Genomic DNA, 56,463 nt, shown 5'->3' on the forward strand with positions numbered 1-56,463 from the left:
GTCAGCGCCGGACTGCTCATCGTCGCCATCATCCTCCTCGTCCTCGCCCTCCTCCCAACCATCCGAAAAGGACGGGATACCGTGTTTGTCGAGGATTGAGACGAGAACGCGAAGCATTGATGCCGGCATCGGCAAACCTAGCGCGATCGTCGACAACAATGGGCATCACGACAGCCCAGTAAGGATGGACCGCAACTGGCTGGCAAGTCTGCCGGCCAAAGACATGCGGTCGTCCAGAAACTTAAATGGGCTGGAGATCGAGAGCTGACCAAATCCGATCGACCATCTCAATAAACCTGATGTCCTTGCGCAGAACCTTCGGATCGCGCGGTCGCTCGAAGTCGACGTTGACATCAAGCTTGACCCGGCCGGGACGAGCGGACAAAACGACGACCCGGTCAGACAGTGTCACTGCCTCCTCAATGTCGTGCGTGACGAACAACACCGATCGGCGGTGCTCCGTCCAGATCCGGAGCAGCTCTCTACCCATGGCGCTCTTCGTTTGAGAATCGAGAGCCCCGAACGGCTCGTCCATCAAGAAAATCTCCGGCTCGTATGCTAAGAGTCGGCCAAGAGCGACGCGCTGGCGCATGCCGCCAGACAATTGATGCGGCAGGTTCTTCTCAAAACCCGCCAGTCGCAGGAATCCGATCAGGCTCTTCACCCGTTCGGCGATATACTGAGGCGGGATTCGGGCAAGCTCGGCGCCGACAAGAATATTTTCCTCGGCGCTCGCCCAAGGCAGGAGCGTGTCTCGTTGAAACATGAAGCCGACGCGGTCTTTGGCATGTGTGACGGGATTTCCATCGACGAGAGCGGTGCCGCTTGCAGGTTCAAGCAAGCCCGACAGGACGCGCAGTAGAGTCGACTTTCCGCATCCGCTCGGGCCAACGATCGATACGAACTGCCCCGGAGAGACATCTAGGCTCACATCCTGAACAACTTTGACAGGCGTGCCATCGCCCGATGGATAGGTCACACTGAGGTTACGAAGGGAAATTTTTGGAACATCGTGACCTGAACTGGCGTGGCCATCGAGTTTTTGCGGATTGACCGGTTTCGTCATCAGGGCCTCCATCCGGAGAACCGCGCCTCGAGGCGAGCGACAAGAATATTTCCGATTGTGGCCAGTACCGTGAGCATGACCAAGCCGACAAAGACGCCCGTCGTGTCAAGCCGACCGGCCGACTTCTCAATGTACCATCCCAGCCCGGCGCTCGCTCCCAGGAGCTCGCCGACCACGGCGCCCACAAGCGACAATCCTACGCCGATCCGCAAGGACGCAATGATCCACGGCACGATCCACGGAAGCAGAACTTTTCGTGTCATATAGGCCCTTGAGGCCCGCATGGTCCGGAACAGGTCGATAAGGTCGCGGTCCATTGTCTTGAGGCCCTCATGAACGTTGAGCATGAAGATGAAGAGGACCGTCGAAAACGCCATCATCACCTTGGAGAAGAGATCGATGCCGAACCAGATGATGAAGAGCGGCGCAAGAGCCACGCGCGGCAGACTGTAAAGGCTCATGATGAATGGCTCGGCTACGGCATTGGCATATTTGTAGCGCGCCATGGCAATGCCGATGGGAACACCCACCGTGAAGGCAAGCGCCAGACCGAGGGATGCTTCGACGAGAGTCCGTTGCGTGTTCCGCCAGAGTTCACCCTCCAGCGTCAGGCTCCAGAGGCGCTCTGCGATGAGAGAGGGACGGCTGATCCAGATGGGGTCGACGGCGAACTGGCCGAGCATTTCCCATACTGTGAGAATGACCGCAAGCGTAATGAGCCTATCCCTGACGAGCCGCCAGGAGAGTTCGGGTCGCCGCGCTCCCTTTGCTGCGTCGGAACCTGTTCGTTCAGTGCCGGCCGGGGTAGAGGGGCTTTGCGTCAGTGCTACCACTTGGATCTCCACTTCAAGCACATGGGGTCGCTCAGCCAGGGCTCGCCCCGGTCGCGACGGGACGCGACGGATCGGCGCTCCAGGCAGACCAAGAGCCTGGGAACAGAGCTGCCTCGATCCCTAAGCTCGCCAGCGCCAGCACCTGATGGGCCGCCGCGACGCCTCCCCCACAGTAAACCCCGACCGTCCGCTGCCCGTCGATGCCGAGCGCGGCGAAGCGCTTCCGAAGCAGGCTGGGATCTGTCAGCAGGCCCGCTGCGTCGAGATTCTCCGTGGTTGGTGCGCTGATGGCACCGGGGATATGCCCCTCCGGTTCCTTCCCGGCTTCGCGTGGACGACCGAGGTAAGCTTCCGCACCCCGCGCGTCCAGAAGAATGGACGAGCGTGCAAGGGAGGCAGCCGCATCCGCATCGAGGACAGGCAGGTGGCCTCCGGCGAGGACGACGTCTCCAGGCGTCGGCTGCGGCACATCGCGGGTGACGATTCCCCCGGCCTCCTTCCAGGCGGCAAGGCCACCATCGAGAAGGCGTACGTCGGTCAGACCGGCCCAGCGCAGAACCCACCAAGCTCGGGCCGCCTGGAGGCCGCGATTGTCATCGTAGACGACGACCGTGGAATCCGGGTTGACCCCCCATTGGCGGGCATCGCGTTGCAGGTCGGAGATGTCCGGCAAGGGCCGGCGGCCGCTAAGCCCTCTCGACGCTCCCGCCAGTTCGGTCGGCAGATCGACATAGACCGCACCTGGGATATGCCCTGCGAGATAAGCCGGACGTCCATCGGGACTGTCGGGTCGGAAACGAATATCCAACAGCACGAGATGCTTGCTCTTGGAAACAGCTTCGAGCTCGGTCGTGGAGATGAGAACGGACGTTCGAGTAGCATGCGAAGTGAGCGTGTTCATGGTACGCCCTCACGCTGCTTCGGACGAGTTCTGGCGGCTTCGGGCCTGAGCATACAGGTTGGCCGGGCGCGTCAGGCCAAAGTGATCGCGGAAGGTCTTGCCCTCGTACTCGGTTCGGAACAGCCCGCGCCGCTGAAGCTCCGGAATGACCAACTCGACGAAGAGCTCCGCCGTCCCGGGAAGGTACGGAGGGAACAGGATGAATCCGTCGGCGGCTCGCTCCTGGAACCATTCCTCGAACCGGTCTGCGATAGCCTTGGCATCACCGACAATTTCCGCACCGCCTCCGCTACGGCGGAAGTACAGGAAGACGTCGCGAAGGGTGACGCGGTCCGTTCCGAAGCTGCCTTTAGCCTGATCGATGATCCGACGGGCAGTCGTGCTGGGGCTGGCCAGTTCCTCTATGTCTGAGACCGGTGTATCGAGGCGATAGGCTGTCAGATCAATCCCGAGAGCACCGGACAAAGGCCCAAGATCGTAGTTCGTAACCGTCAGGTCCTGAATTTCGCGATACTTGTCGTGCGCTTCTCGGGCCGTGTGTCCGACATAGACGGCGATCCCCGTTACGAGGGACTGATCGTCCGGATTTCTCCCATATGCAGCCAGGCGGCCCTTGATGTCGGCATAATAAGCTTTCGCGGGCTCCAAATGTAAAGCAGTCCCGAAGCGGACGTCGGCAAATCGCGCTCCAAAATCCTTGGACCGTTCGGAAGCTCCTGCGGTGAGAAGCGGAATCTGTCCCTGCGGTGGCCTGGCGATGTTAAGCGGACCCGCGACGGAATAGTGGTCGCCTTTGTAGTTGATGCGATGGACCGCTTCAGGGTTGATGAAAAGACCAGATGCTTTATCGCCTACAAGAGCATCGTCCTCCCAGCTATCCCAGAGACGTTTGACGATCTCGATGTATTCAACAGCGTTATCAAAACGGTGGTCCGTGCCCCAATGCTCCGAGCGGCCAAAATTCGCCGCGGCCTCTGGATCCCGGCCCGTCACGATGTTGAAGGCAAGGCGTCCGCCGCTGAGGTGATCCGCCGTCGCGGTCGCGCGGGCAACATTGAAGGGATCCGAATAGGTGGTGTTGACGGTCGTGACGATACCAATCTTTTTCGTTACGGCGGCCACGTAACTTGCGAGGGTGAGCGCTTCAGGGCGCAGGACGAGATTGGGGTGCTCCGCCTGCGTTTCAGGGAGACCGACGACTCGGTCTCCGATGAAAAAGAAGTCCAGTTTCCCACGCTCTGAGAGCTGCGCCATCCTCGTCAGAAAGCGTGGGTCGAAGGTGCCGTCGACACGGGCCTCCGGCAAGCGCCAGCCTGCCGGATGGTATCCGGTGGCCCAAATGGAGAAGCCGAGGCGGATGTGTTTGCGGTTTTCGCTCATGATCTCAACACTGGTAATGATGAAAGGGCAGCTGGCCGATGGGAGTTACGATCCAGCCTTCTTAAGAAATGTGTCGGGATTGCCGACCTTGAAGTCGACACGTCTGAGCTGCGGCTCCAACTCAACGAGATCCTTCTGCAACTGCTCCCAGGCGTCAGAGGTATAGAGACCGTCCCGGCTCAGGCGATTGGGCAAGCTGTCGGCGACCTCGTCGATGACTTTAGCGTCGAGTTCCGGATAAAGCTTGCGAAGTCCCGCAACGGCGATGTCACGGTTGTCGAGAAGAAGGCGCTGGGCCTTCAGCGTTGCCTGCGCCACAGCCCGCGCGGCGTCCTTGTTATCGTTCAACCATTTTTCACGGGCGAGCAGCCCCAAGGACGGGATGGTCTGGGTTCGCCAGTCGAAAACAACCCGATAATCCTCATGACCGAGTTGCAATGCGTTGATGGTCCCAAACATGCCGGCTGCGATCCGTCCGGTATCAAGAGCGGCTTTCTGGGCTGCGCCGACACCAGCACCAACAAGTTCCAGGTCCTTCTTGGCATCGAGACCCGAACGTTTCGCTTGGAGGCCGATCAAATTTTCGGTGAGGCTGCCGGATGAAGTGATGCCAACGCGCTGCCCCTTCAACTCCTCGAAGGATTTGATGGGTGAATCCTTGCGCGTCAAAAGAGCGTAGGTGTGCTTCGTGTCGAACGCGAAAGCCACAACGCCATCGATCCCGCGATCACGCAGACGCACCACGTGCTCCGGAGCGCAAATGCAGTACTGGATGCCGTTGCCGACCAAGGCCTGTACCGCTGGCGCCCCGCCTTTGAAATCCACAACCTCTGCCTCGATACCGCTTTCCTTGTAGTACCCGCGCTCGATCGCGACATGAATTGCCAGCGACGCATCGCCGAGATTGCCCGCGGTGCCGAACAGAACCCTTGTCTGGGCCTGCACGCTGGAGGACAGCAGCACGGTAGCCATCAGCACGGCCCCGAAAGCCCCGGTCCGGTGCAGTGGGCGTGCATCCGCGACGCCAGACCAAGAAGTGAAGACGGTAGAGAAGGATTTCGTCATCGGACGGCTCCGCGCATGGATGAATGATCTGCAGATCAGGCGGCCTGATGGCCGACAGTTGACGCTCGTGCCTGCAAGGCAGAGACTGCCTCGTTGACAAGGGTCGTGAGACGACCCTGGATGGCTTGGTCTTGAATGCGGCCATCAATGAATGCTTTATCAGGAACGAAGACACCCGTTGGCAGGGTATGGGCGTTGAAAAATCCGAACAGCGGGCGAAGCTGATGCTCGATAACCAACGCGTGACGGTCGGATCCGCCGGTCGCGAGAAGTCCTACCGGAATGCCGCTCAGGGCCTTGTAGTCGATGAGATCGATAAAGTGCTTGAAGAGGCCGGTATACGATCCTTTGTACACGGGAGTGCCGACAAGAAGGAGATCCGCCCGCTCGACGGACAGCAATGCTTGCGTGACATCCAGAGAGACATCATCGCGCGAGCGAGCGATCAGGCCGGACAGCAGTTCCGCAATGTCAACGATGCTCGCCTCTCCTGAGACGCGATGGGCGACGCGTTCCTGAACATGAACGACAAGGCTCCTAGTGCGTGACTGAAATGAAGGACTTCCGACGACCGCGACAATCTTCGACATGAGCACCCTGCACACTGAAATGCAGTCATTATGGTTCGTTAAAACGGCGAACGATGCAATAGTAAGTTCTTTATAAAGAACGGAGCGATGATAGATGAAATCCCCGAACCAAATGAGGTCCGGGAGAAAATATTGCCTTTCGAAAGATCGTTACAAGCGTTGTCGCGATTCTCTCCATCCTTTGATCTGCAGACTTTCGGATGCCGCAGCGATACCGATCGCCAGTCGAGCATGCTGTTCAAATCCGGATCGCTCTCTTTTCTGGATGGGTGCAACAGCCGCGGGTCGGGCCTGTTTCGTCAGTCACAGTCGTGCTTTCCCCTGCATTTGAGGGGCCATGGTTGGTCTAGGTCGGACCTCGGTAGCGTGGGAAATTCGAGGACGGCTCAATAGAACCAGCGGGCGGGAATCATCACCAGATCAGGAAACACGACCATCACGAACATGACGGCGAACTCAGCAGCCATGAACGGGATGACCCCTTTCGTCACGGCATCCATGCTGATTTTTCCAACACCCGCCACCGTGTTGAGCACCACGCCCACCGGAGGCGTGATGAGCCCGATCGCATTGTTGATCATGAACAGAACCCCGAAATAGACCGGATCGATGCCTGCCGCTTTCACGAGCGGCATGAGGACGGGGGTAAGAATCAAGATCGAGGGTGTTAGATCCAGAGCCGTGCCGACAATCATCACCAGAACCATGATTGCCATCATCATCAAGGTTGGTGAGTCGATCAGCGGTTCGAGCAGGACGACGACCTCGCCCGGGATGTTCGCGACCGTGATCAGCCATGCGCTGACGGCCGCCGCCGCTACCAGAAACATGACGATCGCACTTGTCTGGACTGCTCTCGCAAAGACCCCATAAAGATCGGCGATCTTCAACTCACGATAGACCAGGGTCGAAATGAGCAGAGCATAGACGGCTGCGACCACGCCCGCTTCGGTTGGAGTAAAGACGCCCATCTTCAGCCCGACGATGATGATGACGGGCAGGACGAGGGCCCATGTGGCCTCTCGGATGGCTGTAAGCAGATCCCGCAGGGATCGACGCGGAGGGCGAGCGAATGTCTCGTTCCGAGAGATCCACCACCAAGTCGCGCAAAGCGTCGCCGCCAGCATGATGCCCGGTACGATGCCGGCCATGAACAGCCGTGAGATCGACACGTTGGCTGCGACACCGAAGACGACATAACCGATGCTCGGCGGAACGACAGGGGCGATGATGCTGGCCGAGGCGATCAGTCCCGCCGAGCGCGCCTTGTCGTAGCCTGCGGCCGCCATCATCGGCAAGAGGAGCGCCGACAAGGCTGCGGCGTCGGCAACCGCCGAACCCGACAGAGCCGCCAAAAGAAGAGCGGCGAAGATGGTGACGTAGCCGAGCCCGCCACGCACGTGGCCGAACGCTATCAGGGCCAGATTGACGATGCGGCGCGACAGGCCGCCGGCGTTCATGACTTCTCCGGCCAGCAGGAAGAACGGCACCGCCAGAAGCGGGTAGCTGTCGGCTCCGTGGATTACGTTTTCGGCTAGGATCTGAGCGTCGAACATGTCGAGATGCCACATCAGCGCCGCACCACACACGAGCAACGCGAAGGCGATCGGGATGCCAAGAGCCATGGCGCCGATGAGCGAGCCCAGGAAAATCGCGATCGTCATGCGCGATCCTCGGATTCCTGGATGATGATCAAGTCACCCTCGTCGGCGCGTCCGGTCAAAAGCCGAACCAGTTCAGTACCCAGGATGGCAGCCGCGGAGACCGAGAAGGCCACGCCCGCCGAGTAGAACCAACCGAGAGAAAGGCCGCTTGAGGGCGCCGTCACGTCCCAATTGAGCCGGGTTTGCTCCAGGGCGCCGTCGAATAGAAGCCAGCACACAAGCAGCATCAGGCCGTAGCCGATGGCAAGGCAGGCCTTCCGCCCTCGAACACCCAGCCGCCCCACGAGGAATTCGGTTCCGAGATGGCCACGGCGATAGAGCGCAACGACGCTTCCAAGAAACGTCACCCACACGAACATCCAGCGGGATAGCTCCTCCGTTTCGGTGATACCGGAATTGAAAAGGTATCGCAGGACGACGTTGCCGAAGACGAGGACCACCATCAAGCCGAGCAAGGCGATGGTGATCATCTCGATTCCCTTGCAATAGGCGGAAAGCATTCGGGTCATCGCGTCGCTTGACCTTTCTCCGGATCGGTCGTTAGGCAGCCAAGTCGTGTGCGGCCAAGCTGTATGAGAGGCGATAGATCGACGAGACCCTGTTTCCCTGCGCACCGCTCGCGGTCAATGCCTCCGGCCCAAGACCGATGGCCTCGATGCGTTCGAGAGCATCTGCGTCATAGCCCGACACAAGGATCATCCAATCTGCAGCCGCGTCCCCTCCCCTGATACGCTGCTCCGTCGTTTCGGCAACTTTCGGAGCCTCGTTTCGTAGGAGATGGCATCCGGTGACCCCCGGATGCCGGGGCAGTTCTCGCAGCGCTTCCCTGAGTGCTTCACGAAGAGCCTCGTCTCTCGAAGGAACCGGTGAGAGACGTATAGTGAGCATGCAGCGTCCGATGCCGCCACCGAAGCTTTCGAGCACACGGCACTGGCTGCGCACCATGTTGCGATGATGCGGCATCATTCGGGTCGACCATGGAGTTGGGTCGTTCAGGCGGGACACATAGACCGGCGACGCAAGAGTGGCGTGGTCGTCCAGCTCATAGAGCACGAAGAAACCCTCCCCTCCTTTCCTGTCAGCCCAGCGCGAGCCGCGACGGAAGCCCGGGATGCTCATGCGTTCGGGAAAGTGCTCGTGGGAGTGCCAATCCTCGAACTCTGTCCTGATGGACGGAGCGATATCCCACCACATGGCGAGGGCAGCGGATCCGAGCAGCGGCATTGCAAGACCTCAGTTCGCGCGAAGGCGTGCCAGTTCATCGCTCACCTGTTTTGAGAGCGCTTCACCAACCTCGGAAGAAAACTTTTCGACCACGGGGCGAACTTTTTCTTTCATTCGCTCCAACTCGTCAGGAGCGACTTCATTGACCTGCATCACTTTGCGAAGGCGGTCGATGGCTCCGGCTTCCTGGCTTTGGAGAGCCTGACGTTCTTCGACTTTCGCCTCATCGGCTGCGGCCTGAATGACGGATCGTTCCTCCGCGGAGAGAGCATCCCAGGTTTTCTTGCTCATCATCAGCGGCATCCCCGTATACAGGTGCCGGGTCAAGGAAAGGTACTTCTGGACCTCCGCGAACTTTGCCGACTCGATAACAGCAACAGGGTTGTCCTGACCATCGATGGCGCGGGATTCGAGCGCACCATAGACTTCACCGAACGTCATCGGGACCGGGTTGGCGCCAAGCGCCTTGAAGGTCTCGATGTAGATCGGCGACGCAATGACTCTCAGCTTCAATCCGACGAGATCCTCGGGTTTGGCGATCGGGCGTTTGCTGTTGGTGATGTTCCTGAAGCCGAGATCCCAGATCCCGAGGCCGACGACGCCCTGGCTGTCCAATTTCGCAAGGAGAGACTTCGCGATTGGTCCGTCGCTCAAGGCGTACGCTTCCTTGAAATCTCGGAACAGGAACGGGAAATCGAAGACCATGAATTCCTTGTTCAGGCCTGCGAGTAGGCCTGTGGCCATGATGGTGAAGTCCAACGTCCCGCCACGAACGGCCGAGAGGTTCTGCGGGTCGCTTCCCAGAACCGCGTTTGGGAACAGGTTGACCTTGAGCTTTCCTCCGCTCTTGGCGGCAACGAGATCCGCGAATTTCTGGGCCCCGATGCCGATGGGGTGGTCTTTCGCCAAGCTGAAGGCAAACTTGAGCGTTCGATCCTGGGCCTGCGCCCCGACGGCTGCAGTGAGCAAGGCGACACCGGTCAATAGACCGAGCGCTCGCCGGCTAAGCGAAGTGACTTTCATGGTTCCTCCCGGAGTGCAGGACGCGCTTGGCGCCTCATGTCATTTTCGATACGTCTTCATAACAACGTTTTTCTAAATGGTCCACATATCCTGAAGGTCGTAAATAAGTTGAACATCATTCAAATAATTGACGAGTTTGTATGATAGGTATATGTCTGGATCTAAATCGGATTGAGGAATGAGCGGTTCTCTCGAGAAATCACTAGCGATTCTGGAATACTTGTCCTCGCGCCCGGACGGTGCGGCCCTGGCCGCCATTGCGGACGATCTGGGTCAACTTCGTAGCGGCTGTCATCGCACGCTCCAGGAATTGACCCGCTACGGCTACGTGCGAGCGCTTCCGTTAAAGGGCGATTACGCTCTCACCACCAAACTCGCCTCGTTGGGATTGAGTTACCTCAGCAAATCCGGGGTCGTGGACATCGCGCAGCCCATCATCGATCGCTTGGCGCGTACCACCGAGGAGTTGGTTCGGTTGGCCATTGTCGATGGGGAGCGGCTGACTCTCGTGGCGAAGGCGCAAGGCGCGCGATCAGGTCTTCTCTATGACCCCGACATGGGTATCGACCTTCGCCTGTCTTGCAGCGCGGCCGGGCATGCGTGGCTGATGACCCTATCGGAGGAGCAGGCCCTGGAGGCCGTTGCACGACAGGGTTTCGGACAGCCTTCGCACTTTGGGCCGAGGGCGCCCATCACGATCAAGGCCCTGCTTGCCATGCTCCAGGAGGCTCGCGAGCGCGGATACAGCATGCTCCAGGACGTCTATGCGCCCGGGATGAGTTCGATGGCCGCGCCGATCCGACAATCTGGTGAGGATGCGCAAGGTGTGATCGTCATCGCAGGTCCCTCCATGCGCCTGACCGAGACCCGCATGCTTCAGTTTGGAGCGCCTTTGCTAGAGGCGGCGTCGGAACTGGCACAAGCCGGAAGCGCGTCACCCTTGCTGAAGGCCGCCAACCAGGGAACATGGGGAAACAGGCTCGATTGAACGCGGATAGCGTGAGGGGCGACATGGGTCATGCTCTCCCTTTCAATCCCTACCCGGCCGATCGTGTCGAGCGATTTCGGGCCTGCCGAAAAGTCGGTACCCTACCGGCAAGAAAACCTTTTGTCTCCGAAACGCGCCCTCATCCGACATTCCAGTTCTAGCGTCGGTCGGATCCACAGCCTTCCGGGCAGGCCCTGAACAATCTACTCACGGCCTACACGATATTGCGGGAAGCCTGCCGCGAGGCAATCTATGAGCGCGCGTACGGCTGGTGGTAAGCCGCGCCGGGTGGTGAACACAAGATGGATGATACCTTGACGACCATCCCACTCGGGCAGAACATGCACGAGGCGGCCAGCCGCGAGGTCGTCCGCGCATGTATGATCTGGCAGAAGCGCGACGCCCAACCCGCTGACCGCGGCATCGCGCACGAAGGCAAAATCACCGCACGCGATACGAGGTTCATGGCGCACCGTGTGCAGCGTGCCATCGTGTCGTTCGAGCGTCCAATCGACCATTGTCACACTATCGCTGGTACTCAAGGTCGGAGCATCGTCTAGGGAGGCGACATCGTCCCCTAATCGGCTCGCCAGTTGCGGACTGGCAACCAGAATGCGCTTGGAAGTGCCCAAGGAGCGCATGGTCAGGGCCGCATCGCTCGTCAGGTCAGTCCGTACACGCAATGCGATGTCGATTCGCTCCTCGATCAGATCTACGGCTCGGTCAACGGCGAGCAGCTGGAGCTGGACCCTCGGATACCGCGCCAGGAATGCCCGAAGCGTACCGGAGATCACCTCGACGAGGCCGGTCGGACAGCTCATGCGAATCCGGCCATAGGGTTCGGTCTTCGCCTCGGCTACGAGGGCCTCCGCCTGCTCGGCTTCCAAAAGCAGGATGCGGCAGCGCTCATAGAAAGCCTGACCGACATCTGTCACCCGGAACCGGCGGCTCGATCGCTCGATCAGCCTCACACCCAGCCGGCGCTCCAACTCCGCGATTCGACGGCTGAGCTTGGACTTGGGCTGCCGAAGCGCTCGGCTCGCCGCGGAGAAGCCCCCATGGGTAACCACCTCAGCGAAATAAACATAGTCGTTGAGATCGGGATGCACCATCGTTCCTCTCATAGAACGCAATGTGTCACAAATGCCGTCTACACGCATCAGCGTTCCATTGTCATGTCTCAACTCGACAGCGAAAAGCTGCCGACAAGGAGACAGACAATGAGCGATAGGTTCATCAACAAGGTTGTCGTGATCACGGGCGGCACGAGCGGGATCGGCCTCGCCACAGCCAAGGCCTTCTCGGCCGAGGGCGCCTCTGTGTTCATCACGGGCCGGCGCCAGGAGGCGCTCGATGCCGCCGTCGGACAGATTGGCGGCCGGGTGACGGGCGTCCAAGCCGACATGAGCCAACTAGCCGATATCGACCGTCTCTACGATGCGGTGCAACAGCGGCACGCCCAGATCGATGTCGTCTTCGCGAATGCAGGGGGCGGCGACTTCGCACCGCTCGGGTTGATCACCGCGGAACATTACGAGCGCACCTTCGACACCAACGTGAAGGGAGTGCTCTTCACAGTTCAGAAGGCTTTGCCCATCCTCAAGGACGGTGGAGCGGTGGTACTGACCTCCTCGACCACAAGCCTCTCCGGCACGCCCGCTTTCAGCGTTTACTCGGCGACCAAGGCGGCCGTGCGCAGCTTTGCCCGCAACTGGATCCTGGACCTCAAGGATCGCCGCATCCGAGTGAACGCCGTTAGCCCCGGCCTCACCGAGACGGCTGGGTTGAACGAACTCTTTGGCGGCGGAGATCAGGCACAAAGCACGAAGGACGTTCTCACAAGCCAAATTCCACTGGGCCGGATCGGGCAGCCTGAAGAGATTGCCAAGGCGGTTCTGTTCCTGGCATCGGAAGACGCCGGTTTCGTGAACGGTGTCGAGCTTTTCGTCGATGGGGGGCAGGCCCAGATCTGACCGGCCGGGCAAGCTATGGATCCCGCGGGGCCCTCGCCTCAACGCCTCCAAAAACGAAAATGTACAAACACTGTATCGAAACATCCGCCGGTCTGGAGCGATGCGATTGGCCGTCCCGCTCGAGGGCAGGATGCCATGGGGTACGTGCCGTCAGGGATTGGGCAACTCGGGTGGTCGTCAGCCGAGAATGCTTTTGTTCCGAAGTGAGCTATGAATTCCATCAGGAGTGGCCTTCGCTGCAGTGCATGTAGTCCTGGAGGTTAGGATCTGCTCGGATACGAACGCGCCGCTCGACGAATCGGCGCCGGTCCATGACCCGGGAGACTCACTTGAAACACGGTCTACTGCCCAGCTTCGCTCTCGCCGCCCTTCTCTCAACCGCCGCCCCCGCATTCGCGCAGGCACCAGCAACGGATGCAGCCACCATCGAGCGGATCGCGGACCTGAAGAAGCGCGCCATCGAGGGTGTCGAGTCCCGCGCCAAGCTCGCGCAGGAGATGAACGACTCCATCTTCAGCTTCGGGGAACTTGCCTTCCAGGAATTCGAGACATCCAAGTACATCACCGATATCCTGGAAAAGAACGGCTTTACCGTGCAGCGGGGTGTTTCCGGCCTGCCAACCGGCTGGGTCGCCAAATGGGGATCAGGTGGCCCCGTCATCGCGCTCGGCAGCGACATCGACTGTATTCCAAAGGCCTCCCAGAAACCCGGCGTCGCCTATCACGAGCCCATGATCGAGGGTGCGCCTGGCCATGGCGAGGGGCATAATTCAGGACAGGCCCTGAACGTCGTAGCGGCCCTCGCTCTCAAGGAGCTGATGGAGAAGGAGAACATTCCCGGTACCATCATGCTCTGGCCAGGTGTCGCGGAGGAGCTTCTCGGCGGCAAGGCCTACATGGTACGAGATGGTGTGTTCAACGGTGTGGATGCCGTTCTGTTCACCCATGTCGGCAACAACCTCCAAACCTCATGGGGGCAGTCCAACGGTACGGGCCTCGTCTCCGTGGAGTACACGTTCTCAGGCGAGTCCGCTCACTCCGCCTCGGCGCCCTGGCGTGGGCGCAGCGCGCTTGACGGCGTGGAACTCATGAACATCGGCTGGAACATGCGCCGGGAGCACCTGAGGCCCGAGCAGCGATCGCACTATGTCATTTCGGACGGCGGCGACCAGCCCAACGTCGTGCCGTCGACGGCAACGGTCTGGTACTTCATCCGCGAACAGGATTTCGAGAACATCCGCAAGAACTTCGATATCGCCAACACGATCTCGGAGGCGGCAGCGAAAATGACCGATACGACCGTCAGCCGCCGGATCATCGGCACGGCTGCGCCTCGGCACTTCAACAAGCCGATGGCCGAAGCGGCCTATGTGAACATCCAGCAGGTCGGGCTGCCGCAATGGACGGGCGACGAACAAGCCTTTGCGAAGGCCGTTCAGAAAACGTCGAAGGGCAAGGAGGACGGTCTGGCAACAGAACTGAGAAAACTTGAGCCGCCGCTCGACAAGCCGGAGAGCGGGGGGTCCGATGACATCGGCGACATCTCGTGGACGGTGCCGACGATTACCCTGAACTATCCGGCCAACATCCCCAATCTGCCGGGCCATCACTGGGCCAACGCCATGTCGATGGCAACGCCGATCGCCCATAAAGGTGTCGTAGCTGGCTCAAAAGTGATTGCGATGACGTCAATCGACCTCCTGCTGAAGCCGGAATTATTGGCGCAGGCGAAGGCGTATTTCACCAACGAGCAGCAGAAAAAGCAGAAATATGTCCCGATGATCACGGCCGCGGACAAGCCTCAGGTCCAGATCAACGCCGACATCATGGCCACGTATCGGCCGGAAATGAAAAAATATTATTATGACCCGACGAAATACGCGACTTACCTCGATCAGCTCGGCATCAAGTTTCCGGTGCTGGAGAAACCGAAGAACTGAGCCTCTCTCGATATTGAAGGCGCTGGGGCGGAAGTGTGTCTGCCCCAGTGCAAGCTCCGGCCACGTCGAAGCGGATCGTTGGAGGGCAGGTTCTCGCTTCGAGGCCGAGATCCCGTTTGGACAAACAGCGTCTTCGCCTGAATTCATGGTGGGGTCATACCGGCTGGGATCATGCGCGCATGGTTTCGATCACCGCGCGCAGACCGGCAGAGATATACTTGCGCGTCGGGTAATACAGGTAGAGCCAATCCTCGGGCGGACTCCACTCGTCGAGGCAGCGGATCAGACGTCCATCCCGAATATGGGCCTCAGCCCTGTCCTCCCAAACGTAGGCTAGACCCATGCCCGACAAGGCAGCCTGAACCAGAAGATCGTGATCGTCCGAAGAGAAGAGGCCCGTCGGCTGAAATTCCATCGAACGGCCTTCCTTCTCGAAATACCATGGGTATCGCACACCCGACGGGTAGAGGTTCTGGAAACACCTGTGAGCCCTGAGATCGGCCGGCGTCTTCGGTTCTGGTGCAACGTCAAAGTAGTTTGGAGAGCCGACCACCGCGAGGCGTAGACGCGGACGGATGCGCACCGCCGTCATGCCCTCTCGCAGACTTTCGCCCAAGCGAATGCCCGCGTCGAATCCGTCCTCGACGATATCCACCAGCCGGTCGGTCGTGACGACCTCCAACTCGAGATTGGGGTTCGCACGCATCAAGTCCCCCAGGATAGGGCCGAGCACGAAGGGTGCGATGGACGTGGGAGCGTTGATCCGTACCTTTCCGAAGGGCGTGTTGCGGAACTGATTGAGCCCGTCCATGGCCGAGCCGATGTCGCCGAAGGCTGGCGAAAGGCGCGACAGCAGCATGGCTCCGGCATCCGTCAGCGACACGCTGCGGGTGGTGCGGTTCAGAAGGCGAATGCCGACCCGTGCCTCCAAATTGCTGACAGCATGACTGATGGCAGAGGCCGTGACCCCCCGCTCTTCTCCAGCCCGCCGAAAGCTCTTGTGCCGCGCGACGGCGTCAAAGGCGGCAAGTTCTGAAAGGTCGGTCGCTCTCATTGATGAAATAAACTCATCATTCATTGGACGATTTTCAATCTAAACGAAGATCTCCAAAAGGCGCAACTTTTCTCCCAAGCCGGCTGGGCTTAAGGCCGAGCCGGTCAAGAGAGGAGATATCTGATGCCGGATTTCATTGCGCCGCCCCGCAACACCGCCTCGACGTTCGCGGATATGCGCGGTCACCATGTCGCGGTCCGCACCCCTAGCCTCGCAAACGCTAAGGCATTCTACGTAAACAAGCTCGACTTCCGCGTAGTGGCCGAGTGGACTTATGCCGATGAGCAACTCGCCTACCTTGCGCCGCCAAACGACGACCACTTTTACGTCGAAGTTCTGGGTGGCGGTGAACCTAGCCCCACTGAGGTTCGACCCTACACGGATCTCGGCGACAGCCTGAAGTATGCGGGCTATCACCATTTTTGCCTCAACGTGAACAATGTCGACGACACCATCCTGAAACTGCGCGAGCGTGGCGTGACCATCGTCAGCGAGCCGTTCGTGCTGGAAGCCATCAGCCGCAAGCTGGCATTCTTCCACGATCCGTTCGGCAACCTCATCGAATTGGCCGAGATCCTGCCATGAGCGGGAGCCTCCTCATCGTCGGTGCCGGTCCTGGCATCGGGGAGGCGACCGCATTGCGGTTCGGTCGCTCAGGTTGGACCGTGACTGTCGCCAGTCGCAGCCCTCGAACCATCGACCCTCTGGTCGCCCGTCTCGTCGGCAATGGCGTGGCCGCACATGGATTAGTGATTGACGCCACGAACCCTCTAGCGCTCCGAGCCGGGGTGCGGACAGCCGATCGCATGTCCGGGGGTTTGACGACAGTGCTCTACAACGCCGCCAACGTCCGCCGCCAAGATCTTTTCAGCATGAGCGATGCAGAGATCGAGGCTGACCTTGCCGTCAATGTCGCCGGGGCTTTGCACACGATCCGCGCCGCGGTCGGACTTTTCGAGGACCAGGGCGGGACCATCTTGGTGACCGGTGGCGGTCTCGCACTGGAGCCGCAGCCCGATTATGCCAGCCTCGGCCTCGGCAAAGCGGCCTTGCGCAATGTGGTCGAGGGCCTCGCATCTCCGTTGAAGACCCGCGGCATTCGCCTCCGCATGGCCACGGTCGCCACTCTCGTGCACCCAGGCTCGGCTGAAGCCGCCGAGGTCGCGGAGGTGATGTGGGCTCTTGCCACTGATCCAGAGACTGGCTGGGAGCGGGCCTACCCGACGGTCCCATTGTCCAAAGTGCTCCCCGGAAGCGCTCGGGCCGCCTCAAGGGAGGTTTAGGAGGATAGGTATGATAACGTCAAAGGCTGCCCAGGCCGTCATCACGGCCGGCTTGAAAAAGGCCACCGAGCTCGGGGTGCGAGCCAATATCGCCATCCTCGATGAAGGGGCTCACCTCAAGGCTTTCGTTCGTATGGACGGTGCCGTCCTCGGCTCCATCGACCTTGCTCAAGGAAAAGCTCGAACCTCGGCCCTGTTCGGGGTCACCAGCGAAGCCGTATGGGACTACTGCAAACCCGGAGCCCCGGCCCCGGGTCTGGAGCGCAGCAACAGCGGCTTGATGCCCTTTCCGGGCGGTATCCCACTCACCTCCTCCGACGGCACGCTCATTGGCGCGGTCGGCGTATCGGGCGGCACTCCCGCACAGGATGCCGATATCGCCAGGGCCGCTGCAGAGGCCGTTTAACCACCTTGCCTCTTCAATCCAACTAGAAGGATCAGCCAAATGACCAAGACCATCCTCATCACGGGTGCAGGCTCGGGCTTCGGAAAAGCCGCCGCCATTGGCATGGCGCAGAACGGTCTCACCATCATTGCCACCACGCAGGTGTCGTCACAGGTGACACCCTTGCGGGAAGAGGCCGCCAAGCTTGGGCTCAGGAACGTCCGGGTCGAGCGTCTCGACCTGACCGACCCCTACGATATTGGCCAGGCCCAGCGATGGGACTTCGATGTACTCTGGAACAACGCGGGCATGGGCGAGGCTGGCCCCGTCTGGGAAATTCCCGTCGATCTCGTGCGCAGGAACTTCGAAGTCAACGTCTTCCTGCCTCTGGAACTGACGCAAGGCGTCGTGCGCCGTTGGGTTTCGGAGGGCAAGAAGGGCAAGGTCGTATTCACTTCGTCCATGGGCGGTCTCTTCACACCAGCCAATTGGGGGACCTACGTGTCCACCAAGCACGCTCTCGAGTCCATCGCCGAGGCTTTACAGCAGGAGTTGTTGGCCCACGGCATCAAGGTGCAGACGATCAATCCGGGAGCCTACTACACGGGATACAACGAAACCATGGCGGACAATCCATTTCGCTGGCTTGACGATACGAAGCACGTCACCAAGCGTGCAGACCTGCGCAAAAGCTTCGACGACTTTTTCGCCACCCCGGAAGGCCGCATGGACCCGCAGGACATGATCAACCGGATGATCGAGATCGTTCCGTCCGATGACGGCAAGTTCCGCAACGTGGTACCGAAGACAATCGAGGACATGCTCAGGCAGCACCAACTCCAGGCTTGGGACAGACGCATCTAGACCTCCAACGACTGCGCAATCTCTTCCCTAAGCGGAACGGAGATCGCACCACTTATTCCATCTCCTGGGAGATCATCATGCGCGCCGCACTGATTGCAGCCAGTCTCGCCCTCACGCTCATCACCGGAATATCCACCATGGCACAAGCCGATACCACAGAGACACGCAACAAAGCCGTCATCGCCCAGGCCTTCGAAGCTTGGCGAAACGGGACCGGCGGGCCCTATGATCTCTTGGCCGAAGATGCACGGTGGACCATCACGGGCAATTCCCTGGCAGCAAAGACCTATCCGAGTCGAGAGGCCTTCCTAAGTGAGGTGATCCGCCCCTTCAACGCGCGGATGTCCCAGCCATTGTCGCCGAGAGTTCATCACCTTTATGCAGACGGAGACACAGTCGTCGCTCTCTTCGACGCCAGCGGCACCGCACGCGACGGACAGCCCTATGTCAATACATATGCGTGGTTCCTGCGTTTACGGGACGAACGGATTGTGGAAGCTCACGCATTCTTCGATGCCCTAGCCTTCGACGATTTCTGGCGCCGGGTCACTCCCGCGACCAAATGATCTCAACTGCGGCTAAGTCTTTCGATGAGCGGGGAGACGGAGTAGAGTCTCCTGTTCATCCTGAAGGTATTGCCGAGGTTGCCGTCAACCCCCAGCAATTTCTAGACCCTCGGGTGTAGATGCATCGTTCCTGAGGGACTTAATCGAACAGCCCATTGAGGACTCGGCCACTCGGGTCCCCAGTCATCCTTCACCTTAAGGCTGAAGAAGCAAGCCCGCCAGAATGGCGTATGGCGCGGCGCAGGACCCGGGCCAACTCATCGGCCGCATAGGGCTTATGCAGGAGTTCGAAGCCGTGCCGGCCTTCTTCTGCCAGTACATGGCTATAACCGGACGTGAGGATCACGGGCAGGCCAGGATACCGGCGTCGAATCTCCTCGCCAAGTTCCACGCCGCTCATGCCAGGCATCACGACATCCGAAAATACCGCATCGAAGTCGTCCAACTTGCTCAAGAGCTCGAGCGCCTCGCGCGCATTCGCGGCCCAAGTTGTAACATAACCGAGATCTTGGAGGAGTTGCGTAGAGAATCGCCCTACCTCAATGTTGTCTTCGACGACGAGCACCCGCCGACCCTGCCCCTCCGCCGACGCCGCCGTCTCGTTGAAAGTCGTGCTGCGTTCTTCTGAGACCTTTTCGACCTGCGGCAGATAGATCGTGAACGTGGCACCCTGGCCCACCTCGCTCACAACCGCAACGTCGCCACCTGATTGCTTGACGAAGCCATAGACCTGCGACAAACCAAGACCTGTTCCCTTCCCGACCTCCTTGGTGGTGAAAAAGGGCTCGAAGATCTGGGATAGCTTCTCAGCCGGGATGCCCGCTCCCGTATCACTAACGGACAGCGCCACGAAAGGTCCCACGCTGCCGGCATGACCTCTCAAAGGAGGCAGCACAGGGATGCTGCGGACCGCTACAGTTAACTGGCCCTCGCCATCCATGGCATCTCGCGCGTTCACAGTCATGTTCACCAAGGCTGTCTCGAACTGACTCACATCCGCCTGGACGAAACAATCCCCAAGGGCGAGCTCTGTGACGATCTGGATCCGCGAACCCACGACGGTGCGCAGCATGTCGGTGACGACTTCCACACGTTTGGACACATCGAACACCTCAGGCTTCAACGCTTGCCGACGCGCAAATGCGAGGAGCTGTCCGGTCAGCTTCGACGCTCTGTCTACCGTATCCGAGATCGCATCCACATAGCGTCGCCTTCGCTCCTCGGGCAGATCGGGGCGGCGCAGGAAGTCGGTGGAACTCTTGATGATCGTGAGAAGATTGTTGAAGTCGTGGGCGACGCCACCGGTCAACTGACCCACTGCTTCCAACTTCTGCGATTGCCGCAATGCCTCCTGCGCCACGGCGAGTTCTTTCTCCCGCGCTTTCATTACGCTGAGATCGCGGCCCACGGCAATGAAGTTGATACCGTCGGCCTCAGGCGCAACCGTCCACTCGATGGGCTTCCAGCCGCCGTCTTGGGTCGCAATGCGGTTTTCAAACCGCGTCGGTTGACCGACTTCGCTCATGCGAGCCAGCGCCGCCAGGGTCGGGGGCATATCGTCCGGATGCATGAATGTCGCATATGGCCGCGCCAGAAGCTCCGTCTCGGTCCATCCCAAAACGCGAGTCCAAGCTGGACTGACCGCCGACATCATGCCCTGGTAATCGGCGCGTGCCAGCATGTCTTCGGACAAGGTCCAGAGACGGTCGAGCTCGGCCTGACGCTCAGCGAGTTCGACCGCCTGCTCCTTTTCCACTGTCACGTTGCGCCCGCTGCAGTAGATCTCCTCACCCTCGGGAACGGCGACCCAGGAGATCCAGCGATATGTTCCGTCTTTCGCACGGTAGCGGTTCTCGAACCGCAAAACCGGTTCTCCGTGCCTGAGCTTGTCGAAAGCGGCGTTTGTCGGCCCGACATCGTCTGGGTGAAGCATTTCCCTGAGTGGTATCCGGGCGATCTCGTCCTGAGTCCATCCAAGCGTTTGCTCCCAGGCCGGATTGGAACTCGTGAAGTAACCTTTGGGACTTGCGACGCCTAGGAGATCGGGACTTACCTGCCAGGTGCGGCTCCGCTGACGCGTGCGCTCTTCCACCTCTCGTTCGAGATCTGCATTGAGCGCGCGCAAGCTGGCCTCGCTCGCGCGCAGGGCCAATTCGGCCTGCTTGCGTGCTGTGACGTCCCGAAATACTACTGCGACCTGACGACGGCTGGCGGGCTCGACCCGAAAAGCTGCCAACTCAAGATAGCGTTGAGTGGCGACGAGCTCCCGCTCGAACCGCGTGGGTTCACCCGTCTCCAGAACGCGGCGGTAGAGAGCCACCCAGGCCTCGGCCTCGTCTGGTACCATCTCACGAACCTTCTGCCCCACCACGTTCTGGATTCCAGCGTGTATGGCATAGGCGGGGTTCGCTTCGACATGGATATAGTCGCTTGCGGGACCATGGGGTCCATCGAGAAACTCGATGATGGCGAACCCTTCGTCGATGTTCTCGAACAGGGTTCGGTAACGTGCTTCACTCTCGCGCAAGGCCTCGAGGCGTGCGCGGGCCTCATATTGTCGCCGCCGCGCGCGCAGCGCTGTATCGGCAAGGCTGACGAGAGTGGTTGGATGGAAAGGGCGCTCCAGGAAAGACACATTTCCGAGTACGTCGAGAAAGCGTCTGGCGGTTGGATTGCGCTCAATGCCGCCGCCTCGCATCGTCAGAACGATGAACGCCAGATCAGACCATGGCGGTTGCTGGTCGATCCAACGGGAGAGGTGCTTCAGGTCTGCAGTGCGAAAGGCCTCGTCGGTCACCAGTACGAAGCCCACACCCCGTTCGATCTCGCGTACCAACATTGGAAGGTCGACACATCCTTCGGCCTCAAAGCCTGCAGCGTGTAGAATGTGTGTCGCAACAGTCGCATCCCGCCCGTGCGGTGCGAGAACGAGCGCTCTTTCGGAACCGGATCGGGAGGGGTCGCTCATGCTCAGCGGTCTTTAAGCAGCCGGGTCCGATCGCCATCGGCTAGGACGGGCGTGCCGCGAAGGATCCCTTGGAAGCCCTCCAAAGGCTCCCCGATGGCGAGGCCTCTGCTGTCGATCCGGATTTCGCGGATCGTGTTCTCATGCTCCCCAAAGCGCTTCTTAATGATCGAGATCGCTCGGCGCACCTGACCGAAGGCTTCGAAGTAGCGTAGCAGAATGATGGTGTCGGCGAGATAAGTGACGTCGACCGGAGACTTCATGTCGCCAACAAGTCCATGCTGCGCCAGCGTCAGGAACGTCGAAGCGCCTTGCCGGTTCAAATACTGCAACAGCTCATGGATGTGGAGGATCAGGAAGTTTTCCTCCGGCATTGCCGACTGGTAGCCGTTCAGGCCGTCGATCACGACGGTCTTGACACCGCTGTGATCGACCCTTGACCGCACTTTGTGTGCAAACTCTCCGGGAGACAGCTCAGCCGCATCGACCTGCTCGATGAACAAATTGCCACTGGCGCGAAGCGCGTCGAGGTCGATGCCAATCAGTTTGGCGCGATCTATGAGGAGGCTAAGCTCCTCGTCGAAGATGAACAACGCCGCTTTCTCGCCCCGAGCTGCGGCGGAGACCGCGAATTGGACGGTCAGAAGGGACTTTCCCGATCCCGCCGGCCCCATGACAAGCGTGCTGGAGCCCTGTTCGATGCCGCCGCCCAGGAGAGCATCCAGCTCCCCGATGCCGCTGGTGAGCACATGGCGGGCAAAGCCGGTTCGATGCTCGCCGGAGACCAACCGCGGAAACACCTGAACACCGCCTTTGGCGATGATGAAGTCGTGAAATCCGCCGCGGAACGATTGCCCCCGGTATTTGATGACCCGAAGGCGGCGCCGCTCGGAGCCATAGCTTGGGGTGAGTTCCTCCAAACGCACCACACCATGGGCGAGGCTATGAACGGTCTTGTCGTTGCTGTCTGTGGTCAGGTCATCCAGCATCAGCACAGTCGCGCCGCGCTGCGCGAAGTAGTGCTTCATCGCCAGAATCTGGCGCCTGTAGCGGAGAGAGCTTTGAGCCAGCAGCCGAATTTCGGATAGGCTGTCGATCACGATCCTGGCCGGCTGGCTTCGGTCGATGGCTTGGAATACGGCTTTGGTGGTCTCACCGAGCTCGAGATCCGACGAGTAGAGCAGGCTCTGCTGGTGCTCGTCGTCGAGAAGGTTCTCGGGCGGCACGAGTTCGAACACATGAACTCCATCGCCGATCTCCCAGCCATGCGAGGCAGCTCCATCGCGCAACTCGCGCTCAGTCTCCGACATGGTGATGTAGAGGCCAACCTCGCCGGCTTTGGCTCCTTCGAGCAGGAACTGAAGGGCGATGGTGGTCTTGCCGGTGCCGGGGGAGCCTTCCAGCAGGTAAACGTGGCCGGGCGATAGGCCCCCGATGAGAATGTCGTCCAGTCCTACGATCCCGGTCCGTGCTTTTGGCGGATGTTGGGGCTCAGCGGCCATGGCGAAGTCCAATCTCGGCCTGAAGAGGTGCCGGCAGGGTATGGGCGGGAATAAGTCCCAGCACCCCAGCCAGCGCCTGTTCGGCATACCAGAGGTCGTGCTGTTGCTGCAGATCGAGCCAAACGTGAGGGTTCGTACCCGACAGCCTCGCCAAGCGAGCAGCCATTTCGGGACTGACCGAGGCCGTGCCGGCCAGAACACGATGAAGAGTCTGACGCGCGATGCGGAGCTCGCGGGCAGCTTGGCTGATCGACAGACTGAGACCAGGAAGGACCTGATCGCGCAGGAGCCTCCCCGGATGGGGCGGCGGCGCTAGAAGCGCGTCTCGAGAAGGGGTCATGCGCTTACCTTGGGCTCAGCCGACTGTAGCGTTATGGGCGACAGGGTGCGAAAAGCAAGGGCCGCCCCCCGATCCCGTTCAGCGGCCAAGCCGAACTCAGGCCTCGGCCAAGATTTCGGTCGGCACCCCGGGCCGGGGCTTAAACTGGAAGGATTCCTCGCTGGCCCCGGAGGAAGGGCGGCCGCCATCTCCTCGGTTGACGAGAACGGGGACGCTTCGCGCGCCACGTCCTTGACCTCGGTCCTCTCGCCCCCGTTAGGCCTCCCATCGACGGAAAGCTGAGGCGCGGCGCGTCATGTCAAAGCCTGCGGAATCGCTCTGTGAGGAGAGAGAAGAGACAATGCATTTGCTCGTCCATCTTTGAAGGCGGGTCTGCCCGCCCTAATCTCCGGCGATCCGGATCCGTGGAGAAAGCTACATGTCGGACGAACTCAAAATCCGCCCCGTCCTTGATGACGAGACGATTGCCTTCGCCGGAAGGGTTTTTCAGCTCACCCGAGCGGGCCAGGCCGACGAACTCGCCGAACTGCTGGCGATGGGATTACCGGCCAATCTTCGCAACGAGAAAGGGGACAGCCTGCTCATGCTTGCCTGCTACCATGGCCATGCAGGCCTCGTGCGATTGCTGCTGGAGCACGGGGGCGACACGGAACTCACGAACGATCGCGGTCAGACGCCCCTCGCAGGGGCCGCCTTCAAGGGCGATTCTGTTATCGTCCAGTTGCTCCTTGACCACGGCGCAAAGGTGGACGGCTGTGGCGAGGATGGCCGAACCGCGCTTATGACGGCGGCGATGTTCAACCGGGTCGAGATTGTCGATTTGCTGCTTAACCAGGGTGCCGACCCCAGTCGTCGAGACGTGGGAGGCTTGACGGCGGGAGACGCAGCCCGTGCCATGGGTGCGGCGGAAACGCCTGACCAGATTGCAGAAGCAATCCGGCAAACGGAGAGGCTCGGTTGAGCACGGCTTGGATTCACATGAAATTTGACGCGAACGGACCGATCGCAAGCTTAGCCATCGGCACGAACCGGTCTGAGGTCGATGCCCGCCTAGGCGCAACGCATCAGAAGCCCCCAAGCAGATGCCTATGCCGTGCGACGGTTCCTTCGTTCCCATGATCGGACCACCACGGCGAGAATCCTGTGGCAGCGCGGATGTTCTCCAGATTGCTTGCTCAACAGTCTGGCGCCCCAGGCAGCGAAGGCGGATCCTGCCCGGCGAACGACTCGGGAGGGACGCCGAGCGCCGCATGAGGCGACCCACGGTATTTGAATGTCTTAGGAATCTTTAGTCTATGCTTCGCACCTGGATTTAGCGCTGAAACTGCGCCTGAGGGGCGGCTGTCATGATGGGCTACGACGTTCTGCACCTTGGCATCGCGGCATTGGCGGGCCTCGCCTGCGGGTTCTTCAATGCCGTCGCGTCATCCGGATCGGTGGTTTCACTGCCGACGCTGATGTGGATGGGGCTCCATGCCATCGATGCCAACGCCACCAACCGCATTCCCGTGTTGATTGGCGGGATTACGGCCACGATCGAGCTCGCCAGGAACGGGAAGATCCCGTGGAAGCTCGCATGGCAGACTAGCATTCCGGTGACCTTGGGTTCAGCCTGTGGGGCCGGCTTGGCCGAAATGATCCCGAGCCACGACTTGCGCATCTTTATTACAGCCGCAGTGCTAGCAGCGCTTGTCCTCATACTTACCAAGCTCAAGGATGTCATCAACGCCGCCGCAGCCGGAACGACCCGTTATGGCCTGAGGGAGAAGTCACTGTTCTTTCTTGTGGGGATCTGGCTCGGTTTCATCGTGCTCGATGGAGCAACCTACCTACTGCTGGTGCTCGTCCTCGCCGTGCGACTGCCCTTGATTGAAGCCAATGCCATCAAGAATTTTCTCTCGGTACCGACCACGATCGTGGCGATGGTGATCTTCGCCAGCCGCGGCAGCGTTGACTGGACGCTTGGTGGCATCTTGGGAATAGGAAGCATTGCAGGCAGCTATTTGGGAGCACGCCTGGCTCTGTCCGAGAATGCGAAGCAGTGGATTATGCGGCTGCTCATTTTCGTGATCGTCGGTGAACTGCTGCATCTCGGCATCCGCTACTATCTTCGGGTGCTTGGCTGAGCCGGATATGAAGAACGGTTCATACAGGCCCTCGCTCTCGTTCCCGAGTTGACATTTGAAATCCTCTGACTCGGTGTCACTCTGTGCAGCGATGGATAGAGACCAGCCTTTAGGGAATGCCAGTCCGGTTCAATCGACGGTGTGCTGTCGAGCACAGTCATTGCTGCCTATGAGCCGTACGATCAAACAACCTTTTAGGGAGGATTTCATGTTGTCTCCCACCGACTGGCAGAGGGTCTACGATTTCTGGTTCCCAGCCAGCCTCTCGCGCGCGGACGCAGCAAGCCAATGGCGCAGGCTGGAATGGTGGATGCGTGGTGGCGCAACACCAGAACTGCCCCCATTTATTGATTTGGTTCAGGCGGCGCGGTCCGATGTTTTGGATCGTTGGCTTGAGGTCCCCCACGGACGCCTATGCTTGATTATACTCCTCGACCAATTCCCGCGAGGTCTTTTCGGCGGCACGCCGGATGCCTTTGCGTCCGACACGGATGCTCTGCGGATTGCGGAGGAAGGTTTCAGGAATGGGCATTTTGAGGCCCTCGCCGACCCCTGGGAGAGGTTCTTTTTCTTCCTGCCTCTCGCTCATGCGGAAGGTCCGGACCATCTGGACCGTATGAGACGTGTCGTCGTCATTTCGGAACGCGTCGCCGACCAAGCCCCTGAGAACCTAAGGCCGATCTGGGAGTTCTCGTTGAAACAAGCCCGGGACAACTTCACCGTAATCTCCAAGTTTGGGAGGTTCCCGCATCGCAATTCAGTGCTGGGGAGGCTATCCACACCAGCGGAAGAGGTTTATTTGGCGAAGGGTGACTTTGTTCACCAACGCGAACTGCCTACCTTTGCCAGCGAGTGAGCCTTCAAGCCTCACGTCCAAGGAGCGTGCGATAGCAGACATGGACAGAGCTTCACGCAAACTGCGACTGGGCCTGCTTCGGACACCGTAGTGGCACTCCCTCGCTGATCGAAACGCCCGGTTTTCCTTCGTTGAGAGCGGACATCGCCTGCCATTCAGGACGGCCCCGGAACCGCTGTCATGGGTCGGCGGAGCTTGCATGCTCCGAGCGCCGGAAGATGAGGCTGAGATTGTTGGCAGGCATCGGCACGCGTTCTGCTAGAAGCAGTCCAGCGCAACGGGCACAGCTTGCGACGGCCTCAAGGTCTCGGAGACCCTAATCCGGATTTCGGCGCCTGAGGTCAACGTCGAAAGCCTCATTGCTCACGGCCGTGTGAGACCCATTCTCCGTATACGCTCCATAAAGGTAGAGCACGCCGCCGGGCGAAAGCAGCCGTCCCGCTCCAGCCATCAGCCCTTTCGTCGCTTGCCAAAAGCTGATGTGAACCAAGTTGATCGCCACGGGGGCCTTCCTCGTCCCGTCAGACCGGCCAGGAGCATGGCCGCTACCGGACCCCAGCCGCTAGCACGCCGAGATGGCCGCGCTAAAATTGGAGGAGCTGCGCCAGGCCTCCCGAACCCGTGGCACCAGGGCTTGTTTCCGAGTGAGGTTGATCTCTTGGTGTTACCGCGACACAGAACTTGTCACCAGGCAGAAGGACTACCGCTGTGCTGCTGACATGAGGGGCTCGATCCACGGGCATGGCGCCGACCCGATCATCTCCGACGATTCCAAGGAAGTTTATGTGCTCCAGGCCGGGGAGGTCCTGCACGTGGCGTGCGAGCCGATGGCTCTGCTCTTGCGGATGCGCCGCTCGCAGGGCGGACGACCTCCTCGGCCCGGCACCAGCAAGCTACCGGTCCGGCAGGATCGAGGACGTCAAAGCGAGCGCTTTCCAACGCGGCACTTGGTCGAAGTCACTGAGAGACTCTCTTGGCTGAGATAGGATCCTCAGGGCTGACCTCATATTCCGGTTCCTGCCTTGAGGTTCGCCGGCAGGGGTGTGATGTAAGGCGTGCGAGCGGTGCGCTCCTGAAGGTCGCGACGGGCGGCTTCGACGAGGGCTGGCGTTTGGATCAACTCGATCGCGCTTGCCGCCAGTGCCTTGGCGGTTTGCACCATTCCCTTATGGGCCATGGGTGACTTGCCCTGCGCGGTCAATTGCCAAGAATGGCCCGGCGTGCCGATCGCCTGCGTCGCACCTGAGATTTGTGCGAACGGCACCACCCAACTCACATCGCCAAGGTCTGTCGAGCCGAGCATCGGCACACCTCTTGCGTCCAAGGGGACGATCAGGTCGCAGAGCGGCGACTCGCTTTGCGGGACGCCAGCGGAAAGGAAGGCCGCTTCGATGTCGTCGGCGGAAAGCGTAGCCTGCATGCTTCTTGCGAAGGCGCGGTCCTCGCTGTCGAATGACGTTGGACCGAGACGCTCCATGTTTCGGTGCAGCAGAGCTTCCAGCGTTGGGTTGTCCAGAACTTCCGACATGGCGGTTACAACGGACGATTGGACCGTCGTTTCAGTCATCGTCGCGGCCCCTTCAGCGACCTTCCTGACCCTCTCGATAAGCTTCTCCATGTTAACGCGCTTTAGCGCGCGAACAGAATATCTCACTGTGGCTTTTGCCTGCACGACGTTGGGCGCACGGCCTCCGCTATCGAGGACTGCGTAATGGATCCGGCTGTCGGATGGAACATGCTCGCGCAGATAGTTGACGCCTACATTCATCAGCTCGACCGCATCCAAAGCGCTGCGTCCAAGATGTGGGCTGACGGCAGCATGTGAAGCACGGCCTGTGAACTCGAAGTCAATCATGGTCACGGCAAGCGTCAATGGCGGGATGATTCCGTTGAAATGCATCGGGTGCCAAGAAAGCGCGACATCCACATCTTCGAAAACGCCGTCCCGCACCATGAATGTCTTAGCCGCTCCACCCTCTTCCGCAGGACACCCATAGTAGCGGACGCGTGCCTTGGTGCCGGTTTTCTGCAGCCAATCCTTCACGGCTGTAGCTGCCAGAAGTGAGCCAGCACCCAGTAGGTTGTGGCCACAGCCATGACCGTTGCCATCGGGCTCGACCGGCTCAGGTCGGTCCAAACCCGCCTTCTGGCTGAGGCCTGGAAGCGCGTCATACTCACCAAGGATCGCGATGACGATACCGCCTTCACCGGCCTCGGCCATCAGCGCTGTTTCGATTCCTGCAACGTTTTCAGTCACGCGGAAGCCCTGCGCTTCGAGGGCCGCCTTGTGTGAGGCTGCCGATCTGTGCTCCTGATAAAGAGTTTCCGGTGTGTCCCAGACGGAATCGCTCAGCGCAATGAAATCACTCTTTTTAGCGTCGACAAGATCCCATGCCTCGTGACTGTTGGCGGGCTTCATGAGATCGCTCCTTTGTTCTTCTCGTTCACTGCTCACAATGCGTGGTGGCAGGCTACGCGTCCTTTATTGACTGGCTGCATCGCGGGTACGCTTCTGCGGCAGACTTCAGTGGCAAGTGGACAGCGTGGATGGAAAGCGCAGCCTGGTGGTGGGGAGATTGGATCCGGTATCTCACCGATAGGGATCGAAGCCTCACGGCCGAAAGCATCCATGCGCGGCGCAGCTTCGAGCAACATGCGTGTATAGGGATGCTTGGCATCCGTGAAGAGCTCCTCGACAGGAGCCTCTTCGACCAAGCGGCCGAGATACAGCACGCCAATCCGATCGGCCATGTGGCGAACGACTGTCAGGTCATGGCTGATGAAGATATAGGTCAGCCCGAACTCATCTTTCAGGTCGCTCATCAGGTTGAGAACCTGTGCCTGGACCGAGACGTCGAGCGCGGATGTAGGTTCATCGCAGACGATCAGCTTGGGGTTGGACGCGAGTGCACGGGCAATCCCTATCCGTTGGCGCTGTCCGCCGGAAAACTGGTGCGGGAAAAGCTTGGCGTCGTCGGCTGAAAGGCCGACCTTTTCAAGAAGTTGCTCTGCGATCCCCGTAGCCTTGCCGCCTTGGGCAACCACGGGTTCGGCAATGATATCGCGGACGCGCCAACGCGGGTTGAGGCTGGCATAGGGATCCTGGAAGACCATTTGGACGCCACCTCGCCGACTGTCCGGACCGGACCTTTCCCCATCAATGAGAACATTGCCAGCGGAAGGTTCCATCAGCCCGACGACCATGCGCCCGATCGTCGTTTTGCCGGAACCGCTCTCTCCAACCAGAGCGAAAACGGTGCCGCGCTCGACGTTGAAGCTCACGTCGGTCACAGCCTTCAGTGTGCGCTTCGGCAGGCGCTCGATCAAGCGATTGAGAAATGGAGGCGACACGTCGAAGGTGCGGCTCAAGCCGAGCACGCTAACCAGTGAATCGGAAGCTCGCCGGTCTTTCGGCACCGTGAATTCGGAAGGCGTTCTCATATCGTACCCTTCAGAGGATACCAGCAGGCTGCTCGGCCATTTGGATCATCGGATAAGGTCGGGGTTGGATCAACGCGGCACCGTTGGGTCGCTTGCTCGCAGCGTGGGTTGAAAGCGCAACCCTGGGGTAGACGCCCCAGCCGGGGCATGGAGCCGGGGATCTGGCGCAGGCGGCGCATCCCAAGGGAGGCGAGAGGAGTAGAGGCCATGAGTCCACGTGCATAGTGATGCGCGGGCGTCAGGATGACATCCCTCACTGATCCGATTTCGGCAAGCCGACCGGCATACATCACCGCAACCCGATCGGCCGCCTCGGCGATGACGCCCATGTCATGCGTAACGAGCATTACGGCCACTCCGCGCTCACGGCAAAGCCGTTTCAACAGACCGATGATCTGAGCCTGAACGGATACGTCCAGCGCGGTGGTCGGCTCATCGGCGATCACGAGGCTCGGTTCCGCACTGAGTGCCAAGGCAATCACAACCCTTTGGCGCATTCCTCCGGAAAACTCATGCGGGTAGCTGTCGATACGCTCGGCGGCAGCCGGAATACCCACCTCCTGCAGTAACTGGATCGAGCGCTGGCGCGCTTCCTTCTTGGACACGGCGAGATGCTCGAGAATCGTCTCGGTCAACTGCTGGCCAACCGTCAGCAGTGGATTGAGAGACGTTAGCGGATCCTGGAACACCATGCCAATGCGCCTGCCGCGAATGCGCCGCTTGGTTTCCGTCGCAAGCGTGTCAATACGCTGCCCCATCAGCCAGACTTCGCCGCCGCTGATATGAGCCGGTCTCGCCAACAATCCGATCACGGCATTTCCGGTCATGGACTTGCCGGCACCACTTTCACCGACCACACCCAGGATTTCTCCTGCGGCGATGTCGAAGCTCACCCGATCAACAGGCCGCATGACGCCGTAGCGCGACGGGATTTCAACCGAGAGATCACGCACGGAAAGAACGGGAACAGGCATCTGGTCAGCTCTTTAGGCTGGGGTTGAGCGCATCGCGCAGCCAGTCACCGAGACTGTTGACCGAAAGAGCCAGCATCAAAAGCGTCAATGCTGGGAAGAACAGGATCCACCACTCACCAGAGAGCGCGAACTCCTGACCAACGCGTATGAGAGTGCCAAGCGAAGGCTTAGTTGGCGGCGCCCCGACTCCTAGGAAGGACAGGGTAGCCTCGGCAATGATGGCCAGCGCCAGGCTGATTGTCGCGATGACAAGGATCGGACTCATGGCGTTAGGCAGAATGTGCCGGAACATGATCGTCATCGGTCCCTGCCCCGCGAGCTTTGCGGCGAGCACGAAATCCTTGTTCTTCTGTACCATGGCAGCGCCGCGGACAACACGGGCGAAGGGCACCCAGTCCGACAGGCCAATTGCCACAATCAGAACCCAGATCGCCACCTGGTCTCGATATTCGATGGGAGCGACCCCCTTGGCGATCCCGAATATCAGCATAGCAATGAGGATTGCCGGAAAGGTGAGCTGGATGTCGGCAGTTCTCATGATGATGCTGTCGACGCGCCCACCGACATAACCTGCGATCAGGCCTAACGAAACCCCAAGCACAAGACCGAAGGCCACTGCCAGCACACCGACCATCAGTGAGATACGTAGGCCGTATAGAATCGTTGAGAATACGTCGCGACCCTGGTTGTCCGCGCCAAACACAAAGAAGTCGTTTGTGAAGGGATTCTCCTGAAGTGGCGGCGAGAAGCCGTTAGCGAGGTTGAGCTCGCTTGGGTCGAACGGGTTCTGCGGCGTGATCCATGGTGCAAACAGTGCTGCCATCAGGAGAACAACGACCATGATTGCCGACAGGATTGCAACCGGAGAGCCACGAAACGACCACCCGATATCGGAGGCCCAAAAACTGGAGATGCGGGAAATCATCCCTTTCCTCCCGATACCCGCAGGCGTGGATCAACAGCGAAGTATAGCATATCAACCAGGAGATTGATGGTGACGAACACCAGCGAGATCAGCATCAAGTATGCGGCCATGACCGGAATGTCGACAAACTGAATGGCGTTGACGAAGAGAAGTCCCATGCCTGGCCATTGGAAAACCGTCTCGGTAATGATGGCAAAAGCGATAATCGATCCGAGTTGGAGGCCTGTAACGGTAATCACGGGTACAAGCGTGTTGCGCAGTGCATGATTGAAGTTGATCGACCGCTCCTTCAATCCTCGGGCCCAAGCGAAGCGGATATAATCCTGCCGAAGAACTTCCAACATCTCTGCCCGAACGAGCCGCATGATCAGCGTCATCTGGTAGAGACCCAGCGTAATCGATGGCAGAATCAGTGCGATCAAACCTGACCGCGTAAGAAATCCTGTTGTCCAACCGCCGATTTTCACTGTTTCGCCGCGCCCAAAACTTGGCAGGAGCTCAAGCTTCACCGCAAAGATATTAATCAGCGCGATGCCGATCAGAAACGTCGGCAACGACACACCAATAAGCGAGGCAGTCATGATGCTCTTGGCGATGAAGCTGTCGCGCTTGATCGCCGTGTACATGCCGAAGACGATGCCGAAGAACAGCGCGAGCGCTCCCGACACCAGCGCGAGTTCCAGCGTCGCCGGGGCACGTTCGGCGAGAACCTCGATCACTGGACGACCCTGGCGATAGCTCACGCCAAAGTCCCCTTGCACGGCCTTTTTCAGGAAGATCCCGTACTGCGTGAGGATTGCGCGATCGAGCCCGAGTTCGACGCGCATGCGGTCGACATCCGCCTGAGTTCGCTCCTGACCAAGCATGTTGTTGATCGGATCGCCCACAAAGCGGAACATGGAAAAGGCTACGAGTCCTACGATGAGGAGGACCAGTAACGACTGTCCGAGACGCCGAATAAAGAAGACGATCATAGGGCTGGGATGCTAACGCTTTCCTGCCTGGCAACCTTGTGTTCAAAGTGTCCACGGCGTGGATAGTTTTCGGAACGTCGGTTGGGCGATGTTCGCGACGAACATTTACCCGCTCCATTTGGGGAAGGCGGACGTGCGCACTGACACGCCCGCCTTAAAGTTCCTTAATTTATACTGAAGTACTTAATCCGGGCCTGATTGTCTGGATCCACGGTGACCGTGTACTTGCTCTTCATGGCCCAGTTGAGCATTTGGTGATGAATTGGGATATAGACTGCATCCTTTTTCACTGTCTCCCACATATTCTTTACCATGGCGTCGCGCGCTTCCAGATTGACTTCGGCCGCGATCGCCTTGATCTGACTGTCGAGCTCGGGATTCGAATAGCGGGTGCTGTTCCAGCTTCCGTACGCGTCGGATTTGGTGTGGTAAAGGAAGTTGAAAATGTACTCCGAGTCGTAGCTCGGTACACCCCACCCCAGCATAAAGAAGTCCGTCTCGAGCTTGCCGATCTGGGGGAAGAACAACGCCTTCGATGTTGCGTTCAGGTTCACCTTGATCCCGACCTGCGACAGCATGCTGACAGCGGCTTGGCAGATCGCCTCGTCGTTGATGTAGCGGTCGTTCGGGCAATCGAGCTGGATGGAGAACCCGTCCTTATATCCGGCATCCGCCAGCATAGCCTTGATCTTCGCGACATCTGTCGGCGGATATGTGTTGAGTTCCTTACTCCATCCCCTGACAAAAGTGGGCATGATGACCCCAGCCGGCACCGATTGGCCCCGCATCACGACCCTCTGGATGGCATCGCGATTGATCGCCATGCTCATGGCCTGTCGCACACGCACATCTGCCAGCGGATTCTTGCCGTTGATGTTGCCGCCATGCAGTTTATCGGAAACATTCAGCCCGAAGAACACAGAGCGGTTCTCGGTTTGCGTCTCAATTTTGAGCCCGGCATTCGACTTGACGCGCTGGATGTCCTGGACAGGCACATCTTGGATGAAGTCTAACTCACCGGACAATAGAGCCGATACACGGGTCGCCGCATTCTGAATCGGCGTGAAGACGACTTCTGTCACTTTGACTGGGAAGGTTTTCATTCCCCAATAGTCGTCATTGCGCCGCATCACCGTGCGGTTGTCCTGCTCCCGCGAAACGAGTTTGTAAGGACCAGTCCCGTTCACGTTTGTGGAAGCAAACGTGACCTCACCCGCAGCGACGTTCTGAGGCACAGTGGCCTTGTTCGCTTCCACCCATGTTTTGTCGAGCATGAAAATACTCGTCATAGCCGCCGGCAGTATCGGATTGGGACCTTTGGTCTTAATCTCAACCTCGTGGGGACCAGTAGCCTTGACTTCGGCGATCGATGCGATCAGGCCCTTCATCTGACTGGCCTGCGATCTCGCGCGATTGAGCGAAAACACGACATCTTCACTGTCAAAGGCCGCGCCATCGTGGAATTTTACACCCTCACGCAGCTTGAAGACCCAGACGGTTGGGTCGGCTTTCTTGATAGCCCACTCGGTCGCCAGGGTCGGCTCAAGTTCACCATTGGGAGCCCGAGATACGAGAGGCTCCATCATCTGGGACTGGAGCATGATCGTGACGCCCTCGTTCTGGGCGTGTGGGTCTAGCGTCAACGCGTCGCCTGCCAAGCCCCATCGGAGCGTTTCGGCGCCAGCCGAGCTTGTCATTAAGGCGACTGCTGCGGCGGTAACCAACAGAGGCTTTTTCAAAGCGATCCCTCCCATAAGATCCAGATCTGGCGAAATGTCGTTTTTTGCGAACTTATGTGCGCTATGTAAACTAGGCGTAGAAGTTTTGCCAAGCGATAAATTCTTCGGCTTATCTCCCTATTCAACTGATCTTGTGAGCAGCGCGGGAGAGGCTGGAGAGGACGCGAGGCCCATGCTCCTCCAAAATGACAATATCCTCCAAGCGGATACCAAACCTACCGGGCAGGTAGACGCCGGGTTCGATCGAGAAAACCATCCCCGGCTCCAGCACGGTTTCTGATGTGGACGTGACATAAGGGGGTTCGTGCACCTCCAGGCCCAGTCCGTGCCCAGTCCTATGGACGAAGTACTCGCCAAACCCTGCTGCCGTGATCACGTCACGAGCGGCTTGATCGACCATGCGCGCGGCCACGCCTGGACGCGCTGCCGCCATGGCGGCCTGTACGGCTTCTTCGACCACCGAGTGCACATGCGCGTAGTTATCTGGCCCCTCACCTACAATCGCCATTCGCGTCATGTCGCTGGAGAAATGATCCAGCGAACCGCCTATGTCGATGACGATCGCGTCGCCTTCGGAGATCGGCCGATTGCCGGTGGAATGATGCGGAAACGCTCCATTGGGGCCGCTTGCAACGAGCGCGAAAGAGATCGACACACCGTTATCGACGAAGGCTTGGCGGATGACAGCCGCAACCTGGCGCTCCGTCATGCCTGGCTTGATGATAGCCAGCCCGGCTTCCATCGCCTTGTCGGCCACAGCAGCCGAGCGAAGGATTTGATCAAGTTCACTCGCATCCTTCCGCATGCGAAGCACACCTACGGATTCGGACGCGAAGTGGTAGTCGGAGATGTCTAAAGCTCGCATCAAAGGTAGCACAACATCGGCGCGAGCCGTTTCGTCGAGAGACAGCTTTGCACCCTTGCTGATCCCACAGGTGGACAGCGCCTCGTTCAATGCGTCGACCGGGCCGTTCTCATCCTTCCAAGAAAAACACGGCAGGTTGGTATGCGCGCGCATGTCCTGCTCGTTGACTGAGGGGACAAGAACAGCAGCGCTGTCATGGGAAACGAGCAGAAGTGTTGCTCGCTCATCTGGGTGGGGATGATATCCGAGAACCCAATGCATGTGGGCCCCTGGCGCAAGCGCTACGAGATCAATCTCTTGATCCGCCATGATTGACTGCAAGCGTTCCAACTTATTGCGCATGATGGTTATCCTTGTTCATTTTCGCACACTCGTGCGCTATGCGGACGTAATTTCAAAGATCTGGAGGAGGTGGGGTCTCTCTGCCGCCCCGCTGACATCGTCTGGATCCACGAGGATGGTCGGTGGAGCCGGTAGGGGCCACTCACTCTCCCCTTGCAGGCCGCTTATCCTGTGTCATGAGATCGAAATCGGTGGCACTGTGACGCTCATGAAGTTGTTCAGAGAGCTCACCGGAGGTGCGGTTCACGATGCGCCCCCGGATCACGGCTGAGCGTTCGCCGATGGTGTCGGCCCAGCGCCGCACATGCTGGTAATCCCGTACCGACAGAAATTCTGTTGCGTCGTACAAACGCCCCTGGATCAGGCCACCATACCAGGGCCAAATAGCCATGTCGGCAATCGTGTACTCCGTCCCCACCACGAACGTGTTGTCCGCCAGCCGCCTGTCGAGCACATCAAGCAGCCGCTTCGTCTCCATCGTGAACCGATCAATCGCATACTTTATTTTCACCGGTGCGTAGGCATAGAAATGTCCGAAGCCCCCTCCCAGATAGGGCGCGCTTCCCATCTGCCAGAACAGCCACGACAGACACTCCGCACGCTGGCTGGCCTCCTGCGGCAGGAATGCCCCGAACTTCTCCGCGAGGTACATCAGGATAGCGCCGGACTCAAAGACGCGAATTGTTTCCGCGTCCGAGCGATCCACCAAAGCTGGAATCTTTGAGTTCGGATTCACGTCGACAAAGCCAGTACCAAATTGCCCACCCTCATTGATCCTAATCAGCCAAGCATCGTACTCAGCCCCGGCGTAGCCCAACTCCAGAAGCTCTTCCAGCAGGATGGTCACCTTCTGGCCGTTGGGCGTTCCTAGAGAGTAAAGCTGAAGGGGGTGGCGGCCAACAGGCAGCTCCTTAACGTGCGTAGCGCCTGCTACCGGCCGGTTGTGGCTTGTGACGGGGCTTGCAGCACCTCCCTTGTCCCAGGTCCAGACCTTCGGCGGCACGTAATCAGAAGAATTCGTCATTCCAGCTGCTCCTGACGATCGCGGCTCTTATTCAGCTTTCGACATTACAAAGGCTCACGTACGAAAGCGGTCCATCCATCCAGCCGACGGGCGGACGTAGTCATAGACAAGTACGTCAATCATCGCTCAACTCCGGGATGACGAGATCGCCGATCGGACCTGAAAGGTGAAGTGTGGCACCGGTTTGCGCCTGCAAGTCTTCCAATGAGAGAGCGGCGAGTTTCTCACGCAGGACGAAATGTCCATCTTGGATGTCGATGACAGCTAAGCTTGTATACACCCGTGTGACGCAGCCGACACCTGTCAACGGCAGCGTGCAGCGCTTCACCAGTTTGGGCTTGCCATCCTTGGTGACATGATCAGTAATGACCGCTACGCGCTTTGCACCATGCACAAGGTCCATCGCCCCACCGACGGCTGGTACGCCCTTGGGACCCGTGCTCCAATTCGCCAGATCGCCGTTCTCCGCAACTTGGTAAGCGCCGAGGATCGCTACATCCAAATGTCCACCTCGCACCATGGCGAAGCTGTCCGCATGATGGAAGAATGCCGCGCCGGGTTTAAGCCCAACGGCCTTTTTGCCGGCATTGATCAAGTCCCAGTCCTCGCTTCCTTTCTCCGGCGCTTCCCCGAAGTTCAGGATGCCGTTTTCGGTGTGAAATATCGCATGCCGTCCAGGAGGCTGGTATTGGGCGACCATCTCCGGAAAACCAATCCCGAGGTTGACATAAGCGCCATCAGCGATGTCCTGCGCGGCGCGCCAAGCGATCTGGGCGTTGGAAAGCTTGAGGGTCATGGATACTGCGCTCCGGCGCGGTTCAGGAGCTCTTCCTGCTGGGGATCAGCCACCTCGACGAGTCCCTGCACGAAGATCCCTGGGGTTATAATGTGCTCTGGATCGAGTGCCCCCGGCTCCACAAGACGACTAACCTGAGCAATCGTCACTACCGCTGCCATGCACATGAGCGGATTGAAGTTGCGAGCAGCCTTGTTGTAGGTCAGGTTTCCATGACGATCGCCCATATGGGCTTTCACCAGGGCAAAGTCCGCTTTCAACCAGCGCTCCTGAACATAGTAACGCCCGTCGAACGTCGCGATGACCTTGCCATTAGCAAGTTCGGTGCCATAGGCGGTCGGCGTATAGAAGGCCGGGATGCCGGCACCGCCGGCCCGGATGCGCTCCGCGAGAGTGCCCTGAGGGACCAACTCCAATTCGATCTCTCGCGCCAGATATTTTTCAGTGAACACCCGTGGATCCGCCGATCGCGGGAACGAGCAGATCAGCTTCTTCACCATGCCGTGCTCGATCAAAGCCGCAAGTCCCACATGGCCATTGCCGGCATTGTTGTTGACGATCGTTAGGTTCCTGGGGCTGCCCGTCGCGAGAAATCGATCGATCATAGCATGCGTCAGCTCAATCGGAGCGCCGGAGCCTCCGAAGCCGCCAATCATGACCGTGGCTCCATCTTCGATGCCTGCCACAGCGCCCGACAGGCTGGCGAATGCTTTATCCATTGGGCGTATGTCCTCTAGCGCCAAAGGTGGGGTCAATCTGTCCCTTGATAAAACGAATAGCAGGAGCACGCTGGTCTTCAACGGATGATGTGCGCTATAAACGTTTTGTTACGATAGCGAACAGCGAGGGCAGCAATGGCGGTCCAACGGCATGAGACAATGGGCGGCTTGGCAAAAGGCCTCGCCGTGATCGAGACCTTCACGGCCGAGCGTCCACGTCAATCCATTTCGGAGGTCGCTGCCGCATCAGGCCTTGACCGTGCGACAGCACGGCGTTGCCTTCTCACTCTCGCTCAACTCGGCTACGCGGATTACGATGGCAAGTTTTTCACGCTCATGCCGCGTGTTCTACGCCTCGGCACCGCGTGCCTGGCAACCATGCCGCTGCCCCAGATCATGCAGCCATGGCTGGACCACCTCTCGGATGAGCTAAAGGAAAGCTCTTCCGTATCTATCCTTGACGGAACAGAAATCGTCTACGTCGCCCGCGCTGCTCAGAAAAAGGTAATGTCGATCAGCCTGATGCCGGGATCTCGCCTACCGGCTTATTGCACATCCATGGGCCGCGTTCTGCTTGCCGCGCTCCCACAGGGCGAAGCCGCTGGCATTCTCGATCGAACATCACGGCTTGCGCGCACTCCTCATACAATTACCCACATCGACACCCTGATGGAGGAATTGGATCAGGTTCGGAAGCAGGGATATGCCGTAATCGATCAAGAGGTTGAGCTCGGCCTCCGATCGATTGCCGTTCCGCTTTACAACCTGCGAGGCAAGGTGGTCGCTGCCCTTAATTTTGGACTTCCCGCGGCGAGCGTTGCTTGTGACGACATGGTTCCCCGCTACCTGCCATCTCTTCGGCATGTGCAGGATGAAGTGAAGCGGGTGCTGCGCTGAAACCCGCTTCCTAACCGGCCCGCCGCTTTGTCAAGGCAATGGCCGGACAGTCGAGCCGACTGCCCGGTGTGATCGCATTTCCGGAGGTTTAATCGCTCCTGGAATAGTCAAAGACCGCCGATGCAGGTATATTTGGTCTCCAGATAGTCATCGATACCCTGCCAGCTGCCTTCTTTGCCGAGGCCGCTTTCCTTCATGCCGCCGAAGGGCACTTCCGGCGCAACGATCATGACTTCGTTGATACCAATTAACCCATATTCCAGCTTATCCTGAAGGCGGAACGCCCGCGCAAGGCTCTGGGTGTAGGCATAAGCCGCCAAGCCATACTCGGTGTCATTGGCCGCGCGAATGGCCTCGTCTTCGTCATCGAAACGGTACACGGGCGCGACGGGGCCGAAGATCTCCTCCGTGCTGAATCGCATCTCCGGCGTCGCGCCGCCGAGGACGGTCGGCTGGAAAAACAGACCGCCGCGCTGGTGGCGCCCACCGCCTGTGATGACCTGAGCTCCTTTTGCCAGCGCATCGGCGATGAAGTCTTCCATCTTCTCAAGCGCTGCCGTATCGATCATGGGACCCTGCTCAGCGCCAGTCGTATCACCCGGGGCGACTTTGAGAGCAGTGACCTTCTCGGCGAAGCGAGCGATGAACCGATCATAGATGCCCGACTGTACGTACAAGCGGTTCGTGCAGATGCATGTTTGTCCAGCATTTCGGAACTTGGCGACTATCGCACCGTCAACCGCGCGTTCGAGGTCGGCATCGTCGAAAACGATGAACGGCGCATTCCCGCCCAGCTCCATCGAAACTCGTTTGACAGTGCCCGCCGCGTCGCGCAGGATCTGTTTGCCGATCTCGGTTGAGCCCGTAAACGTGATCTTGCGCACCTGATGATTAGAGACGATTTCTCCGCCGATCTCACGCGCCGATCCTGTCAGCACATTCACGACCCCTTTCGGAAAGCCCACCTGCTCCGTCAGATGGCCCCAGACGAGACCCGAGAGCGGCGTCGCCGTTGCAGGCTTGACAATGACTGTGCAGCCCGCAGCCAAAGCGGGGCCAAGCTTGCGAGCAAGCATGGACGAAGGGAAGTTCCACGGCGTAATGGCGGCTACGACGCCAACGGGATGGCGCGTCGTCATAAGCCTGCGGCCAGATACAGGTGACGGAATTACCGCTCCGTCCGTTCGGCGAGCCTCCTCAGCGAACCATAGGACATAGCCGGCCGACGAGGTGACCTCGCCCTTCGACTCAGCAAGAGGCTTTCCCTGCTCTGCCGTAAGCAGTGCGGCCAAGCCGTCGAGATTATCCATGATCGCCTGATGAAGCCGACGCATCAGCAAAACACGCTCATTGAGCGAAAGGCCCGCATATGCAGGAAATGCAGCATAGGCTGCAGCGATGGCGCGGCGCGTTTCAGCCGCGCCAGCATTGGGTACACGTGCGATGACCTCTCCAGTGGCAGGGTTCGTCACGTCGATGGTACGACCCAGATCGGCGGCGACCCATGCGCCGTCGATCAGGTTGGCCTCACGAATGAGATGCGTGTAGGACATATGCCTCTCTTCAAAAGCTGGGGGCCTGAGGCCCTGGAGAAAAAACCGCAGATGCTTCAGAAGAAGCGCACGGCACATTCAACGACGGCAAAGTCAACTCGACTGGCCAAGAACTTCATGCACAGCATCTTGCAGCACGTCCGCAAGACGATCAGCCTCGCTCTTTGTCAGGCATAACGGTGGAGCAAAGCCGATGATGTCACCCTCCGGCATCGGGCGCACAATAACTCCACGCCTCAACATGGCGGCCGCGATTTTCGGACTCACGCTCATGGGCGGAGAGAACCACTTCCGCTGAGCTGGATCCTCCATGAACTCGACCGCCGCCATGAGGCCGACGCCGCGGACTTCTGCAACATTCGGATGGCTCCCGACGGCCTCGCGCAAACGGGCCAGGAGGTGGGGACCTGTCGTCTTGGCATTCTCGACGAGGCCCATGCTGTCGATCAGCTTCAACGTGGCGACACCCGCCGCGCAACTGACCGGGTGAGCGGAATAGGTCCAGCCATGGGACAGGACACCGAACTCATCACTGCCCTTCATGAGCACATCGAAAACGCGCCGAGAAATGATCGAACCCGAAAGCGGCGCGTAAGCGCTGGTGAGACCTTTCGCGATTGTGATGAAATCGGGCTTCAGGCCGTAATAGGTCGAGCCGAACATTTCTCCCGTTCGTCCAAATCCGGTCACCACCTCATCCGCGATCAAAAGAATGTCATGGCGATTCAACACTTCCTGGACCCGCGGCCAATAGCCCTCGGGGGGTGGCAGAATGCCGCCAGTGCCCATCGCTGGCTCACCGATGAAGGCGGCGATCGTGTCGGCACCCTCAGCCTCAATCAGCGCTTCGAGGCGCGCGATCACATGATCGAGATATTCCGCCTCGGTCTGTGCACCGTCCTCGCGACGAAGGTAATGAGGCGCGTCGGTATGGAGAAAGCCGTCGAGCGGAAGGTTGAAGCGGGCATGATAGCCTTTCAACCCGGTCATGGACCCCGACACGAGACCTGAGCCGTGATAGGCACGCCAGCGGCTGATGATCTTTCGCTTCTCCGGCTTGCCGCGCAGGATATTGTAGTGCCATGCGAGCTTGACGTTGGTCTCGTTGGCATCCGAGCCTGAAAGTCCGAAATAGACCCTTGCCATATGATCCGGCGCGCGATCCATGATCATCTTAGCCAGGGTGATCGAGGGTTCGTTGCCTTGTCCTGCGAAGGAGTGAAAAAACGCTAGCTGGTGCGCCTGCTCGGCCATCGCATCGGCTATCTCAGACCGGCCGTAACCAGCATTGACGCAATAGAGCGCCGCAAACCCGTCCAGAAAGGTGTTGCCATCGCGGTCGGTGACATGGCTACCGCTGCCGCCCATAATGATACGGCCGGGAACATCACCTCGGGCGTGATTGGCGGTGTGCGTGGTCGGATGCAGGAGATAGTCGCGATCCCACTGGGCCAGAACATCGTTGGTGAGGGTCATATGATGGTTTCCAGCCTTGTGTTGCTGATGAATTCCGGCACCGAAGCCTGGTTGGGCAAGCTTAGGATAAAGCCGACCATCGAGGCCACTGTCTCAGGCCTAAGGCGATCAGCTTTCGGTGTTGCTCCTGGAACGTCGGCGATCAACTGGGTATCGATCGCACCCGGACAGAGAGCCGTGGCGCGCACACCGTCGTCCCATGCTGCAAAGCGCACGGCCTGTGTCATGGCTACCAAGGCATGCTTGGTCATGGAGTAGCCGACAGATGTGCCTAATCGAAACCGTTTGCCATCCGTTGAGGCGATGTTGATCACCCGGCCTGTGCCCGTTGCCCTGAGGTGGGGCAGCGCTTCACGGATTAAGCGAAAAGGCGCCTTGACGTTAACGCTCCACAGTTCATCGAGATCCGCCTCGGTGCCCTGCGAAAAATCAACCATCCGCAAGATGCCAGCATTGTTTATCAAGGCATCGATGCGTCCGAAACGCGCAACGGTTGTGTCGACCCAGGCTTTCGCGGTGTCAGGCTGGTTTGCATCGAACTTGGTCGCGGAGACCTTTTCAGAATGCTCAACCTGGGATGGATCACGAAGGCCAAGCGAGAGTGTCCAGCCGTCGGCCTGCAGACGCGCTGCAATTGCGGCGCCAAGACCCCGCCCGGCGCCGGAAATCATAGCGACTTTCATCAGAACAATCCCTGATAAACACCGCCGTCGTTGACGATGTTCTGGCCGGTCATGAAGCCGGCCTGCGCTGAACAAAGAAAAGCAATCAGGTCGCCGCATTCGGAAGGATCGGCGATGCGCCCCGCCGGGCACGATTCCAGGCGGTTCTTTACAATTTCCTGATAGGTCGTATTCCCGCGCTTGGCATGCGCATGCAGGTTGGTGTGCAGCGCATCCGTGTCGAATAGGCCGGGACACACCGTGTTGATAGTCACATTATGTAGGATCAGCTCTCGCGCCATGGCGGCGACAGCTCCAGACAGAGCCAGACGGGCGGCATGGCTGTGCGCGAAACCTACTTGCGGGAACTTGATGAAGCTCACGCTCATGTTGACGATACGGCCGAAACGCCGGCTCTGCATGCCGGGAGCAACGGCGGTGATCATCTCCACAGACGAGAGGAAGTGAACCTCAAGCCATTGCCGCCAGTCATTAGGGGTAATCTGGGCATAGGGGGTGGGCACCTGGCGGACGCCGGGGTTGTTGACTAAAATGTCGACATCGCCCGAGGCTGCTAGGATTGCAGCGCGTCCTTCAGCCGTATTGAAATCCGCTGCCACGGCGGTCACCGGGACGCCGAAATCAGCCCGGATTCCCGCTGCCGCTGCTTCCAAGGCGTCAGACGAGCGCGCGTTCATCGTCAGAGCGACACCCTCGCGAGCTAGAGACTTGGCCGTTGCAAGACCAAGCCCGCGGCTCGCGGCCGTTACGATCGCCTTGCGGCCTTTCAAACCGAGATCCATTCCCCGACTCCTCAGGCGACCTTGGCCGGCAAGGCCAATAGGTTTCGAAGCCCTGCCTCCAGTCCTACCTGCGCTGCACCAGACAAACGCCGCAGGGGAGGTCGAGGCACGCCGCCGCCCGGCAATCCGAGGAAATTCATGGCCGACTTCGTCGAGGGATAGAGAGTTCTCTCGCCGCTGGTGAACAGGTTGGTCAACGCAATGCCTGTCTCCTGAAGAGCCCATGCCTCATCAAGCCGCCCGGCACGCGTGGCATGCCAGAGATCAAGACATCCCTTGTCCCACACATTGGGGAAGCAATCGATCAAGCCGTCTGCTCCCGCCAGGGTTGCGGCAACGCCATAGACGGAGGAAGGCCCGCAGAACACGAGCATGCGGTCGCGCACGCGGTTCAGGGTGGCGTGGAAGTTGGTCCACGAACCGCTGCTTTCCTTGATGCCTACAACCATGTCGAGACCGGCCAACCGATCGGCGATGTCCGGCGTGATGGCGTTCCCCGCGTTACCGGGAATGTTGTACAGCAGGATCGGCAGAACCGACTTTGCATTAACGGCTTCAAAATGGGCGATGATCTCGGCATCGGTCAAGTGAGCGAAGAACGGCGGCATCACCAGAACGCCATCGGCGCCGGCTTCCTTGGCTGCATGAATCTGCTCGATCACATCCTCGGGGCGGATGGCGCCCGTACCGATGATGGCAGGTCCACGGTTTTTGCAAGCCTTCACGGTCAGTGCGGCGACACGTGCACGCTCGGCCATGCTCATGGCCCAGAACTCGCCCGTGCAACCAACCGCAACCATGCCAGTGGAGCCAGCGGCGAAGAGCCTGTCGATATTCGCAACGAAGGCTTCTTCGTCTAGCGAGAAATCTGGGCGGAAGGGGGTCGTGATCGCAGGCATCGGCCCCGACCAGTTGATGGAGTTACGGTCCAAGTTCTGTCTCCTGTAAGTCTCAAAGAACGCTTTGTAGGTTTCGAAAGGAAGTTGCCCGCCTTGGTGCATTCAGCCGGCGTCCAGTTGGCCCATCCGCAAAGTAATGAGCCGCTTCGGCGTTGACGCTGAGTGGGATCGTTTCGCCCATCCGCCAAACTTGGTTGCCAGAAGCGCGACCCGTCAGGCGAAGGCTCTGACCGATCCGAACCACGACGATGTTTTCGTGACCTGTCTGCTCAACCAGTTGAACGACGCCAGCCAAGGGGCCGGAGCCCAGGGTAATTTCCTCAGGGCGCAATCCCAGGCATGCAGGCCCGGAAACGGCGCTGTCATCAAGCATGTCTGCGAAAATCTCGAGACCGTCTGCCTGGAAGATCCAGCGCCCGCCGTCCTGCCTCAAGGTGCCGTCGACGAGGTTCATCGAAGGTGTTCCGATAAAGCCAGCCACGAAGCGGTTCGCAGGCTCGCGGTAAACCTCCTGAGGCGGCGCAAACTGTTGGAGCACGCCGCCATACATGATGGCGATGCGATCCGACATGGTCATGGCCTCGAGTTGGTCATGGGTCACATAAACCATGGTGCGACCAAGCTTGGCATGGAGCTCAATGAGCTCGGCGCGCATATAGCCGCGCAACTTTGCATCAAGGTTCGACAGCGGCTCGTCCAGAAGAAACACCTTCGGATCACGCACTAGCGCCCGGCCGAGAGCTACACGCTGCTGTTGGCCGCCCGACAACTCGCGGGGCTTGCGAGCGAGAAGGGGAGTCAGCTGCAGCATCTCGGCGACCCGCGACACTTTTTCAACGATTTCGCTCTTGGAAGCGCCGCGCTTCTTGAGCGGGTAAGCGATGTTCCTCTCGACCGTCATATGAGGGTAGAGAGCGTAGGACTGGAACACCATGGCGATGTCCCTTTCGCCGGGCGGAAGATCGTTCACGACACGGCCGCCGATCAGGATTTCTCCGGAGGTCGGGAACTCGAGGCCCGCCAGCATGCGCAAGGTAGTGGTCTTTCCGCATCCCGAGGGACCGAGGAGGGAGACGAACTCTCCCTGACGGATCGACAGATTGAGGTTCTCCAAAGCTGTAAAGCCTCCAAACGCCTTACGGACATTTGAGAAAACAACATCAGCCATGAGATTAACCTTTCACGCCACCGGCGCCAAAGCCCCGGGTCAAATAACTTTGTAGGAATGCAAAGGCGATGATCAGTGGAACGCTCATCATCACTGATGCGGCCATCAGTAGCGACCACTCAATATTGAAGGATGAAATCAGCATGTTCATGACGCCAGTGGTCAGAGGGCGCGTATCGTCAGAGTTTACCAGCACCAGAGCGTAGAGGTACTCATTCCACGACAGGATGAATGTGAAAAGCGCAGTCGATATGATGCCGGGCAAAAGCTGGGGCAGAATCACATCCCGGAAGGCCTCCATTCGGGAAGCACCATCCACCAGGGCTGCCGACTCTATGTCCTCCGGAATGCCTGCCATGAAGGACCGCAACAGCCAAAGGGCATAGGGTAGCGCAAACGTGGTGTAGGCAATTACGAGACTGAAAATCGTGTTGGAGAGACCGAGCCGTACCAGCATCAGATAGAGCGGAAGGATCAGGACGACCGATGGCAGCAGGTAGGTGAAGAGCACGAGGAAAGCCAGGGTCTCACGGCCCCGGAACTTGAAACGCACCAAGCTGAAGGCACCTAGCGTTGCCACCCCTACGACGACGACTGTTGTCATCACGGACAGAATGATTGAATTCCGGAAATAAGACAGGAAGTTCGTTTCCCACAGTAACTTTGCATAATGCTCCAGCGTCAAGGTCGCAGGCAGGAATGTCGGAGGACGGCTAAACAGTTCCGATTGCGGCTTAAGCGAGGTGACGACCATCCAGAACAATGGGAAGGCGACGATGAGAATGACGATCCAAGCGCAGATATTGAAGACGGTACGGCGCATCATGCCGACTTCTCCCGTGTCTTACGAATGTACACGATCATGAAGAAGAGCATGATCGCCATCATGACGACGGCATAGGCGGACGCCATGCCCAGTTGATTGAGCGCAAAAGCCTCCTTGTAGACCATAAGCGGCAATGTTTGGGTCGAGATGATCGGTCCACCTCCCGTCAGCAGGAAGATCAGGTCGAATTCCTTGAAATCCCAAATGGCTCGTAGCATCACGATCACCACGAGAACTTCCCGCAGTTGCGGCAGCGTCACGTCGAAGAAGCGTGCGACAGCTCCAGCGCCATCGATCTTGGCGGCTTCATAGAGTTGATCGGGAATCGATTGCAGGCGTGCGAGAACGGCAATGACAACGAACGGGAAATATTTCCACGCACCCACGAGAATGACCGAAATCATGGCATTCGGCATATCGCCGAGATAATCTATCGGCATGTCGATCAAGCCTGCCGACATCATCAAATGATTGAGGATGCCATACAGATCGTTAAACAGCCATTTCCACACCAGAACCGCGACGACTGTCGAAATGAAATAGGGGAATAGGATGAGGCTGCGGGCAAGGCTCCGAAACCATATGTTTTGATGCAACACCAGCGCCATGCCAATGCCGAAGACGATCTGAAGCGTGAGGGTTCCCACGGTCCAGATGAGATTATTGAGAAGCGACCACCAGAACTCAGAAGCACTCAGAAGCTGAACGTAATTATCCACCCCCACCCATTTTCCTTCGAGGGTTGGGGTGAAGATCGAAAACAGGCTCATGTAGATTGCTGAGATCAGCGGATACACGATGACTGCACTGAAGATGAGCACGGTAGGCGCAATCAGCAGCAGGCCCAGATGAGCGTATCGGCGCTCAAGGCGGGTCTGCTCGGCCCGCATCGAGACCGATGAAGCTTGGGAGAGTGTCGTCATTCCATTCCTCTGGCACGAGCGGCAGGCTTGAGGCCTGCCGCCCATGAGGGTCTTCAGGACTTCATGATGCCTTCGATGGTCTTGGCAGTGTCGCTAAGCGCCGCATCGACGTTGTCGCCGTTCAGGACGACACGTTGGACCAGGGTTGCGATGGCGCCACTTGCAACGACCTCGCCACCCTTTGCATTGGACTTATGCTTCTTGGACTCGTAGCCGAGGTTGAAGCCTCCAGCCGCTGCCGACGACATGAGTTGAACTTCGGCATTATACTTCTTGATGATCGGATCTTCGAGATACTGCGGGTTGGACCCGATCGACTTCAGCACGGGCAGCACATGTCCAGGGGCAGCCAGAAGCTGCTTGATGTAGCCCTCCGGATTAAACAAAAACGCAGCGAAAGCCTTTGCTGCTTCTTTGTTCTTCGACTGCGCGGGGATGAAAACGGAGGGAAAGTCATTGAAGGTCCAGGGTGCCACATCCTTCGAGATGGTCGGATAGGTGACGCAGGTGATTTGATCGGCAATGCTCGGGTTTTGCTTGACCACATTTGCAAGTACGCGGCCCGCATAGAGGCCGGTGGCCGTTGCGCCGCTCACGAAGGCCGTAAGGCTCTCGCCCCAGCTGTAATTGGCGGCTCCGGGCGGGCACAGCTTGCGCATGGAACCATAGAATTCCAGGGCTTTGCGGGTCTCGGGGCTATCGATGGCCACCTGCAGATCGGGGGTAAACACCTGGCCGCCCGCTTGATGAATGAAGCCGATGAAGACAAGGGATGTCATCGAGTTCCGACCGTAGGGAAGCGGCGCACCGTAGATGCCGCCGCCCTGCATTGATTGCGCGGCTGCACGAAGTTCGTCCCATGTTTCGGGAGCTTTCGTGATGCCAGCCTTCTGCATCAGGTCCTTGCGCAGCCACAGCATGTTTGCGGCGGAGTTTCCTATGCCCGTACCGATGTAGCGGCCGTCGGGAGCTTTGAACACGTCATTGGCGCCGGGGTAGAAATCATCGGCCCCAATGGCTTTGATCACATCGTCGAACGGCTCTACGAGGCCCTTCGAGTAATAGCTCGCCACTGAGAAGGAGGGCAAATGCGTGACAATGTCGGGAACTTGGCCGCTGGAGAACGCCGCTGCCAGCTGGGCAGCATAGCCCTCGTCGGAGCTCGCCTCGAACACGACTTTGATGCCGGGGTTCAGGGCTTCGAATTTGGCGATCTGAAACTTGTAGGCCTCGACCTGAGCCGGCGAGCCCTGCGGCGACCACCAGCGCAACGTGATCTGCTTCTGCTGAGCGAATGCACCAAACGGCAGAGCTGCGGCAGCCGTGCCGACTGCCAAGCCCTTCAAGGCGCCACGCCGTGTCAGGTTTGGTGTCTTGGATCGCGAATTTGTCATCCGTGGTCTCCCTCTTTTTATCCGACGAGTTCACATAGCGCACTTTTGTTCGATATAACGCTAGGGACAAGGAGTTTGGCAAGGACTAATTTTGTAACTTTTCAATTTCCTGAGATAACTGGTTTGTGTTACGCACGAAGTGCTCTCTAGGCATTCATCGGCACAAGGACATAAAAAGGAAGAACAAATGTCGGATGAAGACGACAAACATAATATCCTCCCGCCGAAAGCTCCATCGCGCACAGGCTTGATGACGGCTTCACTGGACTTGAGCGACGATAATGAGAAGAACGGTCTCAATCCGCGCGATTATGTCAGCAGCCTAGCCCGCGGCCTCGAGGTATTACGTGCGTTCAACCGGACGCGGCGGAAAATGACCTTGTCTGAGGTTGCTGCGGAAACGGGAAACACCCGGGCAGGCGCCCGGCGCATTCTTCTAACGCTCGTGCATGAGGGATATGCGGTGGCGGACGGCAAGTTGTTCGACCTGACACCGCAGGTTCTCGAGCTTGGCTATTCGGTCCTGTCCTCGAAGGGGGCCTGGGACATTGCGCGCCCCTTCATCGATCACCTCGCCGAAGAAATCCGGGAATCTTGCTCTGCAGCCGTGCTGGACAAGTTCGACGTCGTCTATGTCAGCGGCACGCAGTATCATCGCGTGATCAGCGTTGGGATCAGCGTCGGCTCTCGATTCCCTGCGCATGGCACGGCAACAGGCCGTGTGCTGCTGGCGGCCCAGCCTGAAGAGATGTGGCCCGGCATCCTGCAGAATATTCCTCTCACGCCCCTGACCAACCGGACGGTCACCAACCGGCTGGAGTTTCGCAAGATCCTGGAGGATGTTCGGGATAAGGGCTGGTCCCTGGTCGACCAGGAATTGGAAATCGGCCTGATGTCGATCGCCGTCCCGCTTCGCAATTCGATGGGTGGACTGGTCGGCGCGATCAATGTGGGCGTCCCGACCGTGCGCATGACGGCGGAAGAGATGAAAGATTACATCCTGCCGCGTCTGCTGGAGACGAGCTCGAACATTTCTCAGGCTCTCAAGCACTGAAGCAGGAGGATCAGGCGGCGAACCGGGAAGGGCCGTAATTCGCGATCTCGAAAGATGGCGGCTGCCCTGCGGCTATCTCTGCGGCAGCGCGCCCGACCAGTGGTCCCAGCGTGTAGCCGGCATCTCCCGGGACGGCGACAATGATGTTGGGCGCAGCCGGTAAGCGGCCGATCACGGTCTTGCCGTCGACGGTTGTGTTCATGCCGGCCCATGTGCGCAACACCCGCAACCGGCTGATGGATGGCACCAGGCGCGCCGCCAAGGCCACATTACCAAGCATGGACGCAGCCAGAACACTCGGCACAGAAGCATTGCCCCGGTCGTGTGCCGCCCAGCCTCCACCGATTACGATCTGGCCGGTTCCGAACTGCTTCAAGGTGATCGAGCGCTCCGCGTGCTGGATGAGGTGATTGATTCTCACTTCACCGGGTTCCGTGATATTCATATGAAGAGGTTCGGCGCGGCTCGGTACAGGTGGCCCCCACCCTTTCAGCAGAGGCCCGCTGCCCCAGGCCGCGGCAACCACAGCCTGCTTTGCTGCATGAACCTGACCGCCCTGCCCTTTTGCTCGAACAACAGCCCCATCGACGTGCAACGAAACCACCTGATCGCTTAAGAATTCGACCCCGAGCCTGCGCGCCTCGGCCCGCAGGCGCACATTCGCTGCCAGCGGATTGAGCTTTCCCTCATCTCGGCAGAGTTCGGCTCCCATGATCTGCGGACCAAGCCATGGCGCCAGGGCGTCAAGCTGGCGCCTGTCGAGAATTTCTACGCTCAAGCCACGCGCCTCCTCGCGTCGAGCCTTCATCTCCAGAAAGCGCAGTTGATCCTCTCCCTCGGCCAACATGAGCCCGCCTTTGCGCACGAGGTCGAAAGAGCCGAACAGGGCGTCGAGTCGCTCCCACTCTCGCACCGCCTGAAGATAGAGGGGCAGCGACGCTTCGACATTGGGAGCCTGATCAGGGTAGAGGCGGATGAAGCGGCTCTGCAATTGCACATGCAAACTGCCCGCATTGGCATTGCTGCCGGCATTGATGCCCGCATCGACGATCAACACCCGCGCGTTCTGCCCAGCGGACGCAATCGCAGCCGTTAAACCAACGATGCCGCCTCCAATGACCAGAACGTCATATCTGCCCATCCAGGGCCTCCTGCGCGGCAAGAATGGCCGCGATGCTGATCGGCTTGATCGGCACGCGAGGCGCGAAGTAGCTGTGATCGCGCAGAGGCTGCCCAGTTTCTTCCGCAACCAGCCGGGCGACAACAGGACCGCAATATCGTCCCTGACATCGGCCCATGCCGGCGCGCGTCGCACGCTTCATGGTGCCCGCATGTCCCGGCTTGTCGGTCAAGCTCTGTCTTAACTCGCCAAGCGTGACCTCTTCGCAGCGACAGACGATCGTCTCATCGAGAGCCTCCGTCAGAGTTCGCGGCGCAGGACTATGCATGCGCCAGAGAGCGGACTGAAATGCCCTGTGGCGCCTCAATTGAGCGTGAAGACCTGATATGTCGCCCAACGCCTCGTCTCGACAGGAAGCGGCCGCGGCACGGCCAGCGATGCGCCCCTCGACGGCGGCGGCGGGCGCTCCGCCGAGCCCTGCGCAGTCGCCAACGGCATAGAGACCTTCGACCGTCGTCTCCATAGTTTCGCCGCGCCTGCACCGCAGGTGGCCGAAATCCTGATCATATGCCATCTCCGCACCCAAGAGGCGCAGGATCTCATTCTGCGGCTCGAAGCCGTCATTCATGCACAGCGCATCCACTATGGTCTGATGGGTACCGGACGAGTCGCGATATGTCACAGCGAGCCTTCCGTCCACTTGCTCGACACCCACCAGGTTCGCCTCGTAGTGGATCGGGATGCGTCGATGCCTGAGGCCAGCCAGCATCATGACGCCTTTGAGCGCAAGTGTAGCGTTTGCTTTGATCAGTGCGATACCTGAGGCAATGTTCCGCGTCGGTTTTGATGCTGCTTCTCCAACGGCAGCGACTTCGGCGCCACCCTGTGCCAGCTCCAGGGCAACCTGGATGTTCAACGGCCCAGTTCCGAAGATCGCAACGCGTTTCCCAGGCAATGTCCGGTAGCTGCGCCACAAGGTCTGCGCCGCACCGGTCGTCATGACGCCGGGCAATGTCCAACCGGGTGTCATGCGCGGACGTTCATAAGCGCCGGTCGCCACGATCACCTTCCGCGGACGTATCACGAGCGCTCCACCCTGGTGCTCTGCGAGAAACAGCAAGCCGTCGAACGCTCCCCAAACCTCGACACCGCCGGTCATCTCGACACCGGCCGCTCGTGCGGCCGAGACGAGTTTCTGTCCCTCGGCCTGCTGCACGTCGAGTGGCTCGTCTGCGACCGCCGACTGCTTGAGATACTGGCCGCCGGGAACCTTGCGTTCATCCAGAAGCACAACCTGCGCTCCCGCCTGGGCGGCTGCGATGGCAGCGTTTAAACCGCCGATGCCGCCTCCGATGACGAGAACGTCCGGAGAGATCTGGCGGGACGGCGGCGCGCGGTCCAGCGGCGGCGCATCCATGAGCGGCGCCAGCGCAACCTGCGTCGACACCTGCATGCCGTCATGGGCGAGTGTCATGCAAGCGCGCTGATTTGGGGCGCCATCGACGGTGACAAGGCAATCCTGGCAGATACCCATACCACAGAAGATGCCACGGCTGCTGCCCTTGGAAGTCTCCCGGAACGTTCTTTGCCCGGCTGCGGTCAGCGCTGCGGCGAGGGATTGTCCCGCTTTGATGGGAATAGACATTCCATCGAAGTGCACAATAGGCTCTCGTGCCATCCTAATCTTCCATCAAACGGTTGCGCTCCGCCACAAGCCTGGCGACAGCACGAGCGCGCCATGCGGTGCGGGCGGGCAGATCTTTGGCGTCAAGCATCGCACGCCTTTCCTTCTCGACGCGAGTGACGAGATCATCGCTCCAGTCGCATCCCCTCTCCCCCCGCGCCTCGCCCATTGCCTTGTAGGCTGGCCCCATGCGCGCGGCGTGAGCGCGAATGCCACCCGGCGTGTTCAACTCTGCTGTTTCGAAGGGACCAGACAATGCCCAGCGGGGGCCGAGCCCGAGTCGCATGACAGCCTCCAGTCCCGCGACATCGATGACTCGTTCATCGACAAGCCGGTAAGCCTCTCGCAGCACCGCTCCCTGAAGACGATTCAACACAAAGCCTTCAACTTCGTGGCCCAGGCGTACCGCTTCGAACCCGGCTGCTGAAAACAGGGCTGCGGCCATCTCTATGGTAGACGAGAGTGTTTGGGGCGCAGGCACCAACTCGATCAGCCTTAGGACAGCGGGAGGATTAACCGGATGTGCCACGAGGCAACGCGCCTGAGCTTTCGGATCTGGCAGGATGCGCGACATAGTGATCGCAGAGGATGCCGTTGCCAGCACGGTGCCGTCACCGCTGCGCGCCAGAAGATCCGCGAAGATGGCCTGCTTCGCATCGAGACGTTCAGGGCCTGCCTCGATCACCAGCGCCGCCTCCTTGAGGGCATCCCCGGGATCGGCAACACATTCGACCGTTCCTTCGCGTCCGAGAGTCAATCCGGCCAGAGCGATGCTTTTGTTCTGAGCATCAACTCCGGCAGGTGCGGCCACGCGGCGACCTTCATCCGGCTCGGACAAAGTGACGCTAAAACCCGCATCAGCGAAGACGGCCGCGAAGGAAACGCCTATCGACCCTGCCCCTAAGATCACTACCTTACTAGCCGGTTGCATCTTAGCGCCTGCCCCTCTACGAAGTACGTGCGAATTGCGCACATTTGTGCGCTGACCGTTGGATATACTTTGTTGGAGGGTTCTAGGCAACATGGCACAAGAACAAACACTGTCAGGTCGGCGCGCGGTTGTGACGGGGGGCGCCGGTGGACTTGGCCGAGCCATTGCCACGCGCCTGGAAGAGGCAGGGGCCGCGATCACCATCATCGATCATGGCGCGAGCCTTGCCAACGCGGAGGTCCCGTCGGACTGGCACATAGAAGATGTCGATCTCTCCCGGCTCGATTGCCAGGACCGGATGCGGGGTATCGCATCAGTCTTAGGATTAGTGGATATCGTTGTCGCCAACGCTGGCGTCGTTCCGCCATGGCGCGGGATGGATGCCCTCGATGCGGACGAATGGCAGACAGTCATGGCGATCAATGTCTGGGGCGTTGCCGCGACTCTCGGAGCCTTCGCCGGAGCCCTGGCGCAAACGGGACGCGGCAGCGCCGTCGTAATGGCCTCGCTCAATGGGTACAAGGCCCATCCGAAACAGGTGCTCTATACGGCATCGAAACACGCAGCGATCGGCATCATGCGAGCCGCCGCTCAGGATATGGGCCCCGCGGGTACGAGAGTGAATGCCCTGGCTCCCGGACCGATCATGACCGATGCCCTGCTCGCCAGGATCGCCAGGCGCCATGCGGCAGGCGGCCCCGCGCCAGAGGACGCTCTGGCGGCATTGGCGAAGGAAACGGCGCTCGGTAAACTGGCCACCATCGATCAGGTGGCCAGCACTGCCTACTTTCTCGCTTCCGACGCATCAGCGGGGCTGACGGGGCTCGTGGTCCCCGTCGACGGGGGCCTTGCTTAAGCCAGTGGCTTCCAGCCGCTCTTGGCGAGGATCTCGTGGCTGGCACGGATGTCCCCATCCGGGTCAGCCCCGGGCACCATGGCGTCGGTGATGATCTCCATCACGGTAGCGCCGGTATAGCCGATATCGCACAGTGCCTCGTAGACCGGACTGGGATCGACTATGCCAGTGCCCAGGCGGTCATGCTTGAACTCGCCGTAGCCGGAATCCGAGATGTGGACATTCTTGACGAGATCGCCGAGCAGACGGACGGCTTCCGCCGGGTCTTCCTTGATGTAAGCCGAGTTGCAGATGTCGAAGTTCACACCGATGGACGGGTCGATCAAGGCCGCCGTATCCTTCATGTCCTGCGCGGTCGGCAGGAACGTGAAGGGTACGTTCTCGAGCAGAAGCTGAACGCCCGTTCCCTTGGCATGCGCTAGAAGCTGCTTCATGCCTTCGACGAACCAATCGAGCATCCACTGCTTTGGCGGATTGATGAGGCTGCTGACGGGCCCCGGGATGCAGACCACATACGGGCAGTTCCATTCGGCCGCGAGGTCGATCGCCTCGCGATAGCGGTCGAGCGTGTACTCACGCATCAGCTTGTCGACGCTGTTCGGATTGTTGTCCAAAAGCGGGTAGCAGAATGAGGTGAGGCTGGCTCCCTCGCCGTCGAGCCAGGCGCGATATTCCTTCCGCTGCTCGGCCGACAACTCACGCGGCCAGCAGTGCGGAGGGAAGATCATCATCTCGAAGCGGTCGTATCCTAAACCGCGCAAATGCTTCAATGCATCGAGGCCTGTGTGAGAATAGAGGAAGGGAAAGGTGCTGGCAGCAACATCCAAACGGTTCATCCTAGGTCCTTTACGCTTGTCAGATCAGACGAGGCATGTTCAAATTGCGCACAAAAGTTACTATAACGCACGGAATAGGCGGAGCAACCGTTATTGCGCCTCCGCAGCCGAAAAGGACCACCGGTGGCCAGCCTTCTCTTCTCGCCTATCACCCTTCGAGATCTGATGATTCAGAACCGCATTTCCGTCGCCCCGATGTGCCAATACATGGCTGTCGATGGCGTGCCGGGTGATTGGCACTTGGCCCACCTGGGTCAATTCGCTCAATCTGGGCCAGGTCTCATCATCGCGGAAGCGACCGGTGTCGAGCCCGAGGGACGCATCACGCCGTCCTGCCCAGGCTTGTATTCCGATGCCTCCGAAGCGGCCTTCGCACGAATCGTCAGCTTCTGCCGGTCCGTAGGCGCGAGCCGCATGGGAATTCAGCTTGCTCATGCAGGGCGCAAAGCCAGCACGGCGGCTCCATGGGACGGCGCCGGGCACGTACCGCATGACCGGGGCGGTTGGACGGTGTCTGCACCGTCCGCCCTCCCCTACCTGCCCGAATGGGCGACCCCTGTGGCTCTCGACGAAAAAGGCCTCGACCGGGTTCGTGCGGCTTTTGCTCAGGCTGCTATGCGAGCCGAGCGAGCCGGTTTCGACCTGGTGGAGATTCATGCGGCTCACGGCTACTTGCTGCATCAGTTCCTTTCACCACTGACGAACCAGCGCGGCGACTCCTACGGTGGATCTTTGGAAAACCGAATGCGGTTTCCGCTCGAGGTCTTCGAAGCCGTGCGAGCTGCATTTCCCGCCCATAAGCCCGTCATCGTCCGCATTTCCGCTACCGACTGGATTGAAAGCGGCTGGGATCTTTCGCAGTCGGTTGGCTTCGCGAAGGAACTGAAGGCACGAGGCTGCGACTTGATCCATGTGAGTTCAGGCGGTCTCGACCAGCGCCAGAAGATCGTGACGGGTCCCGGATATCAGGTGGATCTCTCCGCGACGATTCGGG

General features: G+C 59.5%; 53 protein-coding genes and 1 pseudogene (1 of these 54 only partly in view). 15 read left to right on the forward strand and 39 right to left on the reverse strand.

The window, feature by feature from the left end:
* Positions 1-241 precede the first annotated feature (241 nt).
* The 10 genes from ILT42_RS21720 to ILT42_RS21765 all read right to left on the reverse strand — a co-directional run bounded on the left by ILT42_RS21720 (position 242) and on the right by ILT42_RS21765 (position 9,746).
* A complete protein-coding gene (locus tag ILT42_RS21720) occupies positions 242-1,066 on the reverse strand; it encodes an ABC transporter ATP-binding protein (RefSeq protein WP_204218103.1) in 825 nt (274 codons plus the stop codon).
* Positions 1,066-1,749: an ABC transporter permease gene (locus tag ILT42_RS21725; protein ID WP_204218104.1), complete on the reverse strand. Its 684-nt coding sequence runs from the start codon at positions 1,747-1,749 to the stop codon at positions 1,066-1,068. Before ILT42_RS21725 ends, ILT42_RS21720 begins: the two co-directional genes overlap by 1 nt.
* Positions 1,750-1,930: 181 nt before the next feature.
* Positions 1,931-2,800, reverse strand: a complete 870-nt coding sequence (locus ILT42_RS21730) for a sulfurtransferase (RefSeq protein WP_204218105.1) — start codon at positions 2,798-2,800, stop codon at positions 1,931-1,933.
* Positions 2,801-2,809: 9 nt separating this feature from the next.
* Entirely contained in the window at positions 2,810-4,180 is a 1,371-nt protein-coding gene (locus ILT42_RS21735; RefSeq protein WP_204218106.1) for an NtaA/DmoA family FMN-dependent monooxygenase, read from the reverse strand.
* 45 nt (positions 4,181-4,225) lie between these two features.
* Positions 4,226-5,245, reverse strand: coding sequence for an ABC transporter substrate-binding protein (locus tag ILT42_RS21740; protein ID WP_204218107.1), 1,020 nt, complete (start codon positions 5,243-5,245; stop codon positions 4,226-4,228).
* 35 nt (positions 5,246-5,280) lie between these two features.
* A complete protein-coding gene (locus ILT42_RS21745; protein ID WP_204218108.1) occupies positions 5,281-5,835 on the reverse strand; it encodes an NAD(P)H-dependent oxidoreductase in 555 nt (184 codons plus the stop codon).
* 386 nt (positions 5,836-6,221) lie between these two features.
* Entirely contained in the window at positions 6,222-7,499 is a 1,278-nt protein-coding gene (locus ILT42_RS21750; RefSeq protein ID WP_204218109.1) for a TRAP transporter large permease subunit, read from the reverse strand.
* Positions 7,496-7,999 carry a TRAP transporter small permease gene (locus ILT42_RS21755; RefSeq protein WP_204218110.1) on the reverse strand — a complete coding sequence of 168 codons (504 nt, stop codon included), beginning with the start codon at positions 7,997-7,999 and terminating at the stop codon, positions 7,496-7,498. The genes ILT42_RS21750 and ILT42_RS21755 overlap by 4 nt, the downstream gene beginning before the upstream one ends.
* A 40-nt stretch (positions 8,000-8,039) precedes the next feature.
* The gene (locus ILT42_RS21760) at positions 8,040-8,723 is read right to left on the reverse strand and encodes a DUF4286 family protein (RefSeq protein WP_204218111.1); all 684 of its coding nucleotides are present in this window, start codon (positions 8,721-8,723) and stop codon (positions 8,040-8,042) included.
* A 9-nt stretch (positions 8,724-8,732) separates the two neighbouring features.
* Positions 8,733-9,746 carry a TRAP transporter substrate-binding protein gene (locus ILT42_RS21765; protein ID WP_204218112.1) on the reverse strand — a complete coding sequence of 338 codons (1,014 nt, stop codon included), beginning with the start codon at positions 9,744-9,746 and terminating at the stop codon, positions 8,733-8,735.
* Positions 9,747-9,924: 178 nt separating this feature from the next.
* Here ILT42_RS21765 and ILT42_RS21770 point away from each other — a divergent pair, with 178 nt between their 5' ends.
* Positions 9,925-10,734 (forward strand): IclR family transcriptional regulator, encoded by an 810-nt coding sequence (locus ILT42_RS21770; RefSeq protein ID WP_204218113.1) that lies wholly within the window; start codon positions 9,925-9,927, stop codon positions 10,732-10,734.
* A gap of 203 nt (positions 10,735-10,937) precedes the next feature.
* On the opposite strand, the gene ILT42_RS21775 is transcribed toward ILT42_RS21770, so the two are convergent.
* Positions 10,938-11,846, reverse strand: coding sequence for a LysR substrate-binding domain-containing protein (locus tag ILT42_RS21775; RefSeq protein ID WP_204218114.1), 909 nt, complete (start codon positions 11,844-11,846; stop codon positions 10,938-10,940).
* Between the two features lie 108 nt (positions 11,847-11,954).
* Between ILT42_RS21775 and ILT42_RS21780 the strand changes: the two genes are divergently transcribed.
* Positions 11,955-12,707 carry an SDR family NAD(P)-dependent oxidoreductase gene (locus ILT42_RS21780; protein WP_204218115.1) on the forward strand — a complete coding sequence of 251 codons (753 nt, stop codon included), beginning with the start codon at positions 11,955-11,957 and terminating at the stop codon, positions 12,705-12,707.
* Between the two features lie 329 nt (positions 12,708-13,036).
* Entirely contained in the window at positions 13,037-14,647 is a 1,611-nt protein-coding gene (locus tag ILT42_RS21785; RefSeq protein ID WP_204218116.1) for an amidohydrolase, read from the forward strand.
* A 169-nt stretch (positions 14,648-14,816) separates the two neighbouring features.
* Here ILT42_RS21785 and ILT42_RS21790 read toward each other — a convergent pair whose 3' ends face one another.
* On the reverse strand, positions 14,817-15,701 hold the full coding sequence (locus ILT42_RS21790; protein WP_204218117.1) for a LysR substrate-binding domain-containing protein: 885 nt from the start codon (positions 15,699-15,701) through the stop codon (positions 14,817-14,819).
* A gap of 123 nt (positions 15,702-15,824) precedes the next feature.
* On the opposite strand from ILT42_RS21790, the gene ILT42_RS21795 reads away from it, so the two are divergent.
* The 5 genes from ILT42_RS21795 (at position 15,825) to ILT42_RS21815 (ending at position 18,799) form a co-directional block, all read left to right on the forward strand.
* A complete protein-coding gene (locus tag ILT42_RS21795) occupies positions 15,825-16,286 on the forward strand; it encodes a VOC family protein (protein ID WP_204218118.1) in 462 nt (153 codons plus the stop codon).
* Positions 16,283-16,984, forward strand: coding sequence for an SDR family oxidoreductase (locus ILT42_RS21800; RefSeq protein WP_204218119.1), 702 nt, complete (start codon positions 16,283-16,285; stop codon positions 16,982-16,984). The genes ILT42_RS21795 and ILT42_RS21800 overlap by 4 nt, the downstream gene beginning before the upstream one ends.
* Positions 16,985-16,994: 10 nt before the next feature.
* Complete coding sequence (locus ILT42_RS21805) at positions 16,995-17,390, forward strand: GlcG/HbpS family heme-binding protein (RefSeq protein WP_204218120.1); 396 nt, start codon at positions 16,995-16,997, stop codon at positions 17,388-17,390.
* Positions 17,391-17,429: 39 nt separating this feature from the next.
* Positions 17,430-18,233 (forward strand): SDR family oxidoreductase, encoded by an 804-nt coding sequence (locus ILT42_RS21810; protein ID WP_204218121.1) that lies wholly within the window; start codon positions 17,430-17,432, stop codon positions 18,231-18,233.
* Positions 18,234-18,310: 77 nt separating this feature from the next.
* Positions 18,311-18,799, forward strand: a complete 489-nt coding sequence (locus ILT42_RS21815; protein ID WP_204218122.1) for a nuclear transport factor 2 family protein — start codon at positions 18,311-18,313, stop codon at positions 18,797-18,799.
* 190 nt (positions 18,800-18,989) lie between these two features.
* Here the strand turns inward: ILT42_RS21815 and ILT42_RS21820 are convergent, their stop codons facing one another.
* The 3 genes from ILT42_RS21820 to ILT42_RS21830 form a co-directional block, all read right to left on the reverse strand.
* A complete protein-coding gene (locus ILT42_RS21820; protein ID WP_204218123.1) occupies positions 18,990-21,638 on the reverse strand; it encodes a PAS domain S-box protein in 2,649 nt (882 codons plus the stop codon).
* A 131-nt stretch (positions 21,639-21,769) separates the two neighbouring features.
* Positions 21,770-23,266 carry an ATPase domain-containing protein gene (locus ILT42_RS21825; protein ID WP_204218124.1) on the reverse strand — a complete coding sequence of 499 codons (1,497 nt, stop codon included), beginning with the start codon at positions 23,264-23,266 and terminating at the stop codon, positions 21,770-21,772.
* A complete protein-coding gene (locus ILT42_RS21830; protein WP_204218125.1) occupies positions 23,256-23,606 on the reverse strand; it encodes a HigA family addiction module antitoxin in 351 nt (116 codons plus the stop codon). The genes ILT42_RS21825 and ILT42_RS21830 overlap by 11 nt, the downstream gene beginning before the upstream one ends.
* A 418-nt stretch (positions 23,607-24,024) precedes the next feature.
* On the opposite strand from ILT42_RS21830, the gene ILT42_RS21835 reads away from it, so the two are divergent.
* The 3 genes from ILT42_RS21835 to ILT42_RS21845 all read left to right on the forward strand — a co-directional run bounded on the left by ILT42_RS21835 (position 24,025) and on the right by ILT42_RS21845 (position 26,588).
* Positions 24,025-24,567 (forward strand): ankyrin repeat domain-containing protein, encoded by a 543-nt coding sequence (locus ILT42_RS21835; protein WP_204218126.1) that lies wholly within the window; start codon positions 24,025-24,027, stop codon positions 24,565-24,567.
* Positions 24,568-24,952: 385 nt separating this feature from the next.
* Positions 24,953-25,732, forward strand: coding sequence for a sulfite exporter TauE/SafE family protein (locus ILT42_RS21840; protein WP_204218127.1), 780 nt, complete (start codon positions 24,953-24,955; stop codon positions 25,730-25,732).
* A 208-nt stretch (positions 25,733-25,940) separates the two neighbouring features.
* Complete coding sequence (locus tag ILT42_RS21845) at positions 25,941-26,588, forward strand: DUF924 family protein (protein WP_204218128.1); 648 nt, start codon at positions 25,941-25,943, stop codon at positions 26,586-26,588.
* Between the two features lie 178 nt (positions 26,589-26,766).
* Here ILT42_RS21845 and ILT42_RS22965 read toward each other — a convergent pair.
* From ILT42_RS22965 to ILT42_RS21905, 11 genes and pseudogenes are all read right to left on the reverse strand, one after another.
* A pseudogene (locus ILT42_RS22965) lies at positions 26,767-27,090 on the reverse strand (DUF938 domain-containing protein).
* Between the two features lie 501 nt (positions 27,091-27,591).
* Positions 27,592-29,007: a M20 family metallopeptidase gene (locus tag ILT42_RS21860; protein ID WP_204218130.1), complete on the reverse strand. Its 1,416-nt coding sequence runs from the start codon at positions 29,005-29,007 to the stop codon at positions 27,592-27,594.
* Positions 29,008-29,039: 32 nt separating this feature from the next.
* Positions 29,040-30,029: an ABC transporter ATP-binding protein gene (locus ILT42_RS21865; RefSeq protein WP_204218131.1), complete on the reverse strand. Its 990-nt coding sequence runs from the start codon at positions 30,027-30,029 to the stop codon at positions 29,040-29,042.
* Entirely contained in the window at positions 30,026-31,003 is a 978-nt protein-coding gene (locus ILT42_RS21870) for an ABC transporter ATP-binding protein (protein WP_204218132.1), read from the reverse strand. Before ILT42_RS21870 ends, ILT42_RS21865 begins: the two co-directional genes overlap by 4 nt.
* Before the next feature lie 4 nt (positions 31,004-31,007).
* Complete coding sequence (locus ILT42_RS21875) at positions 31,008-31,928, reverse strand: ABC transporter permease (RefSeq protein WP_204218133.1); 921 nt, start codon at positions 31,926-31,928, stop codon at positions 31,008-31,010.
* On the reverse strand, positions 31,925-32,902 hold the full coding sequence (locus ILT42_RS21880) for an ABC transporter permease (protein WP_204218134.1): 978 nt from the start codon (positions 32,900-32,902) through the stop codon (positions 31,925-31,927). Before ILT42_RS21880 ends, ILT42_RS21875 begins: the two co-directional genes overlap by 4 nt.
* Positions 32,903-33,066: 164 nt before the next feature.
* Complete coding sequence (locus tag ILT42_RS21885; protein WP_204218135.1) at positions 33,067-34,641, reverse strand: ABC transporter substrate-binding protein; 1,575 nt, start codon at positions 34,639-34,641, stop codon at positions 33,067-33,069.
* Between the two features lie 121 nt (positions 34,642-34,762).
* Positions 34,763-35,848, reverse strand: a complete 1,086-nt coding sequence (locus ILT42_RS21890; RefSeq protein ID WP_204218136.1) for a M24 family metallopeptidase — start codon at positions 35,846-35,848, stop codon at positions 34,763-34,765.
* Positions 35,849-35,990: 142 nt separating this feature from the next.
* Entirely contained in the window at positions 35,991-36,872 is an 882-nt protein-coding gene (gene yghU, locus ILT42_RS21895) for a glutathione-dependent disulfide-bond oxidoreductase (protein WP_204218137.1), read from the reverse strand.
* 115 nt (positions 36,873-36,987) lie between these two features.
* A complete protein-coding gene (locus tag ILT42_RS21900; protein WP_204218138.1) occupies positions 36,988-37,668 on the reverse strand; it encodes a 3-oxoacid CoA-transferase subunit B in 681 nt (226 codons plus the stop codon).
* A complete protein-coding gene (locus ILT42_RS21905; RefSeq protein WP_204218139.1) occupies positions 37,665-38,387 on the reverse strand; it encodes a 3-oxoacid CoA-transferase subunit A in 723 nt (240 codons plus the stop codon). Before ILT42_RS21905 ends, ILT42_RS21900 begins: the two co-directional genes overlap by 4 nt.
* 135 nt (positions 38,388-38,522) lie before the next feature.
* Between ILT42_RS21905 and ILT42_RS21910 the strand changes: the two genes are divergently transcribed.
* Complete coding sequence (locus ILT42_RS21910) at positions 38,523-39,284, forward strand: IclR family transcriptional regulator domain-containing protein (RefSeq protein WP_204218140.1); 762 nt, start codon at positions 38,523-38,525, stop codon at positions 39,282-39,284.
* A 107-nt stretch (positions 39,285-39,391) separates the two neighbouring features.
* Here ILT42_RS21910 and ILT42_RS21915 read toward each other — a convergent pair whose 3' ends face one another.
* The 9 genes from ILT42_RS21915 to ILT42_RS21955 form a co-directional block, all read right to left on the reverse strand.
* The gene (locus tag ILT42_RS21915) at positions 39,392-40,837 is read right to left on the reverse strand and encodes an NAD-dependent succinate-semialdehyde dehydrogenase (RefSeq protein ID WP_204218141.1); all 1,446 of its coding nucleotides are present in this window, start codon (positions 40,835-40,837) and stop codon (positions 39,392-39,394) included.
* 93 nt (positions 40,838-40,930) lie between these two features.
* Complete coding sequence (locus tag ILT42_RS21920; RefSeq protein WP_204218142.1) at positions 40,931-42,313, reverse strand: aminotransferase class III-fold pyridoxal phosphate-dependent enzyme; 1,383 nt, start codon at positions 42,311-42,313, stop codon at positions 40,931-40,933.
* Positions 42,310-42,996 (reverse strand): SDR family NAD(P)-dependent oxidoreductase, encoded by a 687-nt coding sequence (locus ILT42_RS21925; RefSeq protein WP_204218143.1) that lies wholly within the window; start codon positions 42,994-42,996, stop codon positions 42,310-42,312. Before ILT42_RS21925 ends, ILT42_RS21920 begins: the two co-directional genes overlap by 4 nt.
* The gene (locus tag ILT42_RS21930) at positions 42,996-43,778 is read right to left on the reverse strand and encodes an SDR family oxidoreductase (RefSeq protein WP_204218144.1); all 783 of its coding nucleotides are present in this window, start codon (positions 43,776-43,778) and stop codon (positions 42,996-42,998) included. The genes ILT42_RS21925 and ILT42_RS21930 overlap by 1 nt, the downstream gene beginning before the upstream one ends.
* Before the next feature lie 11 nt (positions 43,779-43,789).
* The gene (locus ILT42_RS21935; protein WP_204218145.1) at positions 43,790-44,710 is read right to left on the reverse strand and encodes a dihydrodipicolinate synthase family protein; all 921 of its coding nucleotides are present in this window, start codon (positions 44,708-44,710) and stop codon (positions 43,790-43,792) included.
* Between the two features lie 19 nt (positions 44,711-44,729).
* Entirely contained in the window at positions 44,730-45,845 is a 1,116-nt protein-coding gene (locus ILT42_RS21940) for an ABC transporter ATP-binding protein (protein ID WP_204218146.1), read from the reverse strand.
* A gap of 4 nt (positions 45,846-45,849) precedes the next feature.
* Positions 45,850-46,671, reverse strand: coding sequence for a carbohydrate ABC transporter permease (locus ILT42_RS21945; protein WP_204218147.1), 822 nt, complete (start codon positions 46,669-46,671; stop codon positions 45,850-45,852).
* On the reverse strand, positions 46,668-47,594 hold the full coding sequence (locus ILT42_RS21950; protein WP_204218148.1) for a carbohydrate ABC transporter permease: 927 nt from the start codon (positions 47,592-47,594) through the stop codon (positions 46,668-46,670). Before ILT42_RS21950 ends, ILT42_RS21945 begins: the two co-directional genes overlap by 4 nt.
* Positions 47,595-47,647: 53 nt before the next feature.
* Positions 47,648-48,988, reverse strand: coding sequence for an ABC transporter substrate-binding protein (locus ILT42_RS21955; protein WP_204218149.1), 1,341 nt, complete (start codon positions 48,986-48,988; stop codon positions 47,648-47,650).
* Positions 48,989-49,175: 187 nt separating this feature from the next.
* Between ILT42_RS21955 and ILT42_RS21960 the strand changes: the two genes are divergently transcribed.
* Positions 49,176-50,042: an IclR family transcriptional regulator domain-containing protein gene (locus ILT42_RS21960; RefSeq protein ID WP_204218150.1), complete on the forward strand. Its 867-nt coding sequence runs from the start codon at positions 49,176-49,178 to the stop codon at positions 50,040-50,042.
* Positions 50,043-50,052: 10 nt separating this feature from the next.
* On the opposite strand, the gene ILT42_RS21965 is transcribed toward ILT42_RS21960, so the two are convergent.
* Genes ILT42_RS21965 through ILT42_RS21975 form a run of 3 tightly spaced genes read right to left on the reverse strand, consistent with a single transcriptional unit; the run spans position 50,053 to position 53,984 of the window.
* Positions 50,053-51,183, reverse strand: coding sequence for an NAD(P)/FAD-dependent oxidoreductase (locus ILT42_RS21965; RefSeq protein WP_204218151.1), 1,131 nt, complete (start codon positions 51,181-51,183; stop codon positions 50,053-50,055).
* Positions 51,170-52,822, reverse strand: a complete 1,653-nt coding sequence (locus tag ILT42_RS21970) for a 2Fe-2S iron-sulfur cluster-binding protein (protein ID WP_204218152.1) — start codon at positions 52,820-52,822, stop codon at positions 51,170-51,172. The genes ILT42_RS21965 and ILT42_RS21970 overlap by 14 nt, the downstream gene beginning before the upstream one ends.
* Positions 52,823-52,841: 19 nt before the next feature.
* Positions 52,842-53,984, reverse strand: a complete 1,143-nt coding sequence (locus tag ILT42_RS21975) for a 3-hydroxyacyl-CoA dehydrogenase NAD-binding domain-containing protein (RefSeq protein ID WP_324617757.1) — start codon at positions 53,982-53,984, stop codon at positions 52,842-52,844.
* Here ILT42_RS21975 and ILT42_RS21980 point away from each other — a divergent pair.
* The gene (locus tag ILT42_RS21980) at positions 53,869-54,633 is read left to right on the forward strand and encodes an SDR family NAD(P)-dependent oxidoreductase (RefSeq protein ID WP_204218154.1); all 765 of its coding nucleotides are present in this window, start codon (positions 53,869-53,871) and stop codon (positions 54,631-54,633) included. The two genes, ILT42_RS21975 and ILT42_RS21980, sit on opposite strands and share 116 nt — an antisense overlap.
* On the opposite strand, the gene ILT42_RS21985 is transcribed toward ILT42_RS21980, so the two are convergent.
* Positions 54,630-55,469, reverse strand: a complete 840-nt coding sequence (locus tag ILT42_RS21985) for a sugar phosphate isomerase/epimerase family protein (RefSeq protein ID WP_204218155.1) — start codon at positions 55,467-55,469, stop codon at positions 54,630-54,632. The two genes, ILT42_RS21980 and ILT42_RS21985, sit on opposite strands and share 4 nt — an antisense overlap.
* A 123-nt stretch (positions 55,470-55,592) precedes the next feature.
* On the opposite strand from ILT42_RS21985, the gene ILT42_RS21990 reads away from it, so the two are divergent.
* A protein-coding gene (locus tag ILT42_RS21990) for an NADH:flavin oxidoreductase/NADH oxidase (RefSeq protein ID WP_324617758.1) crosses the window boundary here: on the forward strand, positions 55,593-56,463 show its 5' portion. It continues 233 nt past the right edge of the window; 871 of the gene's 1,104 nt are visible here — the first part of the coding sequence; its start codon is at positions 55,593-55,595; its stop codon lies off the right edge, out of view.

Source organism: Microvirga pudoricolor, from assembly GCF_016892705.1.
Taxonomy (GTDB): domain Bacteria; phylum Pseudomonadota; class Alphaproteobacteria; order Rhizobiales; family Beijerinckiaceae; genus Microvirga; species Microvirga pudoricolor.

What these genes read in the sequence shown, in the direction of transcription:
- yghU (WP_204218137.1), bottom strand. Translation starts at nt 36,872, where the DNA reads ATGACGAATTCTTCTGATTACGTGCCGCCGAAGGTCTGGACCTGGGAC.
- ILT42_RS21950 (WP_204218148.1), bottom strand. Translation starts at nt 47,594, where the DNA reads ATGACGACACTCTCCCAAGCTTCATCGGTCTCGATGCGGGCCGAGCAG.
- ILT42_RS21840 (WP_204218127.1), top strand. Translation starts at nt 24,953, where the DNA reads ATGATGGGCTACGACGTTCTGCACCTTGGCATCGCGGCATTGGCGGGC.
- ILT42_RS21980 (WP_204218154.1), top strand. Translation starts at nt 53,869, where the DNA reads ATGGCACAAGAACAAACACTGTCAGGTCGGCGCGCGGTTGTGACGGGG.
- ILT42_RS21890 (WP_204218136.1), bottom strand. Translation starts at nt 35,848, where the DNA reads ATGCGCAATAAGTTGGAACGCTTGCAGTCAATCATGGCGGATCAAGAG.
- ILT42_RS21760 (WP_204218111.1), bottom strand. Translation starts at nt 8,723, where the DNA reads ATGCCGCTGCTCGGATCCGCTGCCCTCGCCATGTGGTGGGATATCGCT.
- ILT42_RS21930 (WP_204218144.1), bottom strand. Translation starts at nt 43,778, where the DNA reads ATGGATCTCGGTTTGAAAGGCCGCAAGGCGATCGTAACGGCCGCGAGC.
- ILT42_RS21730 (WP_204218105.1), bottom strand. Translation starts at nt 2,800, where the DNA reads ATGAACACGCTCACTTCGCATGCTACTCGAACGTCCGTTCTCATCTCC.
- ILT42_RS21775 (WP_204218114.1), bottom strand. Translation starts at nt 11,846, where the DNA reads ATGGTGCATCCCGATCTCAACGACTATGTTTATTTCGCTGAGGTGGTT.
- ILT42_RS21720 (WP_204218103.1), bottom strand. Translation starts at nt 1,066, where the DNA reads ATGACGAAACCGGTCAATCCGCAAAAACTCGATGGCCACGCCAGTTCA.
- ILT42_RS21870 (WP_204218132.1), bottom strand. Translation starts at nt 31,003, where the DNA reads ATGCCTGTTCCCGTTCTTTCCGTGCGTGATCTCTCGGTTGAAATCCCG.
- ILT42_RS21740 (WP_204218107.1), bottom strand. Translation starts at nt 5,245, where the DNA reads ATGACGAAATCCTTCTCTACCGTCTTCACTTCTTGGTCTGGCGTCGCG.
- ILT42_RS21735 (WP_204218106.1), bottom strand. Translation starts at nt 4,180, where the DNA reads ATGAGCGAAAACCGCAAACACATCCGCCTCGGCTTCTCCATTTGGGCC.
- ILT42_RS21965 (WP_204218151.1), bottom strand. Translation starts at nt 51,183, where the DNA reads ATGGGCAGATATGACGTTCTGGTCATTGGAGGCGGCATCGTTGGTTTA.
- ILT42_RS21750 (WP_204218109.1), bottom strand. Translation starts at nt 7,499, where the DNA reads ATGACGATCGCGATTTTCCTGGGCTCGCTCATCGGCGCCATGGCTCTT.
- ILT42_RS21795 (WP_204218118.1), top strand. Translation starts at nt 15,825, where the DNA reads ATGCCGGATTTCATTGCGCCGCCCCGCAACACCGCCTCGACGTTCGCG.
- ILT42_RS21880 (WP_204218134.1), bottom strand. Translation starts at nt 32,902, where the DNA reads ATGATCGTCTTCTTTATTCGGCGTCTCGGACAGTCGTTACTGGTCCTC.
- ILT42_RS21940 (WP_204218146.1), bottom strand. Translation starts at nt 45,845, where the DNA reads ATGGCTGATGTTGTTTTCTCAAATGTCCGTAAGGCGTTTGGAGGCTTT.
- ILT42_RS21830 (WP_204218125.1), bottom strand. Translation starts at nt 23,606, where the DNA reads ATGACCCCTTCTCGAGACGCGCTTCTAGCGCCGCCGCCCCATCCGGGG.
- ILT42_RS21975 (WP_324617757.1), bottom strand. Translation starts at nt 53,984, where the DNA reads ATGATGGTGATCGCGGCCCCTGCCTCTTCCAGGCGCGTGGCAATGGCT.
- ILT42_RS21875 (WP_204218133.1), bottom strand. Translation starts at nt 31,928, where the DNA reads ATGATTTCCCGCATCTCCAGTTTTTGGGCCTCCGATATCGGGTGGTCG.
- ILT42_RS21985 (WP_204218155.1), bottom strand. Translation starts at nt 55,469, where the DNA reads ATGAACCGTTTGGATGTTGCTGCCAGCACCTTTCCCTTCCTCTATTCT.
- ILT42_RS21820 (WP_204218123.1), bottom strand. Translation starts at nt 21,638, where the DNA reads ATGTTGGTACGCGAGATCGAACGGGGTGTGGGCTTCGTACTGGTGACC.
- ILT42_RS21800 (WP_204218119.1), top strand. Translation starts at nt 16,283, where the DNA reads ATGAGCGGGAGCCTCCTCATCGTCGGTGCCGGTCCTGGCATCGGGGAG.
- ILT42_RS21860 (WP_204218130.1), bottom strand. Translation starts at nt 29,007, where the DNA reads ATGAAGCCCGCCAACAGTCACGAGGCATGGGATCTTGTCGACGCTAAA.
- ILT42_RS21780 (WP_204218115.1), top strand. Translation starts at nt 11,955, where the DNA reads ATGAGCGATAGGTTCATCAACAAGGTTGTCGTGATCACGGGCGGCACG.
- ILT42_RS21865 (WP_204218131.1), bottom strand. Translation starts at nt 30,029, where the DNA reads ATGAGAACGCCTTCCGAATTCACGGTGCCGAAAGACCGGCGAGCTTCC.
- ILT42_RS21900 (WP_204218138.1), bottom strand. Translation starts at nt 37,668, where the DNA reads ATGACCCTCAAGCTTTCCAACGCCCAGATCGCTTGGCGCGCCGCGCAG.
- ILT42_RS21915 (WP_204218141.1), bottom strand. Translation starts at nt 40,837, where the DNA reads ATGTCCTACACGCATCTCATTCGTGAGGCCAACCTGATCGACGGCGCA.
- ILT42_RS21755 (WP_204218110.1), bottom strand. Translation starts at nt 7,999, where the DNA reads ATGCTTTCCGCCTATTGCAAGGGAATCGAGATGATCACCATCGCCTTG.
- ILT42_RS21955 (WP_204218149.1), bottom strand. Translation starts at nt 48,988, where the DNA reads ATGACAAATTCGCGATCCAAGACACCAAACCTGACACGGCGTGGCGCC.
- ILT42_RS21825 (WP_204218124.1), bottom strand. Translation starts at nt 23,266, where the DNA reads ATGGCCGCTGAGCCCCAACATCCGCCAAAAGCACGGACCGGGATCGTA.
- ILT42_RS21905 (WP_204218139.1), bottom strand. Translation starts at nt 38,387, where the DNA reads ATGGATAAAGCATTCGCCAGCCTGTCGGGCGCTGTGGCAGGCATCGAA.
- ILT42_RS21920 (WP_204218142.1), bottom strand. Translation starts at nt 42,313, where the DNA reads ATGACCCTCACCAACGATGTTCTGGCCCAGTGGGATCGCGACTATCTC.
- ILT42_RS21765 (WP_204218112.1), bottom strand. Translation starts at nt 9,746, where the DNA reads ATGAAAGTCACTTCGCTTAGCCGGCGAGCGCTCGGTCTATTGACCGGT.
- ILT42_RS21835 (WP_204218126.1), top strand. Translation starts at nt 24,025, where the DNA reads ATGTCGGACGAACTCAAAATCCGCCCCGTCCTTGATGACGAGACGATT.
- ILT42_RS21805 (WP_204218120.1), top strand. Translation starts at nt 16,995, where the DNA reads ATGATAACGTCAAAGGCTGCCCAGGCCGTCATCACGGCCGGCTTGAAA.
- ILT42_RS21745 (WP_204218108.1), bottom strand. Translation starts at nt 5,835, where the DNA reads ATGTCGAAGATTGTCGCGGTCGTCGGAAGTCCTTCATTTCAGTCACGC.
- ILT42_RS21810 (WP_204218121.1), top strand. Translation starts at nt 17,430, where the DNA reads ATGACCAAGACCATCCTCATCACGGGTGCAGGCTCGGGCTTCGGAAAA.
- ILT42_RS21960 (WP_204218150.1), top strand. Translation starts at nt 49,176, where the DNA reads ATGTCGGATGAAGACGACAAACATAATATCCTCCCGCCGAAAGCTCCA.
- ILT42_RS21945 (WP_204218147.1), bottom strand. Translation starts at nt 46,671, where the DNA reads ATGATGCGCCGTACCGTCTTCAATATCTGCGCTTGGATCGTCATTCTC.
- ILT42_RS21790 (WP_204218117.1), bottom strand. Translation starts at nt 15,701, where the DNA reads ATGAGAGCGACCGACCTTTCAGAACTTGCCGCCTTTGACGCCGTCGCG.
- ILT42_RS21815 (WP_204218122.1), top strand. Translation starts at nt 18,311, where the DNA reads ATGCGCGCCGCACTGATTGCAGCCAGTCTCGCCCTCACGCTCATCACC.
- ILT42_RS21770 (WP_204218113.1), top strand. Translation starts at nt 9,925, where the DNA reads ATGAGCGGTTCTCTCGAGAAATCACTAGCGATTCTGGAATACTTGTCC.
- ILT42_RS21910 (WP_204218140.1), top strand. Translation starts at nt 38,523, where the DNA reads ATGGCGGTCCAACGGCATGAGACAATGGGCGGCTTGGCAAAAGGCCTC.
- ILT42_RS21845 (WP_204218128.1), top strand. Translation starts at nt 25,941, where the DNA reads ATGTTGTCTCCCACCGACTGGCAGAGGGTCTACGATTTCTGGTTCCCA.
- ILT42_RS21925 (WP_204218143.1), bottom strand. Translation starts at nt 42,996, where the DNA reads ATGAAAGTCGCTATGATTTCCGGCGCCGGGCGGGGTCTTGGCGCCGCA.
- ILT42_RS21725 (WP_204218104.1), bottom strand. Translation starts at nt 1,749, where the DNA reads ATGCTCGGCCAGTTCGCCGTCGACCCCATCTGGATCAGCCGTCCCTCT.